Origin of the sequence: Amycolatopsis sp. NPDC051071, assembly GCF_040682875.1 — a bacterium.
GTDB lineage: Bacteria > Actinomycetota > Actinomycetes > Mycobacteriales > Pseudonocardiaceae > Amycolatopsis.
In genome coordinates this window covers 1-57,152 of sequence record NZ_JBFBBY010000008.1, presented here as the reverse complement: position 1 = coordinate 57,152, position 57,152 = coordinate 1, and the positions used below count along the sequence as shown (strand labels likewise).

Below are 57,152 nucleotides of genomic sequence, written 5' to 3'. Positions count from 1 at the left end.
GCCGTCCAGCGCGATTGGCCGGTCCCGCTGGAGATAGAGGAACACAGTCACGCGGGTATGGCGAACCGGTACGTCGCCGGCGCTTCGGGGCTGCCGTTCGCGGTGCTTCGCGGGTACACGGGCACCGACCTGCCCGCGCGGACCGACACGATAAAACCCATCACCTGCCCGTTCACCGGTGAACAGCTCGCCGCCGTCCCGGCGCTGAACCCGGACGTGACGATCGTGCATGCCCAGCGCGCAGACCGCGCGGGCAACGTCCAGATCTGGGGTATCACCGGCGTCCAGAAGGAGGCGGTGCTGGCGGCGAAACGGTCGCTGGTCACCGTCGAGGAGGTCGTGGACGAACTCGAGCCGCGGCCCGGCGCGATAGTGCTGCCGTCGTGGGCGGTCACCGCCGTCGCCGAGGTGCCCGGCGGCGCGAGCCCGTCCTACGCGGCCGGGTACTACGAACGGGACAACGACGCCTACCAGGCATGGGACGAGATCGGCCGGGACAGGGAGAGCTTCACCCGCTGGCTCGACGAGCTGACGGGAGTGAAGGCGTGACCGAGTACACCGCCGACGAGATGATGAGCGTCGCCGCCGCCCGTGCGCTCGGCGACGGGATGTCCTGTTTCGTGGGCATCGGACTGCCCAGTACGGCCGCGAACCTGGCCCGCCGCGGCCACGCGCCGAACCTGACGCTGATCTACGAATCCGGCTGTCTCGGCGCCAAACCGACCCGGTTGCCACTGTCCATCGGCGACGGCGAACTGGCCGACACCGCCGACGCCGTGGTCAGCGTCCCCGAGGTCTTCAACTACTGGCTTCAGCCCGGCCGGATCGACGTCGGATTCCTGGGCGCCGCCCAGCTGGACAAGTTCGGCAACATCAACACCACCGTCATCGGCCCGGACTACGCGAACCCGAAGGTCCGCCTGCCCGGCGCGGGCGGCGCGCCGGAGATCGCCGCGTCCTGCCGCGAGGTGTTCGTGGTGCTGCGGCAGAGCACCCGCGCGTTCGTCGAGAAGGTCGACTTCGTGACGTCCTTCGGCCATGGCACCGGCAAGGGCGACCGGGAGCGGCTCGGCCTCCCCGGCGCCGGGCCGACGCTGGTGGTCACCGACCTCGGCCTGCTGCGCCCCGACCCGGAGACCTCCGAGCTCACGCTCACCGAACTGCACCCCGGTATCGAGGTCGATCAGGTCGTCGCGGCTACCGGGTGGAAACTGAAGGTGGCGGGCGACCTGGGAACCACCCCGGCGCCGACCGAGGCAGAACTCCGCATCCTCCGAGACCTCAAAAGGGCGAGCGCATGACCGACGTCTTCCTGTTCGACGCCATCCGTACCCCGTTCGGCAAGTACGGCGGCGCCCTGTCCGGGGTCCGCCCGGACGACCTCGCCGCCACCGTGCTGCGGGCGCTGGCCGAGCGCACCGACCTCGACCCGGCCACCGTCGACGAGGTCGTGCTCGGGGACGCCAACGGCGCGGGTGAGGACAACCGCAACGTCGCGCGGATGGCCGCGCTGCTGGCGGGCTGGCCGACCACCGTTCCCGGCGCCACGGTGAACCGGCTGTGCGGTTCCGGTCTCGACGCCGTCATGCAGGCGAGCCGGTCGGTACAGGTCGGCGACGCGTCGCTCGTGGTGGCGGGCGGGGTCGAGTCGATGAGCCGTTCGCCGCTGGTCATGCAGAAGCCCGAGAAGGCCTTCCCGGCCGGCAACCAGACACTGCACTCCACCGCCCTCGGCTGGCGCATGGTCAACCCGAAGATGCCCGAGCAGTGGACGGTCTCCCTCGGCGAGTCCACCGAAATGCTCGCCGAGCGCTACGGCATCGGCCGGGACGAGCAGGACGCGTTCGCCGTCCGCAGTCACGTCAACGCCGCCCGCGCCTGGGACGAGGGGTTCTACGACGACCACGTCGTCCCGGTCGAGGGCGTGGACCTCGCGAGGGACGAGGGCATCCGGCCGGACTCCAGCCAGGAAAAGCTCGCGAAGCTCAAACCCGTCTTCCGTCCACAAGGGACGGTCACGGCGGCGAACGCGTCACCGCTGAACGACGGCGCGTCCGCGTTGCTCCTCGGTGACGAGGCCGCCGGGAAGCGGCTCGGCAAGGCGCCGCTGGCGCGGATCGCAGGCCGTGGTGCGGCAGGCGTCGATCCCGACGTCTTCGGCATCGGCCCGGTCCGCGCGGCCGAGATCGCCTTGGAGCGGGCCGGGATCGGCTGGGGCGACCTGGCGGCGGTGGAACTGAACGAGGCGTTCGCCGCGCAGTCGCTGGCCTGCCTGCGTGACTGGTCGAAGCTCGACCCGGAGGTCGTCAACGTCAACGGCGGCGCCATCGCGATCGGGCATCCGCTCGGCGCGTCCGGCGGCCGGATCCTCGGCACACTCGCCCACCACCTGCGCCGCAGCGGCGGCCGGTGGGGGCTGGCCACCATCTGTATCGGCGTCGGCCAAGGGCTGGCCGTCGTCCTCGAAGCCCACTGAGTTACTCGCGTGAACCACTGACTCGCGCCTGGAGGAGACAGTATGTCGGCACCCGCAGAACTGAGGCTCCCGCGCTACCGGCGCGATCCGGAGGGGACGCATCCGCCGCTCGATTACGCCGGTTACCGGTCGACGGCGCTGCGCCACCCCCAGGAGCCGCTGATCGTGCTTCCGCAGCTGCTGACCGAGGTCACCGGTCCGGCGCTGGGGCAGGGGCGGATCGGCGAGTTCGACAACGACCTCACGAAAGGGCACGCGGGCGAGCCGCAGGGACAGCGGATCATCGTCACCGGGCGGCTGCTCGACGGCGACGGGCGGCCGATCCGGGATTCGCTCGTCGAGATCTGGCAGGCGAACGCGGGCGGCCGGTACCAGCACACCGGGGACCGCTGGCCGTCGCCGCTCGACCCCAACTTCGACGGCGCGGGCCGGACACTGACCGACGGCGAAGGCCGCTACACCTTCACCACCATCAAGCCGGGCGCGTACCCGTGGAAGAACCACGACAACGCCTGGCGTCCGGCACACATCCACTTCTCGCTCTTCGGCAGCGCGTTCACCCAGCGCCTGGTGACCCAGATGTACTTCCCGGAAGACCCGTTGTTCTCCCAGGACCCGATCTTCAACTCCATCCCGGACGAGAAGGCGCGGCAGCGGATGATCGCGCGGTTCGACCTCGACCGCACCGAACCGGAGTGGGCGTTGGCCTTCCAGTTCGACATCGTCGTGCGCGGCCGCGAGGCTTCGGTCTTCGAAGACGAGGAGGACGAGCACTGATGCCGGAGACGACCCCTTCCCAGACCGTCGGACCGTACCTGTCCATCGGCCTGCCCTGGCCGGACGGGCCGGACGTCGTCCCGGCCGACGAACCGACGGCGATCCGTATCCACGGCCGCGTCCTCGACGGCGCGGGCGTGCCGGTCCCGGACGCGATGATCGAGACCTGGCAGGCCGACGCCGACGGCCGCTTCGACCATCCCGACGACCCGCGCGGAGCGGTCGCGAGCGGGTTCCGGGGCTTCGGGCGCTGCCCCACGGACCCGGGCGGGAACTACGAGATCCGGACGATCAAGCCCGGCGCGCTGCCCGGACCGGCGGGCACCACCCAAGCACCGCATATCGACGTCTCCGTGCTCGCACGCGGTCTCCTGCACCGCGTGGTCACACGGATCTACTTCGACGACAACGACAATTCCGGCGACCCGGTGCTCGCTTCGGTGCCGGAAGCCCGCCGGGACACGCTGATCGCGGTGAAGACCGGTGACGGCTACCGGTTCGACATCCGGTTGCAGGGGCAGGGAGAGACGGTCTTCTTCGATGTCTGATCCGGTGAAGGTGCACAGCATCGCGGAAGGGCCCGCGGACGGTCCGGTCGTGGTGCTCAGCGGATCGCTCGGCAGCGACCAGCGCATGTGGGAACGGCAGGTGAAACCCTTGGCGGACAAGGGTTTCCGGGTGATCCGGTACGACACGCGCGGACACGGCGCGTCGCCGGTGCCGCCCGGCCCGTATGCGCTGGATGACCTCGGTGGTGACCTGGTCGCCCTGCTCGACACGCACGGCGTCGAACGCGCCCACGTCGTGGGTCTTTCACTCGGCGGGATGACCGGGATGTGGCTCGGTATCCACGCCGCAGACCGGGTCGAGAGCCTGGTCCTGTGCTGCACGTCGGCGAAGCTCGGGCCACCGAAGATGTGGGCGGACCGGGCGAAAACGGTCCGCGAGAACGGAACCGGGTCGGTCGCCGAGGGCGGGGTTTCCCGCTGGGTGACCCTGGGCTACGCCGAAGCCCACCCGGACCAGGTCGCGTACCTGCGCGAGATGATCGCCGCAGTCCCGGCCGAGGGGTACGCGGCGTCCTGCGCGGTCATCGAACAGATGGATCTCGTCGACGATCTCCCGAAGATCGAGGCGCGGACCTTGGTCATCGCCGGGGCCGAAGACCCGGCCACCCCGGTCGTACACGCCGAGGTGATCGCGGGCGGCATCCCGGACGCCCGGCTCGCGGTCGTCGAAGGGGCCGCGCACCTGGGCAACTTCGAACAACCCGAGCGGTTCACTTCGCTGATCCTCGAGCATCTGGAGGCGGTTCGATGACCGATGACACCTACGAGACAGGCATGCGGGTGCGCCGCGAAGTCCTCGGGGACGCCCACGTCGATCGCGCGGTCGCCAAGACCACCGAGTTCAGCCGCCCGTTCCAGGACTACATCACCCGGGGGGCGTGGGGCTCGGTCTGGTCGCGTGACGGACTGGACCGCAAGACCCGCAGTTGCGTGACCCTGGCCGCGCTCACCGCGCTGCACGCCCACGACGAACTCGCCATGCACGTCCGGGCCGCGGTCCACAATGGACTTACCGCACAGGAGATCTCGGAGGTCCTGCTGCATACCGCGATCTACGCGGGCGCCCCGGCCGCCAACGCGGCGTTCGCCGTCGCCCAGCGGGTGCTGGCCGAACTCGGTGAGCCTGCCGCCCGGGAAGAGAGCGGCGGTTAGGGTTCTCGTATGGACGAAGGCGAGGTGACCGAGCGCGGAGCGCACCATGTCCAGTCGCTGGAACGCGGACTGGCGGTGATCAAGGCGTTCAACGCGGACGCGGCGGAACTCACGCTCAGCGACGTCGCCCGTGCCACCGGGCTGACCAGGGCGGCCGCCCGCCGGTTCCTGCTGACCCTCGTCGACCTGGGATATGTGCGCACGGACGGCAAGTACTTCTCGCTCACCGCACGGGTCCTCGAACTCGGCTACTCGTACCTCTCGAGCCTGTCGCTGTCCGAGGTCGCGCAACCGCATCTGGAACGGCTGTCCGCCGCGGTGCACGAGTCGAGTTCGGTGTCGGTCCTCGAAGGCCTGGACATCGTCTACGTCGCGCGTGTGGCCGTTTCGCGGATCATGGCCGTCACCATCAACGTCGGCACCCGGTTCCCGGCCCACGCGACGTCGATGGGCCACGTCCTGCTGGCCGGTCTGGAAGACCCTGACCTGCGTGGCTACCTTCACGCGGCCAAGCTGGAGAAACTGACCGCGCATACGCTGACCAGGCAGCAGGATCTGCTCGACGAGCTGCAGCGGGTCTACCGGCAGGGTTACGCGGTGGTCGATCAAGAACTGGAAGAGGGCCTTCGGTCGATTGCCGCCCCGATCAGGGACCGCCGGGGCCGGGTGGTGGCCGCGGTCAATTTGTCCACCCACGCCAGCCGCACGACGCCGGAGTCGGTCGAAAGCGAATTGCTGCCCTCGTTGCTCGCGGCCGCACGGGCCATCGAGACCGATCTGGCCTCGGCCCCGCCGAGCAGACAGAGCATGGGTCGGGCGGGACATGGATAGGGCAGGGCATGGCTGACGTCGCCGGACTGCTGCTCGCGGCCGGGGCGGGGCGCCGGTTCGGCGGCCCGAAAGCGCTGGCCGTGCTCGACGGAGAGCCGTTTGTCGTCCGCGCGCTGCGGGTGCTCGCCGACGCCGGTTGCGCCCCGGTCCGAGTGGTGCTGGGTGCCTCGGCCGCCGAAGTCCGCGTACTTCTGCCGGACTCCGACGCCGTTGTCGTGGCCGAAGACTGGGAATCCGGCATGGGCGCGTCGCTGCGCGCCGGACTGAACGCGCTGGAAACGACGAGTGCGGAAGTGGCCGTCGTCCACCTCGTCGACTTGCCCGGCGTCGGGCCCGAAGTGGTACGACGAGTCGCGGCCGGAGCCGACACGGGCACGGTGGCGCGGGCGGCCTACGACGGTGTCCCCGGACATCCCGTCGTGCTCGGCCGCCGTTGGTGGCCGGAGATCGCGTCGGGCGCGTCGGGCGACAAGGGCGCGCGGGACTGGCTCAAGGGCCGCCCGGACCTGCGGATCGTCGAATGCGGCGATCTCGGCACCGGGCGCGACGTGGACCGCCGCGAGGATCTTCCACACTGACTCCCCGGCTCCGCGAGGCTTACGATCGGGGCGTGACCGTCGAATCGCCGAAGAAACTGGCCGAAGCCCTCGAATCGGTCGGCTACCTCGCCGACGACGGCATCGCCACGGCCGGATTCCTCGCGCTCAAGCTCGGCCGCCCGCTGTTCTGCGAGGGCGAACCGGGCACCGGCAAGACCTCGCTCGCGCTGGGACTGGCCGAAGCGCTTGGCAGGCCGCTCATCCGGCTCCAGTGTCACGAGGGGATCGACGCGGCGCAGGCGCTGTACGAATGGGACTTCCCGCGCCAGCTGCTGCATCTGCGTGCGCTCGAAGCGGCGGGCGACGGCCATCTCGACGTCGAGACCGCCGAACAGTCCCTCTACACCGAACGCTTCCTCCTTTCCCGGCCGTTGCTGAAGGCGTTGCAGACCTCGCCGTGTGTCCTGCTGGTCGACGAGATCGACCGGGCCGACGACGAGTTCGAGGCGTTCCTGCTGCAACTGCTCGACGAGAACGCGGTGACCATCCCCGAGTTCGGTGAGGTGCGGGCCGAGCGTCCGCCGCTCGTGGTCCTCACCTCGAACCGGACCCGGGAGGTGCACGACGCGCTGAAGCGCCGCTGTCTCTATCACTGGCTCGAACATCCGGACCTCGGCCGGGAGATCGAGATCCTCCGCCGCAAGATCCCGAAGCTGGGTGAAGGGCTCGCGGCTCAGGTCGCGGCGGCGGTGCACCGGCTCCGGGCGATGGACCTGCTGAAGCCGCCGGGGGTGGCGGAATCCCTCGACTGGGCGCAGGCACTTCTCGCGCTGGAGATGTCCGAACTGGACGCCGTGGCCGCCGCGCGGACACTCGGCGCGGTGCTCAAGTACAGCGAAGACCTCGACCGGGTCCGCGCCAAGCTGGACGAACTGCTCGCCTGATCGGCCAACCGGGTTAGCATGACCAAGCGGAACCCTGATCCGGTAACCGCGAGCGGAGGAGTGGCGTGATGAGCGAAGAGGGCACCAAGGTCAAACGCGCGGACGCCCGCCGCAACGAGAAGACCCTGCTCGACGCGGCCTCCGCGGTCTTCGTGACGTCAGGGGTGGAGGCACCCGTCCGCGACATCGCGGCCGAGGCGGGCGTCGGCATGGGCACGATCTACCGGCACTTCCCGACCAGGGCGGACCTCATCATCGCCGTTTACCGCCACCAGGTCGACGCGTGTGCCGCCGCCGGGCCGGAGCTGCTGGCGTCCAGCGCGTCCCCGTACGAAGCACTGCGGCGCTGGATCGACCTCTTCGTCGATTTCCTGGTCACCAAACACGGCCTCGCCGCCGTTTTCCGGTCGGACAACGCCGGTTTCGAGCCGTTGCACGCCTACTTCCTCGACCGGCTTCTGCCGGTGTGCACGACGTTGCTGGACGCCGCGGCCGAAGCCGGCGAGATTCGTTCTGATCTGCGGGCGATCGAGGTCATGCGCGGCGTCGGGAACCTGTGCATCGGTGCCGGCGGCGACTCCCGGTACGACGCGCGCCGGATGGTCGGGGTCCTCGTCGCCGGGTTGCGCCTGCCCGCATAGACCACGCCTAGCCGTTCAGCATCTTCAGGAAGCCGTTCTCGTAGGTCACGGGATCCGCGTCGTAGCCGACGTTCTGCGGTGTTCCCTTCGGCGACACGTAGGTGCGGCCCGCCGCGGCGCCGTCCTGCCGGACGTCGACCTTCGCCGGACGCAGTTTCACCGGGCTCACCGTGTCGAACACCTCGGACGAGGCGAGGGTGTCCCACCAGAACGCCGTACCGTCCTGGATGTACGGCGTGAGATCCGGCTGGGTGACGATGGCGTGTACCAGTTTCGCCTCCGCCGTGCGGCCTTCCCGGCCCAGGCGCTCCACATAGGACGGTGTGATCGGGACGTCGTTCGTGGCGTCGAGTGGAACGATGTCGACGCGGCCGCGCGGGATCCTGGCGAAGACCTTGTCCGCCGACGCGGGGTCCAGCCACAGGTTGACCTCTTGGGTGCCGTCGAACTTCTCCGCGCCAGTGCCGAACAGGTTGCCGGGGACGTCGAAGGCGCCACCCATCACCGCGAGCCGGGAAATCCGCTGTGCCACACCGGGAACGTCCAAGGCCTTCGCGACATTGGACAGCGGCCCGGTCGCGATCACGACGACCGGTTTCGGCGATTTGAGCACCGTCGCGGCGAGAAGTGTCGACGCCCGGACCAGTGACGGACGGTTCGGCACCTTCGCGTCACCGAGTGCGCCGGTGAGGATGCTTTCGGTCCACGCGCGGCCGTCCGCGGGCATCGGGTTCACGCCGGTGTCGGAGCCGTCGGCGACCGGGATACCGGACAGACCGCAGTTCCCGAGCGCCGTCCGCACGTGGGTCAGCGCGCGACCGGGGATCCCGGCGCCGTTGTTGGTCACGGTGACCGCGCGCAACTCGATCTTCCGCTGTTTGTGTGCCTGGCACAGGTACGCGAGCGTCGCGATGTCCGCGAAATCGGAGTCGCCGTCGTACACGACCGGGACCGGTGACGGCTTCGGAGTGGCCGAGGCGGCCGGAGTCGCGGCCACGCCGAGGGCGCAGGAGAGCAGGACGGCGAGCACGGCACGGGACGGGAACATGGCGTCACCGTAGCGAGAAACGCGGATTTCCGGCAGGACCTAGGTCCTCTTCTCCCGGGAACGCGTGCGGTGGGCCGGGGAACGCGCTAAACCTCGAGTATGGAACGGACACAGTGTTGTGTGGTGGGGGGCGGTCCGGCGGGGATGGTGCTCGGGCTCCTGCTGGCGCGAGCCGGGGTCGAAGTCACGGTCCTGGAAAAGCACAAGGACTTCTTCCGTGACTTCCGCGGTGACACGGTGCATCCGCCGACGTTGATGTTGCTCGACGAACTCGGGCTCGGCGAGCGGTTCGCGGAACTGCCGTCGCGCCGCCTGGAGAAGATGCGGATGCTGATCGGTGACGCGACGATCGTCGCCGCCGATTTCAGCCGCGTTCCCGGGCCGCACAAGTACATCGCGATGGTCCCGCAATGGGACTTCCTGAATCTGCTCGCTGAAGCCGCGGCCGACGAGCCGACGTTCACCCTGCGGATGGGCACCGAAGTCACCGGGCTGCGTGCGGGTGGCGGGGTGCGTTACCGCGATTCCGACGGCGTCGAGCGGGAACTGGCCGCGCCGCTCGTGGTCGGCTGCGACGGCCGGGATTCCTTGATCCGCGCGGAAGCGGGGCTCGTACCGCAGGAGTACGACGTGCCGATGGACGTGTGGTGGGTCCGTGTGCCGAAACTCGAAGACACCGGCAAGGAAGCGCAGGTGTTCGGCCGGTTCGAGGGCGGGCTCGCGGGCATGACGATGGACCGCGGCGACTACTACCAGACGTCGTACCTGATCAGGAAGGGCGAAGACGAGTCGCAACGGGCCGAGGGCATCGAGAAGTTCCGGGAAAGGATCGGCGGCCTGTTCGGCTGGGGTGACGCCGAACTCGAAACGATCCGCGACTGGGACGACGTCAAACTGCTGAAGGTCCGGATGAGCAGGCTGCCGCACTGGTACTCCGGCCGGGTGCTCTGCATCGGCGACGCCGCGCACGCGATGTCACCGGCCGGCGGGATGGGCGTCAACATCGCCGTGCAGGACGCCGTCGCGGCCGCGCGGCTCCTTGCCGGGCCGCTGCTTCGCGGCACGCTGACCGCGCGGGACCTGGCCCGGGTGCAGCGACGCCGGACCGTGGCGGTCACTCTCGCCCAGAAGCAGCAACTGGCCGAGCACAAGATCTTGATCGAGCCCGCTCTCGACGGGACGCTGAACGAGCGGACCGTGCCGTTCGTGCTCCGGCTCTCGGACCGCTTTCCGCTGCTCACCGGCCTCGCCGCCTTCATGGGCGGCATGGGCCCCCTGCGTGAGAAGACCCCGGCCTTCGCCCGCCGCTGACTTTCGCGATTCGTCCTCTGGTTGCGGTACTTGCGCAGGCAACTACCGCAACCAGAGGACGAAACGCGCGCACAATGGAGGAGTGAGCGATCCACTGGCGGGTTTCGTCGGCTTCGCGGAGGCTTTGCGCGAAGCGGGCTTGTCGTGTGACGCGCACCGAGTCCAGGCGTATCTGGCGGCCGTCGGCGAGGTCGACCTGGCCGATCCCGAGCAGCTGTACTGGGCCGGACGCCTGACGCTGTGCTCCGATCCCGACGACCTCCCGCGTTACGACGCCGCGTTCGATGGCTGGTTCACCGCCGCCGAAGCCCGGCCACGACGGCGAAGCAGGCAAGCGGTCCCGAAGCGCGCCAGGATCGCCGCCCTCACACAGGTCCCGTCCGGCGAGGGTGAGACCGGAGCCGAGCCCGATCAGCTCCGTGTGGCGGCGAGCGACGACGAGGTCCTTCGGCATCGCGACCTCGCCGGGCTGAGCGCCGCCGAACGCGCTCACCTGCGGGAGCTGCTGGCGAAACTGCGCCCGGTCCTTCCGCTGAGGTCGTCTCCGCGCCGTCGCGCGGCCAAACGCGGCACGCTCGACCCGGCGCGCACACTGCGGGCGATGCTGGCGGGCGGCGGCGAGCCCGTGCGCCTGGCGTACCGGCGCCGGGGCGTCAAACCACGCCGTCTCGTGTTCCTGATCGACGTCTCGGGCTCGATGGGCCCGTACGCCGACGCACTCCTGCGGTTCGCGCACGTCGTCACGCGGACCGCACCCGGCCGGGTCGAAGTGTTCACCCTGGGTACCCGGCTCACCAGGGTTTCGCGTCAGCTGCGGCTGCGCGACCCCGAGTACGCGATGCTCGCCGCGGCCGCCGCGGTCCCCGATTTCGCGGGCGGGACCAGACTCGGCGAGACCTTGCGAGCCTTCCTCGATCGCTGGGGACAACGAGGCGTGGCCAGGCGATCCGTGGTCACCGTGTTCTCCGACGGCTGGGAACGGGGCGACCCGGGACTGCTCGCCGAGCAGCTTGCCAGGCTGCGACGGCTCGCACACGCCGTACTCTGGGTTAACCCGCACGCGGGGCGTGCGGGTTACGCTCCCGTGCAGTCCGGCATCGTGGCCGCGCTTCCGTACCTCGATCGGCTGCTCGCCGGGCACAGCTTGGCCACGTTGGAACGACTGCTGGTGGAGATCGCCGATGCGTGACGTACTGGATGAACTGCACCGCCGCTGGGCTGCCGGGGAGACGGTGGGGGTCGGCACCGTGGTGGCGACGTTCTCGTCGGCGCCGCGGAGCCCGGGTGCCGCGATGCTCGTCGCGCCGGACGGCACGGTGACCGGCAGCGTCTCCGGCGGCTGCGTCGAAGGCGCCGTCTACGAACTCGCGCAGCAGGTGGTGGCCGATCGCGCGCCCGTGCTGCAGCGCTATGGCGTCACCGACGACGACGCGTTCGCGGTGGGGCTGACCTGCGGCGGGATCATCGACATCTACGTCCAGCACGTCGACCGCGATTCGATGCCGGAACTCGGCGACGTCGTCGAATCGGTCCACGAGGGACAGCCGGTCGCGGTCGTGACCGTGGTCGAGCACGAACGGGAAGGGCTGGTCGGCGAGCATCTGATCGTCTGGCCGGACCGGGTCACCGGTTCACTCGGCTCGTCGCGGATGGACGACGCCGTCGCCGACGACGCGCGCGGCATGCTTGTGGGCGGCCGCAGCGGCACCCTGCGCTACGGGCCGGACGGGCAGCGCCGCGGCGAGGGGATGACGGTCTTCGTCAACTCCTTCGAACCACCCGCGCGCCTGCTGGTCTTCGGTGCCATCGACTTCGCCGCCGCGATGGCGAAAATGGGCACGTACCTCGGCTACCAGGTCACGGTCTGCGACGCGCGGCCCGTGTTCGCGACGAAGAGCCGGTTCCCCGACGCGCACGAGGTCGTCGTCGACTGGCCGCACCGCTACCTGAAGGCCGAGGCCGACGCGGGCCGGATCGATCCCCGCACGGCGATCGCCGTACTCACGCACGACCCGAAGTTCGACGTGCCACTGCTGGAGGTCGCGTTGCGGCTCGACGTCGGCTACGTCGGCGCGATGGGTTCCCGCAAGACCCATGACGACCGGTTCGCGCGGCTGCGCGAGGCCGGGGTCACCGAGGCGGAACTCGCACGGCTGTCCTCGCCGATCGGCCTCGATCTCGGCGCGCGGACACCGGAGGAGACCGCAGTGTCGATCGCCGCGGAGATCATCGCGCTGCGGTGGAGCGGGTCGGGTTCGCGGCTGGCCGCGCTCAGCGGCCGGATCCACGGCTGACGCCGGGTACCGGGACCGCCTGACTCGATTTGACCACGTCGAACGCGGGCAGCGTTTCGAAGCGTTTGACGTGCTCGGTGAACAGCGCGCGGGAAAGGGACCTGCTCGCTTTCAGGTCGTGAGTGAGCAGGACGACGACGTAGTCCCATTGCCCCACGATGCTGTAGCAGTGCTGCACCCGCGGTTCGGCCAGCATCCGCGCGCGGAACGCGTCGTGGTGCTCGACGTCGTCGTCCGTCAGCGCGATCAGGATGACCGACGTCATCCCGGCGCCCAGCGCCTCCGGATCGAGTACGGCGACCTCCGCGCGGATCACGCCCGCCGCGCGCAGCCGGGTCAGCCTTCGCTGGACCGCGCTCGGGGAAAGGCCGACGGCGTCGCCGAATTCGTGCAGCGGGCGGGCCGCGTCGACCTGGACGAGGTCGAGCAGCAGATGGTCGATCTCGTCGAGGGTCACGCAAGATTTTTGCACGCGGACGGGAAATTTTACAATCGTGATGCTCGCCCTCCCGCCTAGTTTGGGCTTCATGACCGACATCGACCTGCAGCTGGACCACGTCGCCGAAGCGGCGAAGGTGATCGACCCCGTTTTCCTGAATTCCCCGCAGTACAGCGACGAACAGCTGAACGACCGGCTCGGACGGCGCGTGCTGGTGAAGATCGAGACGCTGAACCCGTTGCGCAGCTTCAAAGGCCGCGGCGCGGAGTACTTCGCCGCCGGGCTGGAGCCGGGGACGACCGTGGTGTGCGGGACCTCCGGCAACTTCGGGCAGGCCGTCGCGTTCGCCGCTCGCAAGTACGGTTTGCGGGCCGAGTTGTTCGTCCCCGCCGGCGTCGCCCCGGTCAAACTGCGCCGGATGAAGGCCTTGGGCGCGAGGGTGCGCCGGGTCGAGGGCGAGGCGAAGGTCGCCGCGGCCGCCTTCGCCGCCGAGGCCCCGGATCGCGTCTTCGTGGTCGACGGCCGCGAACCCGCGATCTCCGAAGGCGCGGGCACGATCGGGATGGAACTGGCACGGGTGAAGGGGATCGACACGGTCGTACTCCCGGTGGGTGACGGCGCGCTGATCGCCGGGGTCGCGCTCTGGCTCAAGGCCCACTCGCCGGACGTCCGCGTGGTCGGCGTCGGCACCACGTCCGCGCCCGCCATGGAGAGGAGCTGGAAGGCGGGGAAGCCGATCACCGCGGACCGGGCGAACTGGTTCGCCGGTGGGATCTCGATCCGGACGCCGGAACCGGAATCCGTCCGGCGTCTGCGGTCGCTCATCGACGACTTCGTGCTGGTCGGCGACGACGATCTGCGGGCGGCCATGCGGCTGGGCGCGGAGACCCTCGGCGTCGTCCCGGAACCCGCGGGCGCCGCCGGCCTGGCCGCGCTGACCGTGCACGACATCCCAGGCGATTTCGCCGCCACCGTGGTGACGGGGGCGAACGCGGATCTCTCGGTGCTCGGCATGGCGGGTTGAACACCAAGAGAGCCGCCGCGCTTGCGGTGAAAACCCTGAGCTGACAACGCATCTGCGGACCCGGCCGGGAACCACCCCCTGGTGGGGGTTGTCCCGGCCGGGCAGAAGTAGCACGCTCGGCTGTGAGTCCGATCACGGTCGCCCGGGGTCGGTCCGTGACAACCCGAATGACCGGCCGCTCCCGAACGACCCCGGACCAGCGCGGGGTTTCGCTTTGCTTTTGGAGGCCTGATGCGCATCACCGTCACCGTCGACGGCACCAGCTACACAGACGAAGTCGAGCCCCGCACGCTGCTTGTGCACTATCTGCGCGAACAGGTCGGGAAAGTGGGTACTGTCGTCGGCTGCGACACCAGCAACTGCGGCGCGTGCACCGTCCATCTCGACGGCCACAGCGTGAAATCCTGTTCGGTACTCGCGGTACAGGCCGACGGCTGCGAGGTCGCCACGATCGAGGGACTCGCCCGTGACGGCCAGTTACATCCCGTGCAGAAGGCCTTCCACGAAAACCATGCCCTCCAATGCGGATTCTGCACGCCCGGGATGATCATGCAGTCGATAGACCTGCTGGCCGACAATCCCGACCCGGACGAAAAGGCCGTCCGAGAAGGACTCGAAGGCAACTTGTGCCGCTGCACGGGCTACCAGAACATCGTCCGCGCGGTACGCGACGCCGCCCATCAGATGCGGCCCGGCGCCGGGCCGGAAGCCGAAAGGCTCGCTTCGGACACCGCCTCCCGCGTTGGCGCGGGTGGTGAGTGATGACCTCCACGATCGAACCGGAGGTCGGCAAGGCCCGCCGCCGCAAGGAGGACGAACGCCTCATCGCCGGCCGTACGCGCTGGACCGACAACCTGACCCTGCCGGGCATGCTGCACCTCGCCGTGCTCCGCAGCCCGTTCGCACACGCCAAGATCGTCTCGATCGACACGTCCGAGGCGAAGTCCGCACCGGGTGTCATCGCGGTGTACACGGGGAAGGACCTCGACCCCGAAAGCGCCATCGGCATGCCGTGCGCGTGGCCGATCACGCCGGACATGAAAGCGCCGCGCAGGCCCATTCTCGCGTCGGACACGGTGAACTTCGCCGGCGAAGGTGTCGCGGTGGTCGTCGCACGTACATCGGCCGAAGCGCACGACGCGCTCGAAGGGATCGACGTCGATTACGACGAACTGCCGGTTGTCCTCGGGCTCGAGAACGCGCTCGCCGAGGGCGCGCCGCTGGTGCACGAAGAACTCGGCACCAATCAGAACGCCTTGTGGGTCTTCGATTCCGCGGCCGCGGGAACGGGATCCGACGTCGAGGACGCGATCGCGAATTCCGAGGTCGTGCTCAAACGCCGGTTCCGTCAGCAGCGCCTGGTGCCCGCGTTCATGGAACCACGCGCGTGTGTCGTCGACCCGACCGGCAACCAGCTGGTCATGTGGTCGGCCACCCAGGTCCCGCATATCCTCAAGACGATGACCGCGGCCACGCTCGGCATCCCCGAGCACAAGGTGCGGGTGATCGCGCCGGACGTCGGCGGTGGTTTCGGCGGCAAGATCGCCGTGCTGCCCGAGGAAATGATGTCGACGCTGATCGCACAGCGGCTCGGGAAACCGGTCAAGTGGACCGAGTCCCGTTCGGAGACGATGGTCGCCGCGCACCACGGCCGCGACCAGATCCAGGACATCACCGTCACCGCGAACCGCGACGGCACGGTGACCGGGCTCAAGGTCGAACTGCTCGCCGACATGGGTGCGTATCTCGGTCTCGTCGGGCCCGGCGTGCCGATCCTCGGCGCGTTCATGTTCAACGCCATCTACAAGTTCCCGGCGTACCATTTCGCCTGCACCAACGTGTTCACCAACACCACGCTCACCGACGCCTATCGCGGCGCCGGGCGGCCGGAGGCCACGTTCGGGATCGAGCGGATCATGGACGAGCTCGCCGTCGAGCTGGGCATGGACCCGATGGAGATCCGCGAGAAGAACTGGATCAAGCACGAGGAGTTCCCGTTCACCACGGTGGCCGGGCTGACCTACGACTCGGGCAACTACGAGGCCGCCACCGCCAAGGCCAAGGAACTTTTCGACTACGACGGCCTTCGCCGTGAGCAGCGGGAGCGTCGGGAAGCGGGTGACCCGGTCCAGCTCGGCATCGGGATCTCGACGTTCACCGAGATGTGCGGCCTGGCGCCGTCGCGGGTGCTCGGCTCACTCGACTACGCGGCGGGCGGCTGGGAGCACGCGGAGATCCGGGTGCTGCCCACCGGCAAGATCGAGGTGATCACCGGCGCCTCCGCGCACGGTCAGGGCCACGAGACGGCGTGGAGCCAGATCGTCGCCGACAAACTCGGTGTCCCGTTCGAGGACATCGAGGTCCTCCACGGCGACACCCAGTCCTCGCACAAGGGCATGGACACCTACGGCTCCCGGTCGCTGGTGGTCGGCGGGGTCGCGGTCGTCAGGGCGGCGGACAAGGTGCTCGCCAAGGCGAAGCCGATCGCCGCGCACATGATGGAATGCTCCGAGGACGACCTCGAATTCGACGCGGGCAAGTTCTCCGTCAAGGGCACGGATTCGTCGACGTCCCTCCAGGACATCGCGTGGGCCGTGTTCTCCGCGCACGATCTGCCGGACGGGATCGAACCCTCGCTGGATTCGGCGGACACGTTCGATCCGGAGAACTTCTCCTTCCCGCACGGCACGCATTTGTGCGCCGCCGAGGTCGACACGGAGACCGGACGGGTGAAGCTGCGTTCCTACGTCTGCGTCGACGACGTCGGTGTGGTGGTCAACCCGCTGATCGTCGAAGGCCAGGTGCACGGCGGGCTCGCGCAGGGAATCGCGCAGGCGTTGTTCGAGGAGGCCGTCCACGACGAGGGCGGCACGCTGACCACCGGGACGTTCGCCGACTATCTGCTCCCGTCGGCGGCCGACCTGCCCAGTTTCACCACCGACCGCACCGAGACACCGTCGACGACGAACCCGTTGGGCGCCAAGGGAGTCGGCGAGGCAGGCACGATCGCCTCGACGCCGGCGGTGGTCAACGCCGTTGTCGACGCCGTCCGGCAGTTCGGGGTGAACGACATCGAAATGCCGCTGACCCCGATGCGGGTCTGGCACGCCATCCAGCACCAGTCGGTCGCGGAGGGCGGTTTGGGTTCCGAAGCCGGCGGCGGTCTCGGTTCGGTCGACGCTTCCGGAGGTGCCCGGTGATCCCCGCCCCGTTCGAGTACATAGCTCCGTCCACAGTGGACGAAGCGGTGAGTGCCCTCGCCGAAGCGGGTGAGGACGCCAAGATACTGGCGGGCGGGCAGAGCCTGCTGCCGGTGCTGCGGATGCGGCTCGCCACGCCGGCCACGCTGATCGACCTCGGGAAGGTCGGCGAGCTGCGTGGTGTCCGCGAGGACGGCGACGCACTGGTCATCGGTTCGATGACCACGCACTACGACGTCCAGCGTGACGCGCTGATCGCCGAGCACGCCGCGTTGCTCAAGGCCGCCACCGACACGGTGGCCGATCCGCAGATCCGTCATCGCGGCACGTTCGGCGGCGCCATCGCGCACGCCGATCCCGCCGGTGACCTGCCGGCGCCGGTCCTCGCGCTCGGCTGCGAACTCGTCGTCGCCGGGCCGAACGGGCGGCGGACGGTCGCCGCGGCCGGCTTCTTCCAGGACATGTTCACCACGGCGCTCGCCGCGGACGAGATCCTGGTCGAGGTCCGCGTGCCGAAACACACCGGCTGGAGTGCCCACTACGAGAAGTTCAACCGGGTCGCGCAGGCGTGGTCGATGGTCGCGGTCGCGGCCTGCGTCCGCGTCGAGGCGGGCACCATCGAGGAGGCGCGGGTCGCGCTCACCAACATGGGCTCGACGCCGGTGCGGGCCGCCGGGGTCGAGGCGGCGCTGGTCGGTGTCCCGGCCACCGCCGAAGCGATCCGCGGCGCGGCGGAACGCGCTGCCGAAGGCACGAACCCGACGGCGGACGGCAACTCCGACGTCGAGTACCGCCGGCACCTCGCCAGGGTGCTGACCGGCCGGGCGGTCCTCGCCGCGGCAGGTTCTTAGAGCAGGAAAAGGAGGTCGGCCCGTGCGGCTTGACCACGCGTTCACCGTGCCGGCCCCGGTCGACGAGGTCTGGCAGGCCGTCGTCGACCCGGAACGGGTGGCGCCGTGCCTGCCCGGTGCCACCATCACCGGCGTCGAAGGCGACACCTTCAAAGGCACGGTGAAGGTCAAGCTCGGGCCGATCTCCTTGCTCTACAAGGGATCCGGCGAGTTCGTCGAGAAGGACGCGGACGCGAGGCGGGTGGTGATCAAGGCGTCCGGCAAGGATGCCCGCGGTGCGGGTACGGCGTCGGCGACGGTCACCCTCACCCTGACCGAGAAGGACGGCGTCACCCACGGCGCCGTCGCCACCGACCTGGCCGTCACCGGGAAGCCCGCGCAGTTCGGGCGAGGGCTGATCTCCGAGGTCGGCGGCAAGATCCTCGACGCGTTCGCGGACTGCCTGTCCGGCAAGCTCGCCGCCATGGCCGAGCCGGAACCGGCGAAACCCGAACCTCAAGAGCGTCCGCCGTTGAAAGCGGTGAAACCGGCGCCGCAAGGCGAAGCCATCGACCTGATGGAGTACGCGGGCGAGTCGGTGGTCAAACGGCTGGCACCGGTGCTCGTCGCGCTGGCCGGGCTGCTCGCACTCGTCGCGATCGTGCGGGCACTGAAACGCTGACTGTGACCTACAGCGCGCTGTGACAGAGAAGGAAATAGCCGGAGCGGCCCGCCGTTGAACCCGGTATGAAGGCGGATCACGAAGTCGACGTGGCGGTGATCGGGGCGGGCCAGGCCGGTCTGTCGGCGGCGTATCACTTGCGCCGCGCCGGCTTCGCGAACGACAGCGCAAAGGCGCACTCGGCGGGAACAAGTGCCTCGGGCGGTGGTTTCGTCGTGCTCGATCACGGCAAACGCCCGGGTGGCGCGTGGCAGTACCGCTGGCCGTCGCTGGTCGTGGAGAAGGTCCACGGCATCTACGACCTCCCCGGGATGAGCTTCGGTACCCCGGATCCGAAGCTGCCCGCGGCCGAGGTCGTCTCCGAGTACTTCGGCCGCTTCGAGCGCACCTACGACCTGCCGGTCCATCGCCCCGTCGACGTCCTGTCGGTGAGCGGCGAGGAAGACCGGCTGGTGGTCGCCAGCGCGACGGAGACGTGGGCGGCCCGCGCGGTGATCAGCGCGACCGGCACCTGGGACCGGCCGTTCTGGCCGTACTACCCTGGCCAGGAGACCTTCCGCGGCCGCCAGCTGCACACCGCCGATTACACCGGCGTCGGCGACTTCCGCGGGAAGCGTGTCCTCGTGGTCGGTGGGGGCTCCTCGGCCATCCAGCTGCTGCTGGAGGTCGCGCCCTTCGCCCGCTCGACGCGCTGGGTGACCCGCCGTCCGCCGGTCTGGCGCGACGAGCCGTTCAGCGAGGACTGGGGCCGCGAGGCCGTCGCCAGGGTCGAAAGGCGGGTCCGCGAGGGACTGCCGCCGGAGAGCGTCGTCAGCGTGACCGACCTGGCGGTGACGCCCGAGGTGCGGGCGGGAAGGGACGCGGGGATCCTCGACCGCCACCCGATGTTCGAGCGGATCACCCCGGACGGCGTCGAGTGGGCCGACGGCACCGCCGAACCCGTCGACGTCATCCTGTGGGCCACCGGCTTCCGTGCCGCCATCGACCACCTCGCGCCGCTGCGCCTGCGTGGTCCCGGCGGCGGGATCCGGATGGACGGCACCCGGGTCGTCGCCGAACCACGGCTGCACCTGGTCGGCTACGGCCCTTCGGCCAGCACCGTCGGCGCGAACCGGGCGGGCCGCGCGGCCGTCACCGAGCTCCGGCGCCTGCTCGGCCGCTGAGCTCGTCGAGGATGTCCACCAGCTCCGCGGGCTTCCGGAAGAAACCGGCGTGACTGCTCTTCACCTCCCGGACGTCGAACGGGTTGTCCGGCGTGAGCGCGTCGCCCTCGGCGATGTAGAGGTCCTGGACGGCGAGGGGCATGGAGCGATCCTCGGTCAGTTTGACGAAGGTGCGCGGGATCCTGCCCCACGAGTCCTTGCCGGCGCGGTGATCCCACTCGGGACCGGTCAGCCAGAACACCTCGTCCGGCTGGCTCGTGAGCATCACCGTGAGGAACTCGTCTTCGGTGAATTCGGCGGCGATGGCGTTCCGCAGCGCCTCCCGCTGTTCGCGATCGGCACCCCGCCAATTGACCCGCAGGAATCCTCGCACCGCCGGGTCGCCGACGAGCAGCGGCGCGGTGGCGGGGAACAACGCGGACGACGACCATTCGGGCAGTGCCGGGTATTCCCCGGGGGCGCGGTTCACCGGGCACTGCGCGGCGATGTAGACGAGGTGATCGATCAGTTCGGGGAGCGCGTTGGCGGCGGCGGTGATCGGGAGCCCGCCGAAACTGTGCGCGACCAGGACGACCGGGCCGTGGCGCCGCACCAGGTGGACGGTGTCGACGACGGCCGCGATGAAGTCGGCCGCGGTCAGCCCGCGCACCGCCGACGGTTCCGCCGCGAATGTTTCGAGGTCCTGTTCGTAATACGCGCGGGTGAATCCTGCGCCCCGGCCGGGAAGATCGATCGCGAGGGTCCGGTGCCCGCGTGCCGCCATCTCCCGCTGGGTGGCCGACCAGCCGTGCGCCGCGCTCCCGGAACCGTGTACGAAGACGAAAGTGGGAATCATGCTTTCGAGTGTGGCCGATTCCGGTGGCCGCCGGACGCCGTTGCCCGATGGGGCGGTGATCATCGCCGCAAAGGTCCGTCACCAGGGCGAATTCGAGACTTGACGGAGATTTAAGAAGGGAAGCCTTGTCGCGGTGGTGGCCGTCGGTCAGGGTGGTGAGGGGTTCTGACACACCAGGGGGAGTGGAAACAGATGACCATCGTCGATTCGCGCTCGGCCACCGGGCATACCGGCACCCGGCCGCGTGCCGGATGGCACGGCGAGCCGGGGAACTCCGGGGGGAGTAATCACGCCGAACGGGTCTTCCGGGTCCAGCAGGCGTTCGCCGAACTCGGCGGCGGGATCCGAGGGCTCGCGGAACTGACCAAGGCCGCCGGGGTCGACGATTCCGCCGTGCACCGCATCCTTCGCTCGGGGGTGGCCCACGGGACGTTCGTGCGCGTCGGCCGTGGCCGGTACCGGCTGGGTCCGGAGGCGGCGAAACTCGGTATCGAAGCACTCGAACAGGGCGTCGATCGCGCCTCGCTCGACCTCGTCCTGAACCGCCTGCGCGCCAGGACCGGCGGCGGGCTCGCGTTCCTCTACGGCCTGACCCGGCTGGGCGGCGTGCAGCGCCAATGCGTCGAAATGGCGGTCGGGGCCTCCGATCTGACCGAGATCGGGCTGTCCCCGCGGGAACTGCTGGCCTCCCACCAGTCCCTGCGCGTCGGCGCGTCGGGCCGGGCGATCCTGGCCTACCTGCCCGAATCGGTCCGGCAGCGCGTCGCGGACGAGCCGGTCCCGGACGGGATGGGGCCGGGGGCGTACCGCGATCGCGCGCGGCTGCTCGGTTCGCTCGCGGGAATCCGCGCGAAGGGGTACGCGATCGGGCTCGAAGAGTGCGCCCAGGGCTGGAATTCCTTCGCGGCCCCGGTGCTGTGGGGTGATGTCGTCGTCGGCGCCGTCACGGTGATGATCCCCGCGCCGCTTTCCGCGGCCAAGGGCACCCACGTCGACGCCGTACGCTCCGCGGCCGCCGCGGTGCAGCGGCTGATCCTCGACCACTGAGCCGACCACAGAAAGCCGACTCCTGAAAGCCGACCACTGAGCCGACTACTGAAAGCCGACTCCTGAAAGGCCCCGGTATCGCCTCGGCGACGTCGGGGCCTTTCGCATGCGAACCTATGGACCAGTTCGTGAAAGATTTTCGGATTAGCCTTTCTCGGTACGCGAGAAAGGAGACCCTTGTCATAATCCCCATTCTCTCGGCACTGGAGAAACCCCAGCTGAGAGCGTTTTTCGGCAGGTTGACCGCGGCGTGCCAGGGAATGTTTGATGAGGATGCCGCCGGGATTCGCGATCCGGATCGGGAATATCCCGGCGGATTTGCCTCGGCTGGTATCTCGCGATGTCCACGCCACTCCTTTGTTCGGGGGAGCAGGAGTAGCGCATCGACACCGTACCTTTCGCCAGGCGTGGTGCGCGAGACCACGAAATTCGCAATGGGGGACGACCTTGCCTAGGGAAAAGATCATGACGTCGACCGAGAACGTCGCACCGTTTCACCGTATCCGTTCCAGTACCTGCCTTCCGGATCTGCTCGGACACTGGTCGAGGACGCAGCCGGAAGCCCTCGCCGTCGTCGACGGCGACCGAGCACTGACCTATCGCCGTCTCGAAGACGCGAGTGTGGAACTCGCCGTCCACCTCGCCGGGCTGGGGATCGGCGCGGACGACCCCGTCGGCCTCTACGTCGAGCCGTCCGCCGACCTGATGATCGGCGCGTGGGGCATCCTCGCCGCCGGCGCCGCCTATCTGCCCTTGTCGCCGGAGTACCCGGAAGACCGGCTCCGGTACATGCTCGAAGACAGCCGCACCGGCGTCGTCGTCACGCAGCCGCATCTCGCCGGACGGCTCGCCGGGCTGGTGCCCGCCGGGACGCGGATCGTGTCGGTGGACGACGTCCGCGGCGCGGAGGGCCCGGTCCCGCGCGGTCCCCGGCCGGATTCGCTCGCGTACGTCATCTACACCTCAGGCAGCACCGGCAAGCCGAAGGGCGTGATGATCGAGCACCGCAGCGTCGTGTCCCAGATGCGCTGGCTGCAGGCGTGCGGTCACCTGGCCCCCGGGGTCACGGTGCTGCAGAAGACGCCGATGAGCTTCGACGCCGCGCAGTGGGAGATCCTGGCCCCCGCCGCGGGCGCCCGCGTGGTGATGAGCGCGCCGGGGAGTTTCCGTGATCCCGAAGCCCTGATCGACGCCGTGGTGAAGCACGACGTCACCACGTTGCAGTGCGTCCCGACGCTGCTGCAGGCACTGCTCGACACGGAACGCCTCGCGACCTGCACCTCGTTGCGGAAGCTGTTCTCCGGCGGCGAGGCGCTGACGCGTCAGCTGGCCAAGGAACTCGCCCGTGAGCTGCCGTCGGCGCGGCTGGTGAACCTCTACGGACCCACCGAATGCACGATCAACGCGACAGCCCACCTCGTCGACCCGGAAACGATCGACGAGAGCGCCGGGATGATCTCGATCGGCGTACCGGTCGACAACACCCAGTGCTTCGTACTCGACACCGACCTCGCGCCGGTCGACATCGGGGAGATCGGGGAGCTGTACATCGGCGGTGTCCAGCTGGCCCGCGGTTACCTGAACCGGCCGGAGCAGACCCGCGAGCGGTTCGTGCCGAACCCGTTCGTGCCGATCGAACGCCTGTACCGCACCGGGGATCTCGCCTACTGGAACCCCGACGGAACCATCCAGTTCGCCGGTCGCGCCGACAATCAGGTCAAGCTGCGGGGTTACCGCGTCGAGCTGGACGAGATCACCGTGGCGATCGAGGAGCACACGTGGGTGCGCCGGGCGGCGGCCGTGGTGACCGACGACATGCGGACCGGGTCGAAGACGCTCGTCGCCTGTGTCGAGCTGAACCCGCGGGAAGCCGCGTTGATGGACCAGGGCAACCACGGCGGGCACCACCAGTCCAAGGCCAGCAAACTGCAGGTCAAGGCGCAGTTGTCCCATCCGGGTGTGCGTGACACGGCGGGTCTTCCGGCGATCGTGTTGCGGGGCAAGGAGGAAACCGGCTATCAGCGGCGGGAAGTCTTCGCCCGCAAGACGTATCGCTACTACGAGGGCGGCACCGTCACCCGTGACGACCTCGCCGCGCTTCTGACACCGGGCCCGGTCAGCGGTCACTCCCGCGAACCCGGTGACCTCACGTTCGCCGAATTGGGCGAGCTGATGCGGTGGTTCGGCCGCTTCCAGAGCGAAGAGCGGTTGCTGCCGAAATACTCCTACGCGTCGCCGGGCGCGCTGTACGCGACGCAGTTGTACCTGGAAACCAGCGGTCTCGACGGCCTCGGCGCCGGGGTCTACTACTACCACCCTGTCGACCACACGCTGGTCCGGGTCGCCGGCAGCACGGGCGACGGGAACGCGGTGCACTTCATCGGCCGCACCGGCGCCATCGAACCGGTGTACAAGAACAACATCCGCGAGGTCCTCGAATTCGAGGCCGGGCATATGGCGGGCGTATTCGAGGAGATCCTGCCGGGGTACGGCCTCACGATCAGCCCGTCGGCGTTCGACCCGCTGGTGGCCGTCCGCGTGGGTGCAGCCGGGGACGATCACTATCTCGGCTCGTTCTCCTTGCGCAGCAACGACAACGAGCCGAGACGGGACGACATCGAACTGTTCGTCCAGGCCCATCCCGGCCGGGTCGACGGGCTGACGGCCGGCACCTACCGGTGGCGGAACGGGGACTTCGAGCGGCTCTCGGATCAGCTGATCCAGGCCAAGCACGTGATCGCGATCAACCAGCAGGTGTACGACCGCGCGGGCTTCGGGATCACCGCCGTCAGCCGGACGAACGAGGAATGGCTGGAGTACGTCGGCCTCGGCATGAAGCTGCATCACCTGCAGCGCAACGGATTGGCGCTGGGCTTCATGTCCTCGGGTTACAGTTCGAAGACCGGAAACCCGTTGCCCGCCGCTCGCCGGATCGACGACATCCTCGCCGGGCAGGGAATCGCGCCGGGGCCGTCGTACTTCTTCGTCGGCGGCAAGGTCAGCCCGGAGCAAATGCACAGCGAAGGCATGCTCGAAGACGCCGTCCACATGAAGGGCCCGGCCGAGATCATCCGGGACGAACTGGCCCAGACCCTGCCCGACTACATGATCCCGAACCGGGTGCTGGTCCTGGACGAACTTCCGTTGACCGCCAACGGAAAGGTCGACGCGCACGCGCTGGCCGACACCGACGCCGTCCGGTCGGCCAACGGGGACACGCCCTATGTCGCACCGTCGACGAATCACGAACGGTGGCTGGCCGAGGCGTGGGGCAAAGCGCTGAAGTACGACGACGTCTCGGTGGAGGACGACTTCTTCGCTTCCGGCGGCAACTCGCTGACCGCGGTCGCGCTGGTGAACCGGATCAACCGCGAGTTCGGAACCCGGTTGCCGCTGCAGGTCGTGTTCGAGAGCCCGAAGCTGACCGCACTGGCCGCCCGCATCGGCGAGGACTCCGGCACGCCGTCGTCGCGGCTGGTCCCGTTGGCCTCCGGCGAGGACAGCCCGGTGTTCTGCTGGCCAGGGCTCGGCGGGTACCCGATGAACCTGCGGCTGCTGGCCGGGGAAAGCGGCCTGGGGCGGTCGTTCTACGGCGTGCAGGCGCATGGCGTCAACGCGGGCGAGCGGCCGTATGCCACCGTCGAGGAGATGGCGAGGGCCGACGTCGCCGAGATCCGGCGCGTCCAGCCGGAAGGTCCGTACACGCTCTGGGGCTACTCGTTCGGTGCGCGGGTCGCCTTCGAAACGGCGTGGCAGCTCGAACAGCAGGGGCAGGAGGTCGAGAACCTGCTGCTGATCTGCCCCGGCAACCCGGAGGTCGCGGGTGGCGGTGAGCGGGTGGCGAGCTACACGAACCCGGCGTACCTGACGATCCTGTTGTCGGTCTTCATCGGGGCGATCTCCGGGCCGGAACCGCGCGCCTGCCGGGAATCGGTCCGCGACGAAGACGGCTTCGTGGCCTTCGTGGCGAACCTGCTGCCGTCACTGGACGAACAGCTGATCCGGCGGATCGTCCGGATCGTCGAGCAGACCTACGAATTCGACTACAGCTTCCGCGAATTGGCGAAGCGGCGGATCGCCGCGCCGGTGGCCCTCTTCAAGGCCGTCGGCGACGACTACTCGTTCGTCGAGAACAGCTCCGGGTACTCGGCGACGCCGCCGGAGGTGATCACGCTCGAAGGCGACCACTACAGCGTCCTCAAGGAAGCCGGGGTCGCCGGGCTGGTGTCCGCGATCCGTGCCCGGCTCGAACGCTGACCAGGGAGAAACCGTGCCACACGTCCACATCAGACACTTTGTCGTCAAGAAAACCGATTATGCGAAGGAGAACCCGAAGTGACGGACTCTCTCGGTCCCCGCCTCAAGGTAGGCGTCGTCGTGCCGTCGACCAACACCTCGGCTCAGCCGGAAGTGGACGCGATGCGCCCCGACGGCGTCACCAACCACACCGGCCGGATGATCATCAACGACGACTCCATGGTCGACGAGCCCGGTTTCGACCACGTCATGCACAGCATCCGGAAGTCGACCCACCCGGCGATCCGGGGTGTCGTCAGCTGCGACCCCGGCGTCGTGATCGTCGGTGTCTCACCGGAAAGCTACTGGGAAGGCGCGGAATCACACGAACGTGTCCTCGGCTCGATGCGCGAGGCCGCCGGTGGCCGTCCCGTGACGATGAGCCCGGACGCGATCAAGGCCGCGCTGTCGGCCTACGACGTCCGCCGGATCGCGGTCATCACGCCGTACCTGCCGGTCGGCGACGATTCGGTGAGCCGTTTCTTCAAAGACAGTGGCTACGATCTGCTGAGCATCCAGGGTCTTGGCATGCCGAGCCCCGCCAAGATCTCCCATGTCTCCGAGGTCGAACTCCGGGACGCGGTCAAGGAGATCGACAGCGCCGACGTCGAAGCGATCGTCCAGGTCGGCACCAACGTCGCCATGGCGCGTCTCGCCGCGGCCGCCGAGTTCTGGCTCGGCAAGCCGGTCATCTCGAACAACGCCGTCCTGTACTGGCACGCCTTGCGCCAGAACGGCGTCGCCGACCGCGTCCGCGGCTTCGGCTCCCTGCTGTCGGAACACTGAACACCCACCAGAGGAGAGATCCGTGAGTAGTACTGGCAACACCGAAACGGCCGTTCCCGGCCAAAGCCGGGAAGCCGTGTCCGACCGGCTGCCGGTGGGGAAGCTCCTGGCGTTCACCACCGCCGGCTTCCTCGCGATCATGACCGAGACCATGCCCGCCGGCCTGCTCCCGGCGATCGGCAACGGACTCTCGGTGTCCGAAGGCCTGGCAGGCCAGTTCGTCACCCTGTACGGCATCGGGTCGGCGGTGGCGGCCATCCCGGTGATCGCGGCGACCCGGCGGCTCAACCGGCGGGCGCTGCTGCTGTTCGCGGTGGCGGGCCTGCTGGTCTTCAACACGATCACCGCGTTGTCGGCCAGCTACTCCTTCACCCTGGGAGCCCGCTTCGTCGCCGGGATGGCGGCGGGCGTGATCTGGGGTGTGCTGGCCGGGTACGCGCGGCAGCTGGTCCCCGCGCACCTGCAGGGCCGCGCCCTCGCCGTCGTCGGGGTGGGGCAGCCGATCGCACTCGCGTTCGGTGTCCCGCTGGGCACCTGGCTGGGCTCGCTCTTCGACTGGCGGGGCGTCTTCTGGATCATGTCCGCGGTCGCGCTCGCGCTGATGGTGTGGATCCGCACCCTCGTCCCCGACCTGCCCGGCCAGGACGCCGGACAGCGCAAGCCGATCCGCGAGATCTTCACGACCCCTGGCGTGCGCCCGGTACTGCTGGTGATCTTCCTGTGGATCCTCGCGCACAACGTGCTCTACACCTACATCGCGCCGTTCGTCGCGGAAGCGGGCCTCGGCGGCCGCGTCGACGTCGTCCTGCTGGTGTTCGGCGCTTCCGCGATCGCCGGCATCTGGGGTACCGGGGTGCTGGTCGACCGGCGGCTGCGCGCGGTCACACTCGCGAGCCTCGCCGGGTTCGCGCTCGCGACACTGATCCTCGGCATCGGGCACGACTCGCCGGTGGCGATCTTCGCCGGTGTCATCGCCTGGGGTATCACCTTCGGCGGCGCCCCGACCCTGCTGCAGACCGCGATCGCGGACGCGGCCGGTGACGGCGCCGACGTCGCGCAGTCCATGCTCGTGACCATCTTCAACCTCGCCGTCGCCGGTGGTGGGCTGGTCGGCGGGCTGCTCCTGGAATCCGCGGGGGTCGGCGCGTTCCCGTGGGTGCTGCTCGTGATGGGCCTGCTGGCGCTGGTCACGGTCTGGTTCGCGCGGGCGCACGGGTTCAAACCAGGACACCGCGTTTCTTCGTGACCGGTATTTGACTGATCGTTACAGAACGTGCCATGCTGGTGTCATGCCCCGTCCGAAGGGATTCGATCCCACCGAGGTACTCGACGCCGCCGTGGACACGTTCTGGCGCAAGGGGTACGCGGCCACCTCGGCCCAGGACCTTGTCGACGGGACCGGGCTGGGCCGGGGGAGCCTGTACCACGCGTTCACGAGCAAGCAGCGCCTGTTCGAGGAGGCGTTGCGCCGCTACGAGGACACGTCCGCCACGCGGGTCGAGGAGATGCTGGCCGGGCCGGGCACGATCCGGGAGCGGATCCGGCGCGTGCTGATGGACGTGGTCGAGGACGAGACGGCGGAGGCATCCGAACATCGCGGATGCCTCGCCGTCAACGCCGCCCTCGAACTCGGCGGGATCGACGACGAGGTCACCGCCCGCGTCCGGCACAACTTCGAGCGCGTCGAGAACGCGCTGTACGTCGAGTTCACCGCCGCGCGGCAGGAGGGTGAGATCGGCGCCGCCCGGGACCCGAGGGCGCTGGCGCAGTTCACCCTCGCCGCGATGTACGGCCTGCGGGTACTGGGCAGGACGGCGGACCGGCAGGTGCTCACCCAGATCACCGAGACCACGATCCAGGCGCTGTGATGTTCCAGGTGTCGTGAAGTGACCCCCCGCGAACGCGGGTTTTCTCTCGCCGTCGTTCTTTAACGAACGTTCCAAAACCAAGGAGTCATCCGTGCCCATCGCGGTCTACGTACTCGGTCTCACCGTGTTCTGCGTCGGGACGACCGAGTTCATGATTTCCGGGCTGCTCCCGGACTTGGCGGGTGATCTCTCCGTGTCGATCCCGGCGGTGGGCTGGCTGATCTCCGGGTACGCCCTCGGCGTCGCGATCGGCGGGCCGGTGCTCACACTGGCCACCCTGCGGGTCAACCGCAAGAACGCGTTGCTCGGCCTGCTCGGGCTGTTCGTCGCCGGGCAGTTCGTCTGCGCGGTCGCGCCGGACTACAGCACGCTCATGGCCGGGCGGGTGGTGGCGGCGCTCGCGCAGGGCGCGTTCTTCGGGATCGGGTCGGTGGTCGCCGTCGACCTCGCCGGCCCCGCCCGCCGCGGCCGGGCGCTGGCGATCATGTTCGCCGGGCTGACCGTCGCCAACGTCGTCGGCGTCCCGGCAGGCACCTTCCTGAGCCAGCACGCGGGCTGGCGGGCGAGTTTCTGGGCGGTCGAGGTACTGGCCGTCCTCGCGTTGGCCGGTGTCGCCCTCCTGGTTCCCAAACGCCCCAACGGTCCCTACGCCGGGATCGGCGCCGAGTTCGCCGCCTTCCGCAACGGCCGGGTGTGGGTGGCGCTGAGCACGTCGATGCTGACCCAGGCCGCCGTCTTCTGTTGCTTCAGCTACCTTTCGCCGTTGCTGACCGAGATCACCGGCTTCCCCGCGGGAGCCGTCCCGTTGCTGCTCGTGCTCTTCGGCGCGGGCTGCCTGGCGGGCAGCTTCATCGGCGGCCGGTTCGCCGACCGGTTCCCGCTGCCGAACCTGTACGTCGGCATCACCGTCATGGGTGCCGTGCTGGGCTTGCTCGCGCTGACCGCGCAGAGCAAGGTGGTCACGGTCGGCGCGATCGCTTTGTTCGGGATCGCGGCCTTCTCCATCAACCCGGCGCTGCAGGCGCAAGTGATGCGTGAAGCCGGTGACGCGCCAACACTGGCGACCACGACGAACACGTCGGCGTTCAACGTCGGCAACACGATCGGCCCGTGGGTCGGTGGCAGCGCCATCGGCGCCGGGCTCGGCTTCACCGCACCCGCCTGGACGGCGGCGCTGCTGGCACTGGCCGGACTGGCCTCGGCGGTGCTGTCCGGGGTACTGCGGCGGCGCGCGGACGCCGCCGGGCATACGCGGCGCCCGGAACCGGCCGCCGTCTGAAATTCGTCGCTACCCGAGGAGTGAAGGCAAGTCATGACGGAATCCGTCGCGGTGCTCGGCACCGGAATCATCGGCGCCCCGGTGGCCCGCAACCTGAGCAAGGCCGGCTTCGCCGTCCGTGCCTGGAACCGCACCGCGGCCAAGGCCGAAGCACTGGCCGGGGACGGCGTCCAGGTCGCGGCGACCGCCGCTGAAGCTGCCGAGGGCGCGCCGGTCGTGGTCACCGTGCTGACCGACGGCCCCGCCGTACTCGAAGCGATCCGCGCGGCCGCCCCCGCCGCCGGCACGATCTGGGTGCAGCTCAGCACCGTCGGCGAGGCCGTCGACGAACTCGTCGCGTACGCCGACGAGCAAGGCCTCGTCTTCGTCGACGCCCCCGTGCAGGGCACCCGCCAGCCCGCCGAACAGGGCGCGCTGATCGTGATGGCGGCGGGCCCCGCTGAAGCACGCGAGACCGTCCAGCCACTGTTCGACGCGATCGGCAAGCGCACCCTGTGGGTGGGCGAAGACGGCCGCTCCGGCGCCGCGAGCAGGCTCAAGCTGGTGCTGAACACCTGGGTGATCGCGCTGACCCACGGCGTCGGCGAGGCACTGGCGCTGGCCGAAGGCCTCGGCGTCGACCCTCGGCACTTCGTCGACGTCGTCACCGGCGGACCGATGGACAACGGTTATTTCCAGGGCAAGTCCGCCGCCATCCTCAAGAACGACTACACCACCGCGTTCTCGGTCGACAACGCCGAGAAGGACGCCCGGCTGGTCCTCGAAGCCGCGGCCCGCGCGGGTGTCCGGATGGACGCCGTCGAAGCCGGACGGGCCCGCTTCGCCCGCGCGTCCGAAGCCGGGCACGGCGCCGAGGACATGGCAGCCGGCTACTTCGCGAGCTTCGACAAGTAAACGCGGTCGTGCGCGACCGCGTTTAGTCCTCTAAACGCGGTCAACCACTAAGCCTTCAGGTACCGCACCTGCCCCGGCTTCGCACCGTCGAAGTCTTCCCGGCCCGAAAGGTGCTCCGGAACGCCGACCTCCCACCAGGCACCGGCCTCGGTCCACGACGTCGGCTGAGTGCGCACCACGACCACCGCCGGTCGCTGCTCGGCCACCGCCGCTTCCCGCGCTTTCCCGTAGGCCGCACGCACTTCGTCCACAGTGGACGCAGTGAACGCCAAGCATCCCAGTGACTCCGCGTGCCGTGCGAAATCGACCCGCGGCGGCGAAGCGTGCGCTGTCCGGCAGTCGGTCAAGAAGTTGTTGAACGGCCGCCCTCCTTGGCCCTCCTGGAGCCGGGCGATGACCGCGTAGCCGTCGTTGTCGCAGACCACCGCCACGAACGGATGCCCGGCGAACGCGGCCGAGAACAGTTCCGAGTTCAGCATCAGATACGAGCCGTCCCCGAGCATCGTGGTGACCAGGCCGCCGGTATGCGCCATCGCCGCACCCCACGCACCCGCGAGTTCGTAGCCCATACAGGAGAACCCGTACTCGACGTCCATGCTGACCGAGCCCGAACCACGCCAGCCGCCGATCAGTTCGCCGGGCATCCCGCCGGACGCCGTCATCACGTAGTCCCGTGCCTCCGAGAGGTCGTTGACCGCGCCGACGACCTGGGCGTACGTCGGTACAGCGGCGGAGACGGCGCGCAGTGCGTCGATACGCGCGTCCCAGCGGCCGCGCTCGGCCGCCGCGCGTTCCGTCCACAAAGGATCGACACGCCAGCTTTCCAGCTGGGAAGCCAGCTCCGAGAGGCCCGCGTCGGCGTCGCCCACGACGGCGAGCGCGCCGTGCTTGACCGCGTCGAACCGGGCGGCGTTGAGGGTGACGAGCCGGACGTCGGGTGAGAAGACCGTCCACGACGCGGTGGTGAAGTCCTGCAACCGGGTCCCGACGGCCAGGACGACGTCGGCTTCGGCCGCCAGGACGTTCGCGGACGCCGAGCCCGTGACACCCAGCGGGCCCGCGTGCAGCGGATGCCCGTGCGGCACCAGCGTGCGCCCGGCCGTCGTTTCGGTGACCGGGATGCCGTGACGTTCGGCGAAAGCCAGCGCGCGCTCCCCGGCGCCGGAGTACCGGACGCCGCCGCCGAGTACCAGCAACGGTTTCCGGGCCGCCCGCACCGCGCCGGCCGCCTCGGTGAGGGCGCGCCGGTCGGGCCTGGAGCGCAGCAGGCGATGGGTCACCGGCTCGAACAGCGCGTCCGGGAAGTCGTAGGTCTCCACCTGGACGTCCTGCGGCAGCGCGAGCGTCACCGGGCCCGTGTCCGCCGGATCCGTCAGTACTCTCGCGACCTGCGGCAAGGTCGACAGCAACTGCTCGGGCCGGGTGATCCGGTCGAAGTACCGGCTCACCGCGCGGAAGGCGTCGTTGACCGTGGCCGTCGGGTCGCCGAAGTGCTCCACCTGCTGCAGCACCGGATCCGGCGCGCGGCTGGTGAAGGTGTCGCCGGGCAGCAGCAGCACCGGCAGCCGGTTGGCGTGCGCGACCCCGGCCGCGGTGACCATGTTCAGCGCACCCGGCCCGATCGACGACGTCACGACGCCGACCTGGCGGCGGTGCGTCGCCTTGGCGTAGCCGACCGCCGCCAGCGCCATACCCTGCTCGGTCTGCCCACGCCACAGGGGAAGTTCGGCGCGGTGCTCCTCCAGCGCGGTGCCGAGGCCGAGGACGTTGCCGTGCCCGAAGATCGCGAACACCCCGGGGAACAACGGGACTTCCCGGCCGTCCAGGGTCTCCGACCGCTGCGCGAGCAGCCAGCGCACCAGCGCCTGCGCCGTGGTCAGCTTCATGACACCCGTCCTTCGTGACTCGTGACCGGGCAGCGCGGGTCGGGTTCCAGGTCGTCCCAGGTGTCCCGGACCCAGCCGTGCGCGGGGTCGTCGCAGAAGGCCATCGACCGCTCGTCGGCGGGACCGGCCAGGACGTTCAGGTAGTACATCGGATACCCGGGTGCCGCCACACACGGTCCGTGATAGCCGCGTGGGATCAGGAAAACGTCACCGTCGCGGACCGCGACGTCCTCGTCCAGCTCACCGTCCGAAGTGTACGTCCGATGGAGACCGAAGCCCTCGCGTGACGGCGTGACACCATCGCGGCCGGCGACACGGAAGTAGTAGATCTCCTCGTTGACGACCTCGCAGCCGGAAGCCTCGTCGTGTTTGTGCGGTGGATAGGACGACCAGTTGCCGCCGGGGGTGATCAGCTCGCAAGCGTTCAGTTTGTCCGCGTGGTCCCACACCCCGGGAACGCCGAAGTTGGTGACCTGCCTCGTGGCCTGCCCCGCACCCCGCACCTCCACCGGCACGTTCTCGGCCGGTCCGTACCGCGGTTCGAGACGCCGGGTGCAGCGAGCCATCGGCATCGCCAGCTCGATACCGTCCACTGTCGACAATTCGACTTCGGCCTCGCGCGGCACATACGCGAAGTCCGTGACCCGCGTGAACACGGAGTCACGCCCGGCGAGTTCGAAGACCCGCCCGTCGACGCGGACCACACAGGCGCCCGCCAGCGGCAGGACGAACGCCTCGAACTCCCCGGTGCGCACGATCCTCGTCTCACCGGCGGCCAGTGAAAGCACCCGTAGCCCGCTGTAGGTCCAGCCCGCCGAGTCCGGGGTGAGCCGGACCGGGTCCCGCTCGTCCGAAAGGGTCCCGATCCGGCGGTGCAGCTCGCTCACAGCAACTCCTCGATCTCGTCGGCGGTGGGCATGGCGTCGGCGCAGGCCAGCCGGGACGCGACGAGCGCGCCCGCCGCGTTGGCGTAGGTGGCGACGCGCACCGGATCCCAGCCGGACAGCAGGCCGTGGATCAGCGCGCCGCCGAAACCGTCCCCGGCGCCGAGTCCGCAGACGACCTCGATCCGCTTCGGCGGCACGGTCCACCGGCCATAGGGGGTGGCCACCAGGACGCCGTCGGCGCCCTTCTTGATCACCGCGAGCCCGACGCCGCGCTCCAGCATGCGGGTGGCGGCTTCCTCGGGATCCGCGGTGCCGACGGCGACCTCGGCCTCCGCGCGGTTGCCCACGGCGACCGTGACGTGGTCGAGCATCCAGCCGATCTCTTCGCGCGCCGAGTCGGTGCCGGGCCAGAACATCGGCCGGAAGTCGAGGTCCAGCACGGTATGCGCGCGCCGTCCTCGCCGCTCCAGCATCTCGCGCTGGGTGCCGCGTGCCGGTTCGACCGACACCCCGGTCCCGGTGACCCACAGCAGTGGCACGGTTTCCACGACGTCCCAGGGCACGTCGGTTTCGGTAAGGGTCAGATCCGGCGCGACGGGGGACCGGTAGAACAGCAACGGCGGATCCGCGGGCGGGTTCAGCTCGCAGAACACCACCGGCGTCTGCAGCCCGGCCGACGTCCCGACGTGCTCGGGCGACACGCCGAATTCTCGCAGTGCCTGCCGCACGTAATCGCCGAAGCCGTCCGGGCCGACCTTCGTCAGCACCGACGTCGAGTGCCCGAGCCGCGCGGCGGCGACCGCGACGTTGGTCGCGGTCCCGCCGAGCGATTTGGCGAAGGTGCTGACCCCGGCCAGCGGCACGCCGCTCTGCTCGGGGTAGAGATCCACCCCGACCCGGCCGACGGTCAGTGCTTCGAGAGTGGTCATGAAGGGGACTCCACCTGTCGCAACTCGTGTTCGAGGGCTTCCAGTTCCGCACCGCCCGCCATCTGACGGGTCAGTTCGGACAGGTCGATCTCGGACTTCTCGTAGGTGCCGAGCGGCGCGCCGCGGTTGAGCAGCAGGAACCGGTCGGCGACCGGATACGCGTGATGCGGGTTGTGCGTGATCAGCACGACGCCGAGCCCGCGGTCACGGGCCTGCGCGACGTACTTGAGCACGACACCGGCCTGTTTGACCCCCAGCGCGGCGGTCGGCTCGTCGAGGATCAGCACCTTCGCGCCGAAATGCACCGCCCGCGCGATGGCGACGCATTGGCGCTCACCGCCGGACAGCGTGCCGACCGGCTGCTCGACGTCACGCAGGTCGATGCCCATGTCGGACAACGCCTTTTTGGTCGTCTCGCGGCCCTTCTTCCGGTCCAGCGCCTGGAACGGGCCGAAGCCGACCGTCGGCTCGGAGCCGAGGAAGAAGTTCCGCCACACACTCATCAGCGGGACGACGGCGAGGTCTTGGTACACCGTCGCGATGCCGCGATCCAGCGCCTCCCGTGGCGAGGCGAACTTGACCGGCCCGCCGTCGACCAGGAACTCGCCCCTGTCGTGCTGGTGCACCCCGGCCAGGATCTTGATCAACGTGGACTTCCCGGCGCCGTTGTCGCCGAGCACGCAGGTGACCTCGCCCGCGTTGACCACCGTGGACACCGCACGCAGCGCGATCACACTGCCGTAGGTCTTGCCGACGTCCTTGACCTCCAAGAGATGACTCATCGCCGGACCCTTTCCGCACGCCGCCGGAAGGCGTTGTTGACCAGGACCGCGGACAGCAGCATCACACCGAGGAACAGCATGAACCAGTCGCTGTCCCACCGGGCGAACACGATGCCCTGCCGCGCCATACCGAAGATCAGCGCGCCGATCGCGGCGCCGATCGCCGAACCGAAGCCGCCGGTGAGCAGGCAGCCGCCGATCACGGCCGCGATGATGTACTGGAACTCCAGCCCGATGCCCTGGTTCGCCTGCACACTCGCGAACCGCAGGATGTTGATCGAGCCGACCAGCCACGCGGCGAGCGCGGTGGTCATGAACAGGATGATCTTGGTGCGCACCACCGGGACGCCGACCGCGCGTGAACTGGGCGCGTTGCCGCCGACGGCGAAGATCCAGTTGCCGAACCGGGTCCGCACCAGCAGCCAGGCCGCCAGCACGGCGAAGCCGGTCCACCAAGCGATGGAGATCTGGAACGCCGTCCCGCCGAGGTCCACAGTGGACGCGAAGACGAAACCGGCGGACTCGTAGCCGTCCGTGGAGCGCATCCCGGAAACCTGCACGGTACCGGTGACCAGCCGGGTGACGCCGAGGTTCAACCCTTGCAGCGCCAGGAACGTGCCGAGGGTGACGATGAAACTGGGCAACCCGGTGCGCATCACCAGCCAGCCGTTGAAGGCGCCGACGGCCAGTGCGAAGACCAGCGACGCGAACAACGCGAGCCACACGTTCCAGCCCGCCTGCGTCGCCAGCGTCGCGGTGACGAGCGCGGTGGACGCCGTCATGACGCCTGCCGAGAGGTCGAACTCGCCGCCGATCATCAGCATCGCGACGGCGACCGCCATGATGCCGAGCGTCGAAGCGTCGTCGAGCCAGGTCGCCACGCCGCTGCCGCTGAAGAACTGGTCGGTGACGACGGTGAAGAATCCGAAGACGACGACCGCGCCGAGGAGCGCGCCGATCTCCGGCCGGACGACCAGCCTGTCGAGCAGCCTCGGTTTCGCGACCCGTTCGTCGAGAAAGGTGGTTGTCATCGCGTGCCCCTTCGCACGTACTGGCCGACCGTGTCCACAGTGGATTTGTCGACCAGGTCGGGTCCGGTGAGCACCGGCTTCCCGCCACCGACGACGTTCGCGTTGTCCCGGTAGAGCTTGAGGAATTGAACCGGGAGGTAGCCCTGCTCGTACTGCTGCTGGTCCACGGCGAAGACGACATCGCCGGACTTGATCGCGCCGACCACGTCGGTGTTGAGGTCGAACGTGCCGACTTGCGCCGGCGAGCCGACGGCCTTGATCGCGCTCACGGCCCGCGCGGCGACCTGCGAGTTCAGCGTCAGGACGGCGTCGAGCGAGGAGTCGGTCCGCACCGCGCCCCTGATCCGCGATTCGGCGTCGGTAGGGTTGCTGATGTCGACCTGCAGGGTCTGCACGTCGCCCGCGAAGCCGCTCTTGGCGCCGTCGCAGCGTTGCGCCTGCCCGACGTTGCCCGCTTCGTGGACCACGCAGAGCAGCTTCTTCTTGCCGAGTTCCTTGAACTTCTTCCCGGCTTCCTCACCGGCGATCGTCTCGTTCTGCCCGACGTGGGTGAGCGCGCCGTAACCCGCGCTCTTGTCCTCACCGGAGTTGATGGTGATGACCGGGATGCCCGCGCGGACCGCGTTCTCGATCGATGTCTTCAGCGCCTCCGGGTTCGCCATCGACACCACCAGCCCGCCGACCTGCTGGGCGACCGCGTTGTCGACCAGTTTCGCCTGGTTGCCGGGATCCCCGTCGGAGTTGTACTCGACTCCGACGCCGAGTTGCCTGCCCGCCTCCTCGGCGCCGTTCTTGACCACGTTCCAGAACGCGTCACCCGCGGTGCCGTGCGAGATGACCGCGACCCGCAGCGGCCCGCTCGGCCGCGTTGCCGCCGGATCCGCCGGACCGGTTGCCGCCGCGGGTTTCTCCTCGGCCTTCGGCCCGGTGCACGCGGACAGGAGCACCAGCCCCGCCGCGACCACCAAGATCTTCTTCAAGCGATGGGACATCGTCGTCTCTCCTCGCTTCTTCCGTTACCCGGCAGCCGGAAGCCGGCTGACGATTCCGCCGAGATGCGCCAGGCTCCTGGCCACATCCCGCTTCGGCAGCTCGGCGTCGTGCTCGCCCAGCGCGGTGTCCTGTTCGAGCACGTACCACCCGTCGTAGCCCGCCTCGTGGACGAACCTGACCATCGCTTCGATGTCCACGTCCCCGTCACCGAGCGGGACATACAGACCTTTGCCCACCGCCTCGGCGTAGGGAAGCTTTCCGGCGCGGACTTCGTCGGCGAGTTCGCCGCGAACGTCCTTGAGATGCAGGTGGCCGATCCGCTCCGGGTACCGTTTGGCGAGTGCGACCGGATCGGTGCCGCCGATCAGCAGATGCCCGGTGTCCAGGCATAACGGGAGAGCGGAATCGGCGAGAAAACGTTCGACCTCTTCTTCGGTTTCGACGTGTGTCCCGGCGTGGGGGTGCAGCACGGTGCGAAGTCCGTGTCGTGCGGCGATTTCCCTGATCTCGCTTGACGTTTCGATCAGCGTCGCCCATTCGGCGTCACTCAGTCCCGGCCGGTCGTCGTAGCCGTCCAGCCCGGTCGCGGCGGCCAGCACGAGCAGTTCGCCGCCGCACGCGGCGAACAACGCCGCGGCTTCCCCGGCTTCGGCCAGTGCGGCCTCCGGGTTTTGGTGCAGGACGACGGCGAGGAAGCCGCCGACCAGATCGAGGCGGTGGCCACTAAGCAGTTCACGCAGCACGGCCGGGTCACGCGGCAGGTAACCGGGAGGGCCCAGTTCGGTCGCGGTCATCCCCAGTTCCGCCATCTCGCCCAGTACGGTCCCCGCGTCGAGTACGCGGCCCCAGCCGGGGACTTCGCAGACACCCCAGGAGATCGGGGCGGCGGCGATTCGGATCCGGGATGTCATCGTCGACCTCCGTGGGCGATCGGGGTTGGAGCGCTCTATTGATTAGAGCGCTCTAATCTTGTAGCGTCCGTCACAGTAAAGTCAAGGGCAGGGGAAGGCTGGAAAATGGCGCGACCGACGATGGAGGACGTCGCCGCGAAAGCGGGGGTGTCCCGGGCGCTCGTGTCGCTGGTGATGCGCAACGCGCCCAATGTCTCCGACGAACGGCGGACCCGGGTGCTGTGCGCGGCGCACGACCTCGGCTACGAACCGCACGCGATGGCCAGGTCGCTGGCCAGCCGGACCTCGACGGTACTGGGTGTGATGGTTTCCGATCTCCGCAACGCGTTCTTCGCCGATGTCGTCGAGGGGCTCGACGCCGCGGCCGAAGCGGCGGGCTTCCACTTGATCCTCAACACCGGTGGCCGCAGTCCTTCGCGGGAACGTGCCGCGTTGAAGAACTTGTTGTCCTTCCGTCCCGCTGGAGTGATCCTGCTGTCGCCGGTGCTCCAGGCCCCGGCGATCGAGGACGCGGTCGCGCAATGCCCGGTCGTCCTCGTCTCGCGTACCTCGCGCGTGCGGGACGTGGACACGGTGAACGACGACGGTGAGGCCGGCTCCACCCTCGCCGTGGAGCATCTGGTCTCCTTGGGGCACCGGCGAATCGCCCATCTGGACGGTGGGGTCGCGGCAGGCGCGGCCGCCCGGCGCCGGGGCTACCAGCGGGCCATGCGTCGTCACCTGCTGCACCCGATCATCGTGCACAGCGAACATACCGACACGGCGGGCGAGAAGGCCGTGCACGAACTGCTCGGCGACCACCCCCGCGGGGGTCTGCCAACAGCTTTGGTGGCGGGCAACGACTTCAATGCCGTCGGCGCGATCTCCGCACTGGAAGAAGCGGGCTTGCGAGTGCCGGAAGACGTTTCGGTGGTCGGCTACGACAACACGTCACTCGCCGCGCTCCGCCATATCTCACTGACCACTGTGGACCAGCCGCGGACGGAAATGGGCAGGCTGGCCGTCGAAGCACTGATCGAACGGGTCCGGGGTGAACGCACCGAACCGGTCCGGCATCTGCTGCACCCGTCGCTGGTGGTCCGTTCGACCACCGCCACGCTCGGAGAAAGGGTGAGAGAATGAGGTTGGGACTGGCAGGCACCGGCCGGATCGGCACTTCGCACGCCGAAACGTTGAAGAGCTTCGACGAGGTTTCGTCCGTGGTCGTCGCCGACGTCGACGCCGCACGTGCCCAGGTGGCCGCGGCCAAACTCGGTGTCGAGGCGGCAGCGGACCTTCCCGCGCTCTTCGCGTCCTCTTTGGACGGACTCGTGATCGCGGCGGCGACGGACGCGCATCCGGAGCTGATCCTCCGGGCCGTCGACGCGGGGATCCCGGTGTTCTGCGAGAAGCCGGTCGCCGCCGACATCCCTGGCACGCTCGCGGTGATCGACAAGATCGCCGGTGCGGACGTGCCGGTGCAGATCGGTTTCCAGCGCCGGTTCGACGCGGGTTACGCGGCCGCTCAAGCAGCGGTGGCCTCGGGTGAACTCGGCTGGCTGCACACCCTGCGCGCGACCACACTGGATCCGGTGCCGCCTCCCGCGGAGTACGTCGCGCATTCCGGCGGCCTGTTCCGCGACTGCGGGGTGCACGACTTCGACGTCGTCCGGTTCGTCAGCGGCCGGGAAGTCGTCGAGGTCTACGCCGTCGGGGCGAACAAGGGTGAGCGGTTCTTCGCCGACGCCGGTGACGTCGACACCGCGGCCGCCACACTGACGCTGGACGACGGCACGCTGGCCGTGGTCTCACTGAGCCGCTACAACGGCGCGGGCTACGACGTCCGGCTGGAGGTACTCGGTTCGGCCGGGAACGCGGTGGTGGGCCTGGACGACCGCACGCCGCTGACGTCGGTGGAGCCCGGCGTCCAGCCGCTGCCCGGACCCGCGTACCCCGGTTTCATGGAACGGTTCCGGCCTGCCTACGTCGGCGAGCTGAAGGCGTTCCTGGAGGTCGCGGCCGGTCGGGCGCCGAGCCCGTGTGGTGCGGCCGACGCGCTGGAAGCGTTCTACATCGCCGAGGCGTGCGAGGTCTCCCGTCGCGAACGCCGTCCTGTGCGGATCGAGGATGTGCGCGTCTAGGGCGTGTCTGGCAGATCTGTTCGATGGGGTTCGTGATCCAGGTGGTTCCTGGTGGTGTGGGCCCTTCGGCCTCGTACTGGACGTACTCGGTCGAAGGGCCCACGCCGCCAGGGGCCGCCTGGGCGCGAAGACCACGAACGAGATTTGCCAGACACGCCCTAGGGCGTGTCTAAAGAAGCGTGTCGAGGATCAGCTTCGCGCGTTCTTCGACAAGCCGGTAGCCGGAGCGGGTGGCGAGTTCGAGGGCGAGTTCGCCGTGTGTCCGGGCTTCGCCGAGTTTTCCCAGTTCCAGCAGGGTTTCCGCGAGCCCGGTCCGCGCGGCGGCCTCACACCAGAAGAAACTGGTCGTACGGGCGATCGACAACGCGTGCCGCTGGTGTTCCGCGGCTTCTTCCGGCAGGCCGAGCCGCAGGCAGACCTCCCCGAGCCCGACGAGTGTCCAGGCCTCGGTACCGCGGTCGCCGATCTTGCGGGTGAGTTCGACGGCGGCGAGCGCGTCCGCGCGGTTCTGTTCACTCGGGTCGCGTTTGCTTTCGAGCACGGCCCTGCCGGACAAAGCCGTGGCCTCGCCATAGGTGTAGCCGAGTTCGCGGTTGGCGGCCAGCGCGCTGGTGTAGAAGTCGTAGGCCTCGTCGAGTTGTCCGAGGTCGCGGTGCACGTTGCCGAGGTCGACCAGCAGCACCGCGACGCTGAACCGGGCGCCGTCCCGTTCGGAGACCGCGAGCGCACGGGTGAAATGGGTGAGTGCCTCGTCGAGCTGGCCGGTCTGCCAGTAGGGGAAACCGAGGTTCGCCAGCGCCATCGACACACCGGGCAGGTTAAGTTCTTCGCACAGCCGCAAGGATTCGACGCCGCAGCGGATGGCTTCCTGCGGGTCGCCGAGTCGCTGGTGCACCGCGCTCAGATTGTTGAGCACCGCGGCCCGGCCCGCCGGCCAGCCTTCGAGCAGGTCCCCGGCCAAAGCGCTGGTGAGGTGCTCGCGTGCCTCGTCGTACCGGCCGCTGTTGACGCAGGCGAGCGCGATGCTCAGGTGCATCGCCGCTTGTGCTTGTCCCGCGCCGCTTCGGCGGGCGGCCTTGAGCGCCGTCGACGCGGTGTCGATCCATTCGGCGTGATGGCCGCGCTGGTGGAAGAAGGCGCGGAGCGCGTCGGCGAGGTGCCAGGAGTACTCGGGCGGGCCGTGTTCGGCGCTGTGCTCGACGGCGGCGGCGAGGTTCGGCCACTCGGCGTCCAGCCAGGCCAGCGCCTCGTCGGTGTCGGCGAAGGGTTTGTCTTCCGGCTCTTCACGTGGCAACCGCAGGAAATGGGGGATGAGCACGCGGCCCGCGGCGTCGGCGGTGGTCAGGTAGCTGTCGAAGAGCCGTCGCTCCGCGGTGTCCCGTTCGGACTTCGTGTCCTCGCACAGCGTGCGGCCCGCCGCGAAACTGCGGAGGAGGTCGTGGAAGCGGTAGCGGCCCGGGGTGTAGCGCTCGACGAGGTGCGCAGCCGCGAGGGCTTTGAGCTGCTGGCTCGCCCGGGTCGCGCCGGTCAGCGCCTGGGCGGCGGACGCGGTGAACGTCTGACCCGGGACCAGCGCGAGCCTGCGGAACAGCAGCCGGTGCTCCTCCGGCAATGCCCGGTAGGAGACGCCGAACGCGGTGGTCACGGCGCTTTCCTCGGCGCCGTCGACGGTCAGTTCGGCGAGTGGGTCGCTCCCGGCCAGCTCACGGGCGAGTTCGGCGATCTCGGGTTCGCCGCTCGCGCCCAGATTCGCCGCCGCGATACGCAAGGCGAGCGGAAGATGCCCGCACAGCCTGGCCAATTCGGCGGCCGCGACCGCCTCGGCGGCCACCGTCTCGCTGCCGAGCACGGCTTCGAGCAGATGCCGCGCGTCTTCGGCGGGCAACACGGGCAGCGGGAGCGCGCGGGCGCCGGTGCGGGCGATGAGGTCACCGAGCCGCTGGCGGCTGGTGACCAGGACGGTGCCCGACGGCGGCAGCAACGGCGTCACCTGGCCGGTGTCGCGCACGTTGTCCAGTACCAGGAGGACCCGCTTGTCGGCGAGCAGGGACCGGAGCAACGCGGCTCGCGTGTCGACGTCCGGTGGGATGGCCTTCGGCGCGGTGCCGAGCGCCTGCAGGAGCTGGGTGAGCGCGACCGCCGGCGTGAGTGGCTCGTGGTCGGGATCGAATCCACGCAGGTCGAGGTAGAGCTGGCCGTCGGGGAAGGCGTCGCGCACGCGATGCGCCCACCGTACGGCGAGCGCGGTTTTGCCGACGCCTGCTGTACCGCTGATCACCCAGATGTCCGTGCCGTCGCTCGAAGTCCGGGTCGCCTCGTCGAGCCGCTCCAGCTCGGTCGCGCGTCCGGCGAACCCGCGTACGTCGTGGGGAAGCTGCGCGGGTTTGGTGGCCTGCCCGGTTTCGGCCGCGGGTTCCAGTGCGGGGTCCGCGGCGAGGATGGCGGCTTCGAGTTTGCGCAGCTCCGGCGAGGGATCGAGGCCGAGTTCGGTGGCGAGCCTGCCCCTGAGCGAGCGGAACGCTTCGAGAGCGTCGTCGGTGCGGCCTTCACGGTGCAGTGCGAGCATCAGCTGGCCGACGAACCGCTGCCGCAACGGATGCGCGGCGACCAATTCGGTCAGCTCCGCGAGAACCTGACGTCCCCGGCCGAGCCGCAACCGGGCCTCGGCGCGATCTTCGAGCGCCGTCCAGCGGGCCTCGTTCATCCCGCCGCGCAACCGCTGCGCGACCTCACCGCTCACGACGTCGGACAATGCCTCGCCTCGCCACAACCCGAGCGCCTCGTCCAGGAGTTCCACGGCACGTTCGTCGGCTGCTCCGCGGGCCTGGGCGGTCAGCTCGGTGAAGCGGTGCAGGTCCACTTGGGAGGGGGTGACCTTGAGCAGGTAGCGGGTCCCCTCGGAGACGATCTCCGGGCCGCCCGCGGCGCGGAACACGGCCCGCAGCCGGGACACCAGCGCTTGAACGGTGTTCCGGGCGCTCGCCGGGGGTTCTTCGGGCCACAGCAGGTCGATGATCCGGTCGCGGGGCACCGGCCGCCCCGCCTCCAGCAGCAGAACCGCCAGCACGAGCCGCTGTTTGGGCGAACCGAGATCGACCGGGCCGCCATCGGCCCACGCCTCGACGGCGCCGAGGACGCGGAACTCCACCCGGCCACCTCCGCCCACCGTCGTCGAAGGCTGCAAGCGTAGTGCAAGCGCCCTGCATCCGGGCTCCGTGATCCTTATGAGGTGTCCACCGAGGACCCGTCGCCGGAACCGTGCCCAACCAACAGACGGGCAGGACCCCCCATTCGGTTCCGGTACGACGGTGGACACCTTTAACTTGCACAGGCGCCGCCCGTGACGGGCGGTGGGGTTGGGGGTAGCGCCAGCTCGACGTCTTCCCTCGCGTCGTCGAACTGGCGCTCTTCTTGACTGGGGCTGGGGTTTTTCCGGCAGCGATGACGCTGCCTGAACGAAGGGGACTTTCTCCGCACCTGATGCGGGAAGGTCCCCTTCGTCGTGTCTTGGGGCAGCGGTCGACACCCGCTGCCGCCCGTCTCCCCACCACTCGCTTGACAACCACGTCTCCCATCCTTCACCCTTTCACTAGTTCATTAGTGAAAGGGTGTTGCCAGTGGTCACCTTCCATCTGGACAAGGGGTCGGGCGTCGCCACTTACGTCCAGCTCGTCCAGCAGGTCAAACACGCCCTCCGGCTCGGGTTGCTGGAGCCGGGTGACCGGCTGCCGACGGCGAAGGAAGTGGTCGCCGAGCTGGCGATCAACCCCAACACCGTCCTCAAGGCGTACCGCGAACTGGAGCGCGAAGGGCTCGTCGAGGGGAAGCCGGGCCTCGGCACCTTCGTGAAGAAGACGCTGGGAGGCGCTTCGTTCGCGGAGCACACGAGGTTGCGGAAGAGCCTGGGCGGCTGGGTCCGCGACGCGCGGGAGTCGGGGCTGGATCAGGAAGACGTCGAAGCGTTGTTCACCTCAGTGGTGGTCGACGGCTTTCGAGGGGAGCGAACGGCGTGACTGACAAACCCATCATCGAGGCGACCGGCCTCGGCAAGCGCTACCGCCGCAAATGGGCACTGCGCGACTGTTCCCTCGCCGTCCCGAAAGGACGCGTCGTCGCGCTGGTCGGACCCAACGGCGCCGGCAAGACGACCTTCCTGCATCTGGCCGTCGGGTTGCTCGACGCGACCCTCGGCGAGGTCTCGATCCAAGGAACCGCCGCGTTCCTGGCACAGGACAAGCCGCTGTACCCCGGTTTCAGTATCGCCGAGATGCTCAAGTTCGGCAGACGCCTCAACCCCGGCTGGGACGACGAGTACGCACTCAAACGCATCGATTCGCTGCGGCTTCCCTTGAAGCACAAGGTGGGCAAGCTTTCCGGCGGACAGCGCGCACAGGTCGCGCTCACTCTCGCGCTGGCGAAGCGCCCGGACCTCCTCGTGCTCGACGAGCCGCTCGCCAACCTCGATCCGCTGGCCCGGCACGAGGTCATGCGCGGATTGATGGAGGCGGTCGCGGAAACCGGCATGACCGTCCTGCTCTCCTCGCACGTCGTGTCGGATCTGGAGAACACCTGCGACTGGCTGATCGTCCTCAACGGCGGCCGCGTGCAGGTCAGTGGCGACATCGACGAACTCGTCGCCGGGCACCGGATCCTGTCCGGACCCGTGGAGGAGGCCGACGCGCTGGCCAACCGCGTCGCCGTCGTGGAGGACAGCCGGGCGGGCAGGCAGGCGACCGTCTTCGCCCGCACCGCGCCGATCCCGCTGGGTCCACAGTGGACAGATCGACCGGCGAACCTGGAGGACCTGGTCCTCGCCTATCTCCGGCGGCCCGAGTCCGCGAGTCTGCCGCGTCCGACACTGGCTTCGGCGTAAGGGGGAACGATGTTCTGGCTCACCTACCGTCAGCACCGGGCGCAGCTGCTGATCACCGCGGGCGCCCTCGTCCTGATCGGGATCCTGTTGCTGGTCAACGGGACCGCCGCCGCGGGCAGCCCGGATCCGGCCAACCTCTTCGAGGATCTGTACGCCTATCTGTCCTGGCTGCAGGTGGCTCCGGTGGCTATCGGGATCTTCTGGGGCGCCCCGCTGGTCGCGGCGGAATACGAACGCGGCACGACGAAACTCGCCTGGACCCAGTCGATCTCGCGGTTCCGGTGGCTCGGCGTGAAACTGGGGTTCCTCGCCGTCCTCGCCACACTGGGTGGCCTCGCGTTCGGCACGATGACGCAGCGCTGGCTGGAGGTCTTCCCCGCCGATCGCGGTGACACCTCGTTCATCAGCCGCTTCGACAACCCGGTCCTGTTCGCGATGACCGGCGTCGCACCCGGCGCGTGGTGGCTGTTCGGATTCGTGCTCGGCACCGCCGCGGGCGCGCTCATCCGCAAAACCCTCCCGGCCATCGCCGTCACCATCGTGGTGGCCGTGGGGCTCATGATCGGCCTGTCCAACGTCCGTGACCTCTACGCCGAACCGAAACTCATCGCCTTGAACTTCGGCCGTGACGGCCCGGGCGGCCGGGTCGTCGAAACGATCACCGACGCCACCGGTGAGGTCACCGCTCTCAAGGTCCTGACCCCGGACTTCTACTGGCGCTTCCAATGGACCGAAGCCGCGATCCTGGGCGGCGCCGCACTCCTGCTCGCGGTCGCCGCGACCTTCGCCATCCGGCGACGCTCCTAGAAAGGACCGTTCTTGCTCTGGCTCACCTGGCGGCAGCACCGTACCCAGCTGCTCGTCACCCTGGGGTTCCTGGCCGCGGTCGGCGGCATCCTGCTCTTCTCCGGGCAGGTCGCCCTCGATTCCGCGAACGGGAAGGTCTCCTCGTACTGCTACGGGGGCGGTGTGCCCTGCCGTGAGTACGACGCGGGTCTGGAGGATCTCTACCAGAAGATCTACCCGCTGATCGTGATGCTGCCGTTCGTTCCCTTGCTGGCGGGCATCTTCTGGGGCGCGCCGCTGCTCGCCAGGGAGTACGAGCGCAACAGCTACCAGCTCGTGTGGACGCAGTCGGTGAGCCGCGGCCGCTGGCTGGGTGTCAAGTTCGCCGTCCTCGCCTCGGCCGCGGCGCTGGCCGGGCTCGCTTCGGGACAGATGCTCGGCAAGTGGTTGGAGATCTTCCCAGGCAAGGCCGAGACGCTGGCCGAGACCTCGTACTTCGGCGCCGTCGGCATCGCACCGGTGGCGTGGTGGCTGTTCGCCTTCACCCTCGGTACCGCGGCCGGGGTGCTGGTGCGCAAGACCTTGCCCGCCATCGCGATCACCGTCGGGGTGTTCGTCGCGGCCTCGATCGCCTTGCTGCTCCTGCGGCCGCACTACGCGGAGCCCGTGCGCACGATCGGCCTCGACGTGTCCACAAAGGACGCCGATATCGTACGGCTGGGCTTGCTCGCTCCGGACGGCCGCGAACTGGGGTTGCTGGACGACGTCCCCGGTTGCCCACGGGAGCGGGAAAAGACGAAATGCGCGGAAGCGGTGGGCTATCGGTCCTTCACCGTCTATCAACCCGCCGAACGGTTCTGGCGGTTCCAGTGGACCGAGGCGGGCATCCTGCTCGCCGCGACCGCGGTGCTCGGGGGTGTCGCGGTAGGGGGAACGGTCCGCCGCCGTCGCTGAGACAGCAGTGACGGTGGCGGACCGCCCGGCTCAGTCGAGCCGCAACTCGGGACGGTAGATGTCGAACCAGTGGTAGAGGTCCAGCATGCGGTCGATCCCGCTGCGCTGGGCCGAGGACATCGTGACCGGGTCCACTTCGGACACTCGGTGCACCCAGTCGCGGTCCACCAGCGTGAACACCGGGTTGTCCCGTTCGGTCAGCGCTTCCTTGGCCTGCTGCTGCAACGCCGCCGCGTAGCCGGGGTCCTGTGTGGACGGATACGGGCTCTTGACCCGGTCACGCACCGACGCGGGCAGCACATGTTCGGTCGCGTGCCTCAGCAGGCTCTTTTCCCTGCTGTCGAACGTCTTCAGCGACCACGGCGTGTTGTAAACGTACTCGACGAGCCGGTGGTCGCAGAACGGCACCCGTACTTCGAGTCCGACGGCCATCGACGCGCGGTCCTTGCGGTCCAGCAGCATCCGCACGAACCGGGTGAGGTGGAGGTTGCAGACCGTCCGCATCTTGGCGTCCTGCTCGCTCTCGCCGTCGAGGTGCTCGACCTGGGCGACGGCGGTGCTGTACTGGTCGGCGATGTAGCCGGGCAGGTCCAGGTTCCGCCGGACCTCCTCGCGCAGCAGCGTGGTCCGCTCACTGGTCAGTCCCATGCGGAACGCGAGCCAGGGGAACGTCCCCGAGTTCACCGCTTCCTCGTCGTGGAACCAGCGGTAGCCGCCGAACACCTCGTCGGCCGATTCGCCGGACAGCGCGACCGTCGACTCCGCACGAATCGCCTTGAACAGCAGGTAAAGCGAGGTGTCCATATCGCCGAGCCCGGCCGGGATGTCCCGTGCGGTCAGCACCGCACGGCGCACCGCCGGGTCGCTCAGCTCGGCCGGGTTGAGCATGACGTCCTGGTGTGCGGAGCCGACAAGTTCCGCGACATCGCGGATATACGGCGAGTCCGGCGTGTCCCTGATCTCGTCCGGCTTGAAGTTGTCTTCCTGGCCGAGGAAATCGACCGAGAACGTCCGAAGCTGTTCACCCTGTTCGGCCAGCCGTGCCGCCGCGAGGCCGGTGACGGCGCTCGAATCGAGCCCGCCGGACAGCAGGACGCACCGGGGTACGTCGGCGACCAGTTGCCGGTGCACGATGTCGGTCATCAGCTCGCGGACCTTGGCGACCGTGGTCTCCTGGTCGTCCGCATGCGGCTTCGCGTCGAGCTTCCAGTACGTCCGCGTGCGGATCCCGGACCGGTCCACGGTGACGATCGTGCCCGGCCCGACCTCGTGCATGCCCTTCCACAGCGACCAGCCGGGGGTTTTGGTCATGGACATCAGCTCGCGCAGGCCGTCGCTGTCGACCACCTTGCGTGCCAACGGGTTCGCGAGGATCGCCTTCGGCTCGGAACCGAAGAGCACGCCGTCCGGGGTCGGGTAGTAGTAGAACGGCTTGATGCCCATGCGGTCGCGGATCATCACGAGCTTCTCGTCGCGCTCGTCCCAGATCGCGAAGGCGTACATCCCGTTGAGGTGGTCGACGACCTCGTCACCCCACTCCAGGTAGCCGTGGAGTACGACCTCTGTGTCGCTGTCGGTCTCGAATTTGTGGCCCCGCTTGGAAAGTTCCTCACGCAGTTCAGTGAAGTTGTACGCCTCACCGCTGTAGACCATGGCCGCCAGACCGGCCTCGGCCATCGGCTGCCTGCCGCCCGGCAAATCGATGATCGCGAGACGGCGGTGACCCAGTGCCACCTGGGGCCGGATCCAGGTTCCCGCGTCGTCAGGCCCGCGGCACGCCATGGTCTCGGTCATCGCGTCGATGACCTCGCGGCGTTGCGTCAAGTCCGTGTCGTAGGAGACCCACCCTGCGATTCCGCACATCGCTACCTCCTGTTGCTTAGTACATACAACTATTGGTAACACCGGTGTAACACGCTTTGATCAGCTTGTCTGCCCGAATTGCACGCTCCGTCCTCGGTGAGTCACTGCCTGTGGGACAAGTCACCGAGCGTCAAGAACGCGTAAACGCACCCGATCGGGGCATCAAGAGGTCGTCAGGCCGAGGTCGTGGGCGGCTCCGCACGGCGCACTGTGGCGGAGTCCTGGTCACCGATGGGGTGACCTGTCCTGAGAGGTGCCTAGTGGCCGACTTGCTCTACGCCGTGCTCCTGATCGGCGTATTCGTGGTTCTCGCCCTGACCTTGCGTGGTCTGGAGAAGCTGTGACGGGCACGGGAACTCCTGCCAATGTCGTCGGCGGACTGCTGGCGCTGGGGCTGATCGTCTATTTGTTCATCGCACTGGTCAGGCCGGAGAAATTTTGATGCGTCCCGACGTACTTGTTCCCGCGGAGGGACTGGAATGACAGACACCACGGCCGGCCTCCTGCAGGCCGGTCTCTTACTCGTCGCGCTCGCCGTGGTCTACCGGCCACTCGGCGACTACATGGCGCGCGTCTTCTCCACCGAGAAGCACACCAAGGCCGAACGTGGCCTGTACCGCCTGTTCCGGGTGAACCCCGGATCGGAGCAGCACTGGAAGACCTACGCGTCCGCCGTGATCGGCTTCTCGTTCGTCTCCGTCGTTTTCCTGTACTTGCTTCAGCGGCTCCAGTCGGTCCTGCCGTGGAGCCTCGGCAAGGAACCGGTCTCGCCGGCGGTCGCCTTCAACACTGCCGTCAGCTTCGTGACGAACACGAACTGGCAGTCCTACAGCCCCGAAGCGACCATGGGCCACTTCGTCCAGATGGCTGGGCTGACCGTGCAGAACTTCCTGTCCGCGGCCGTGGGTCTTTCGGTCGCCATCGCGGTGGTCCGCGGGTTCGTCCGCGCGAAGACCGACCGGCTCGGCAACTTCTGGGTGGACCTGACCCGCGGCACGATCCGGATCCTGCTGCCGATGGCGTTCGTGGCCGCGATCGCGCTGATCGCGCTCGGCGTCGTCCAGAGCCTCAAGAGTGGTGTCGACGTCCTCAACCCGGACGGCGGCACCAGCAAGATCGCGCTCGCGCCCGCCGCGAGCCAGGAGGCGATCAAGGAACTCGGCACCAACGGCGGTGGCATCTTCAACGCCAACTCCGCGCACCCGTTCGAGAACCCCAACGCCTGGACGAACCTGATCGAGATCTTCCTGATCCTGGTCATCCCGGTCTCGCTGACCCGGACGTTCGGCAAACTCGTCGGCAACACCCGGCAGGGTTACGTCCTGCTCTCGGTGATGGCCGCGCTCTCCACCGTCATGCTGACGGTGACCTGGCTGTCCGAAGCCCACGCGAGCGGGCCGGCGTCGCTGGCCGCCGGGGCGAATCTGGAGGGCAAGGAGCAGCGGTTCGGCATCGGACTGAGCGCGTTGTTCGCCAACGCCACCACCGGCACGTCGACCGGCGCGGTCAACAGCATGCACGACAGCTACAGCGGGCTCGGCGGCGGCGGAGCCCTGCTCAACATGCTGCTGGGCGAGATCTCGCCGGGTGGGGTGGGCACCGGTCTCTACGGCATCCTGGTGATGGCCGTGATCGCGATGTTCCTCGCCGGGCTGATGGTCGGCCGGACGCCGGAATACCTCGGCAAGAAGCTCGGCAAACGCGAGGTCACCTGCGCGGCCGTCGCCATGCTCGCGATGCCGACCGTGGTGCTGCTCGGCTCCGGTATCGCGCTGATGCGGTCCGACACCCCGGCCGCCATGACCAACTCGGGCGCGCACGGGCTTTCCGAAGTCCTCTACGCCTACGCGTCGGCGGGCAACAACAACGGCAGCGCGTTCGGCGGGCTGACCGCGACGAACGACTGGTTCCAGTCATCGTTGTCAGTGGCCATGCTGCTCGGCCGGTTCATCCCGATCATCGCCGTGCTGTGCCTCGCCGGATCCCTTGCCTCCCAACGGAAGGTCCCGGAGACCGCGGGCACGCTCCCCACCACCGGACCGCTTTTCGGCACGATGCTCGCGGGCACGATCGTGCTCGTCGCGGCCCTCACCTTCATCCCGGCGCTCGCGCTCGGGCCCATCGCAGAGGCACTCGCATGACCATGACTCAGGAACGCACGCCGGAGGAGATCTCCCAGCACCATGTCGAAAACACCGGCCGGGTCGGCGCGGGGATCTTCAGCCCGCGCCAGCTGCTGACCTCCCTTCCGGACGCGCTGCGCAAGCTGAACCCCCAGCACCAGCTGGCCAATCCGGTCATGTTCGTGGTGTGGCTCGGTTCGGCGCTGACGACAGTCTTCGCCGTCACCGACCCGAGTGTGTTCACCATCCTCATCGCGATTTGGCTGTGGTTCACCGTCCTGTTCGCGAACCTCGCCGAGGCCGTCGCCGAAGGCCGGGGCAAGGCACAGGCGGAAACCCTGCGCCGCAGCAAGAAGGAGACCATCGCGCGCCGCCTCACCGAGGACGGCGACGAGGAGAACGTGCCGGGTGCCGATCTGCGCGTCGGCGATCTCGTGGTCGTCGAGGCCGGGCAGATCATCCCTGGCGACGGCGACGTCGTCGAGGGCATCGCGACCGTCGACGAATCGGCCATCACCGGTGAATCGGCCCCGGTCATCCGCGAATCCGGCGGCGACCGGTGCGCGGTCACCGGCGGCACCACGGTGCTCTCGGACCGGATCGTCGTGAAGATCACCACCAAACCCGGCGAGTCCTTTGTGGACCGGATGATCGCCTTGGTGGAGGGCGCTTCCCGGCAGAAGACGCCGAACGAGATCGCGCTGACGATCCTGCTCTCGACGCTGACGATCATCTTCCTGCTCGCCGTCGTGGCGCTGCAGCCGATGGCCGGGTACTCCGGCAGCCAGCAGTCCGTGATCGTGCTGACCGCGTTGCTGGTCTGCCTGATCCCGACCACGATCGGCGCGCTGCTGTCCGCGATCGGTATCGCGGGGATGGACCGGCTGGTGCAGCGCAACGTCCTGGCGACGAGCGGCCGCGCGGTGGAAGCCGCCGGCGACGTCTCGACGCTGCTGCTGGACAAGACCGGCACGATCACCTTCGGCAACCGCAAGGCCACCGAGCTGATCCCGGTCGGCGGGTCCACCACGGCGGACATCGCCAAGGCGGCCCGGCTGTCCAGCCTCGCCGACGGCACGCCGGAAGGCCGCAGCATCGTCGAACTCGTCGCCCGCGAACACGGGCTCGCCGAGACGGCGTCGGACGACGAAAAGCTCGCGGATTTCGTCGAGTTCACCGCGCAGACGCGGATGAGCGGTATCGACGTCGGCGAGCGCCAGGTGCGCAAGGGTGCCACCGCCGCCGTGCGCGAGTGGGTCCGCGACCGCGGCGGTGACATGCCGGACGAGACCGAACGCGTCGTCGACGAGATCAGCCAGCAGGGCGGGACGCCGCTGGTCGTCGCCGAATACGACGGCGCGAAAGCGTTCGTGCGTGGCGTGATCCGGCTGTCCGACGTGGTCAAACCCGGGATGAAGGAGCGGTTCGTCCAGCTCCGCGCGATGGGCATCAAGACCATCATGATCACCGGGGACAACCCGCTGACGGCCAAGGCCATCGCGCGGGACGCCGGTGTCGACGACTACCTCGCCGAGGCCAAACCCGAAGACAAGATGGCGCTGATCAAGAAGGAGCAGGAAGGCGGGCGGCTGGTCGCGATGACCGGCGACGGCACCAACGACGCTCCCGCGCTGGCGCAGTCCGACGTCGGCGTCGCGATGAACACCGGGACCTCCGCCGCCAAGGAGGCGGGGAACATGGTGGACCTCGACTCCGACCCGACGAAGCTGATCGAGATCGTGGAGATCGGCAAGCAGCTGCTGATCACCCGCGGCGCGCTGACCACCTTCAGCGTCGCCAACGACCTCGCGAAGTACTTCGCCATCCTGCCCGCGATGTTCACCGGCATCTTCGCCCAGCTCGGCGCGCTCAACATCATGCAGCTGGCCACGCCGAAGTCGGCGATCCTGTCGGCGGTCATCTTCAACGCGCTGATCATCGCCGGGCTGATCCCGCTCGCCCTGCGCGGCGTCCGGTACAAGCCATCCTCGGCTTCGGCGCTGCTGCGCCGGAACCTGCTGATCTACGGCCTCGGCGGCATCGTCAGCCCGTTCCTCGGGATCTGGCTGATCGACCTCGTGGTCCGTCTCATTCCTGGAATCGGGTGACCCTGATGAAACCGTTGTTCAAACAAACCCTCGCCGGGCTGCGGGTCCTCCTCGTGATGACCGTGCTTCTCGGCGTCGTCTACCCGCTCGGCGTCTGGGCCGTGGCGCGGATCCCCGGCCTGGAAGGCAACGCCGAAGGCTCGATCGTCACCCAGGACGGGCTGGCCGTCGGCTCGTCGCTGATCGGCGTCGACCCGGTCGCGGCAGACCCGGCGAAGGACCCTTGGTTCCACAACCGCCCGTCCGCGGGTTCGAAGGACGCGCTCGGCCCCGGCGACCCGTCGTCGTCCGGCGCCTCGAACAAGGGCCCGTACAACGAGGATCTGGTCGCGGCCATCGGCGAGCGCAGGAAACTGATCGCCGCCCGCGAAGGCGTCCAGGAGTCACAGGTGCCCGCGGACGCGGTGACGGCGTCGGGATCGGGGATGGATCCGGCGATCAGCGTCGCCTACGCCGGCCTGCAGGTCACGCGAGTGGCGAGGAACACCGGCCTCTCCGAGGAGAAGGTTCGCCAGCTCGTGGCGGAGAACACGAGCGGCGCCGGGATCGGTGTGCCGGGCGTCAATGTGCTGAAGGTCAACTTGGCCGTGCGCGACGCGGCCGGAGGAGCACACTGACAGACGTGGACGAGAACACGACCAAGCCGCGCCGGGGTGAGCTGAGGATCTACCTCGGCGCGGCCCCCGGCGTCGGCAAGACCTTCGCGATGCTCGGCGAGGCGCGCCGCCGCCTCGACCGGGGCACCGACGTGGTCGTCGGCCTGGTCGAGACGCACGGCCGCAAGAAGACCGCGGAGCTCGTCGAGGGCCTGGAGACCGTGCCGCGCCGCCGGTCCGAGCATCGCGATCGCGAGTTCGAGGAGATGGACCTCGACGCGTTGCTCGCCCGCGCGCCCGAGGTCGCCGTGGTCGACGAACTCGCGCACACCAACGTGCCGGGCTCACGCAACGAGAAGCGCTGGCAGGACATCGACGAACTGCTCGCCGCCGGGATCGACGTCCTCTCCACGGTCAACGTGCAGCATCTGCAGAGCCTCAACGACGTCGTCGAGCGCATCACCGGCGTCACCCAGCAGGAGACGGTGCCCGACGAGGTCGTGCGGCGGGCCGAGCAGCTGGAACTGGTCGACATCACGCCAGAGGCACTGCGGCGGCGACTGGCGCACGGCAACGTCTACCCGGCCGAGCGCATCGACGCGGCGCTGGGCAACTACTTCCGGCCCGGCAATCTCACCGCGTTGCGGGAGCTCGCGCTGCTGTGGGTCGCCGACCAGGTCGACGTCGCACTCCAGCGGTATCGCGCCGAGCAGAAGATCACCGACACGTGGGAAGCACGCGAACGGGTGGTCGTGTCCATCACCGGCGGACCGGAGAGCGAGACGCTGATCCGCCGCGCGAGCCGGATCGCGAACCGCGCGGGTGCCGAACTGCAGGTGCTGCATATCCTGCGTGGTGACGGGCTGGCCGGGATGGGCCCGACGGCGGTCGGCAAGTACCGGAAGCTGACCGAAGAGGTCGGCGCGACCTTCCACACCGTGGTCGGCGACGACGTCCCGATGGCACTGCTCGACTTCGCGCGCGGCGTGAACGCGACCCAGCTGGTCGTGGGCACCTCGCGGCGGTCGCGGGTGGCGCGGCTGTTCGACGAGGGCATCGGCGCGGCCGTGGTCCAGCGGTCCGGCGCGATCGACGTCCACATGGTCACGCACGACGAAGCGGGCGGGCGGCTGCGTGCCCGCTTCGGCCGGAGCCCGTTGACGCCCTCGCGGCGGCTGGCGGGCTGGGCGCTCTCGCTGGTGCTGCCGTCGCTGGCGACACTGGTCGGCGTCCTGCTACGGAATCACTTGGACTTCTCCACCGACGTTGTCGACTACGTGCTCGCGACAGTGCTCGTCGCGCTCGTGGGCGGGCTCGGGCCCGCGTTGCTCGCGGCGGTGCTCTCGGCCGGGTTGCTGAACTTCTTCTTCACCCCGCCGCTGTACACCTTGACCGTCCACGAACCGCGCAACGTGATCACCCTGGTCGCGATGGTGCTGGTGGCGATCCTCGTCGCGGTCGTCGTCGACACGGCCGCCCGCCGCGCCACCCAGGCCGCGCGGGCGCGGACCGAGGCGGCACTGCTCGCCTCCTACGCGCGGACCGTGCTCACGCAGACGAACCCGATCGAACGGCTGTTGGAGAAGGTGCGCGAGAACTTCGGGATGACTTCGGTGACCCTGCTGGAAAAGCGGGACGGGAAGTGGAAGCGCGTGGCGAACGCGGGCTCGGATCCCTGCGCCGATCCTGACCAGGCCGACGCCGACATCGCGGTCACCGCCGACGTCCATCTGACGCTGCGCGGCCGGGCGCTGCCCGCGTCCGACCGGCGGGTGCTGGAAGCCGTCGCCGGGCAGGCGTTGCTCGCCTTGCGGCAGCAACGGACGGCGAAGGCGGCCGTCCGTGCCGAGCGCAAAGCCGAGGCGACCGAGCTGCGCACGGCCCTGTTGTCGGCGGTGGGGCACGATCTCCGCACGCCGCTCACCTCGATCAAGGCGTCCATCGGAAGCCTGCGCGCGACCGACATCTCACTGTCCGAAGAGGACACCGAAGAGCTGCTGGAGGCGATCGAGGAATCGGCCGACCGGCTCGCCGGGCTGATCGACAACCTGCTCGACTCGTCCCGGCTGGCGACCGGCGCCGTCCGCCCGCATCTGCGTCCGGTCGGCTACGACGAGGTCGTCGCGCATGCGTTGTCCAATGTGGACAACTCGGCTTCCGTCGTGGTCGCGATCGACGCCCGGCTGCCGTCGGTCTGCGCCGATCCCGGCCTGCTGGAACGGGTCGTCGCGAACGTCGTCGACAACGCGCTGCGGCACGGGGTGTCCGGCGAGCCGGTCTCGGCCCGCGCCAGCACCCATTCGGAACATGTCGAACTACGCATCATCGACCACGGGCGCGGGCTCAAGAAAGGCACCGCGGATTCGGCCTTCGCGCCGTTCCAGCGGCTGGGCGGGGACCGGGACAGCGTGCCGGGGGTCGGACTGGGACTGTCGGTCGCCAAGGGGTTCACCGAGGCGATGGGTGGGCGGATCCGGGCGGAAGACACCCCCGGCGGCGGACTCACCGTCGTCATCTCCCTGCCGGCCTATGCCGGTCAGGATCCGGAAAAGAACCTCCTCGCTTTCGACGACGAGGGCAGCGAAACCGAAGAGGAGGAGCGAGTGCGATGAGCGTCGAAACCGCGTTGGCGACCGTGCTGGTCGTCGACGACGAACCGCAGATCGTGCGAGCCCTGCGGATCAACCTGTCCGCCCGCGGCTACAAGGTGATCACCGCGCACGACGGGACGGCCGCGCTGAAGGCCGTCGCCGAGACCAAACCCGACGTCGTGGTGCTCGACCTCGGCCTGCCCGACCTCGACGGCACCGAGGTGATCGCCGGACTGCGTGGCTGGACGACGGTGCCCATCATCGTGCTGTCCGCACGCGGCGACTCGGCCGACAAGGTGCAGGCCCTCGACGCCGGTGCCGACGACTACGTCACCAAACCCTTCGGCATGGACGAACTCCTGGCGCGACTCCGCGCGGCGGTGCGGCGTTCGGCGGCGACCAGTGTGGATGGTGTGGACGCGGTGGTGGACACCGGATCGTTCTGCGTCGACCTCGCGGCCAAGAAAGTGCGCCGCGACGGCAAGGAGGTACACCTCACCAAGACCGAATGGGGTGTGCTGGAACTCCTGGTGCGCAACCGGGGACGGCTGGTGGCGCAGAAACAACTGCTGCACGAGGTTTGGGGCCCGACCTACGAGACCGAGTCGCACTACCTGCGGGTGTATCTGGCGCAACTGCGGCGGAAACTGGAACCGGAACCCTCGCGGCCGCGGCATCTGCTGACGGAACCGGGTATGGGCTACCGCTTCGAAATGTGAGCGGTGGACCGGGTCGTCTCGGTCCGGAAGTGTCATGAGGGGTCCCCATAGGACGAAATTTGTCCTATGGGGACC

Annotated in this window: 51 protein-coding genes (1 of these 51 running past the window's edge); 39 read left to right on the top strand and 12 right to left on the bottom strand. The window is 69.0% G+C overall.

Annotated features, from left to right (window positions below; translation table 11 throughout):
- From AB0M65_RS04580 to AB0M65_RS04530, 11 genes are all read left to right on the top strand, one after another.
- Positions 1-549: the 3' portion of a CoA transferase subunit A gene (locus tag AB0M65_RS04580; RefSeq protein ID WP_364021327.1), read on the top strand. The gene continues 261 nt to the left of window position 1, outside the view; the window shows 549 of its 810 coding nt (coding positions 262-810); its start codon lies beyond the left edge, outside the window; the stop codon is at positions 547-549.
- Positions 546-1,301: a CoA-transferase subunit beta gene (locus tag AB0M65_RS04575; RefSeq protein ID WP_364021324.1), complete on the top strand. Its 756-nt coding sequence runs from the start codon at positions 546-548 to the stop codon at positions 1,299-1,301. The genes AB0M65_RS04580 and AB0M65_RS04575 overlap by 4 nt, the downstream gene beginning before the upstream one ends.
- Complete coding sequence (locus AB0M65_RS04570) at positions 1,298-2,476, top strand: thiolase family protein (protein WP_364021321.1); 1,179 nt, start codon at positions 1,298-1,300, stop codon at positions 2,474-2,476. The genes AB0M65_RS04575 and AB0M65_RS04570 overlap by 4 nt, the downstream gene beginning before the upstream one ends.
- A 42-nt stretch (positions 2,477-2,518) precedes the next feature.
- Complete coding sequence (gene pcaH / locus AB0M65_RS04565) at positions 2,519-3,253, top strand: protocatechuate 3,4-dioxygenase subunit beta (RefSeq protein WP_364021318.1); 735 nt, start codon at positions 2,519-2,521, stop codon at positions 3,251-3,253.
- Positions 3,253-3,801: a protocatechuate 3,4-dioxygenase subunit alpha gene (gene pcaG, locus AB0M65_RS04560; protein ID WP_364021315.1), complete on the top strand. Its 549-nt coding sequence runs from the start codon at positions 3,253-3,255 to the stop codon at positions 3,799-3,801. The genes pcaH and pcaG overlap by 1 nt, the downstream gene beginning before the upstream one ends.
- A complete protein-coding gene (pcaD, locus tag AB0M65_RS04555) occupies positions 3,794-4,573 on the top strand; it encodes a 3-oxoadipate enol-lactonase (protein WP_364021312.1) in 780 nt (259 codons plus the stop codon). Before pcaG ends, pcaD begins: the two co-directional genes overlap by 8 nt.
- Positions 4,570-4,974 (top strand): 4-carboxymuconolactone decarboxylase, encoded by a 405-nt coding sequence (pcaC, locus tag AB0M65_RS04550; protein WP_364021310.1) that lies wholly within the window; start codon positions 4,570-4,572, stop codon positions 4,972-4,974. Before pcaD ends, pcaC begins: the two co-directional genes overlap by 4 nt.
- A gap of 9 nt (positions 4,975-4,983) precedes the next feature.
- On the top strand, positions 4,984-5,805 hold the full coding sequence (locus tag AB0M65_RS04545; RefSeq protein ID WP_364021307.1) for an IclR family transcriptional regulator C-terminal domain-containing protein: 822 nt from the start codon (positions 4,984-4,986) through the stop codon (positions 5,803-5,805).
- An 8-nt stretch (positions 5,806-5,813) separates the two neighbouring features.
- Positions 5,814-6,383 carry a nucleotidyltransferase family protein gene (locus AB0M65_RS04540; RefSeq protein WP_364021304.1) on the top strand — a complete coding sequence of 190 codons (570 nt, stop codon included), beginning with the start codon at positions 5,814-5,816 and terminating at the stop codon, positions 6,381-6,383.
- 32 nt (positions 6,384-6,415) lie between these two features.
- Positions 6,416-7,288 carry a MoxR family ATPase gene (locus AB0M65_RS04535; RefSeq protein ID WP_364021301.1) on the top strand — a complete coding sequence of 291 codons (873 nt, stop codon included), beginning with the start codon at positions 6,416-6,418 and terminating at the stop codon, positions 7,286-7,288.
- Between the two features lie 68 nt (positions 7,289-7,356).
- Positions 7,357-7,929, top strand: a complete 573-nt coding sequence (locus AB0M65_RS04530; RefSeq protein ID WP_364021299.1) for a helix-turn-helix domain-containing protein — start codon at positions 7,357-7,359, stop codon at positions 7,927-7,929.
- A 7-nt stretch (positions 7,930-7,936) separates the two neighbouring features.
- On the opposite strand, the gene AB0M65_RS04525 is transcribed toward AB0M65_RS04530, so the two are convergent.
- Positions 7,937-8,977, bottom strand: a complete 1,041-nt coding sequence (locus AB0M65_RS04525; protein WP_364021296.1) for a nucleoside hydrolase — start codon at positions 8,975-8,977, stop codon at positions 7,937-7,939.
- 99 nt (positions 8,978-9,076) lie between these two features.
- On the opposite strand from AB0M65_RS04525, the gene AB0M65_RS04520 reads away from it, so the two are divergent.
- The 3 genes from AB0M65_RS04520 (at position 9,077) to AB0M65_RS04510 (ending at position 12,582) form a co-directional block, all read left to right on the top strand.
- The gene (locus AB0M65_RS04520) at positions 9,077-10,288 is read left to right on the top strand and encodes an FAD-dependent oxidoreductase (protein WP_364021293.1); all 1,212 of its coding nucleotides are present in this window, start codon (positions 9,077-9,079) and stop codon (positions 10,286-10,288) included.
- A gap of 82 nt (positions 10,289-10,370) precedes the next feature.
- On the top strand, positions 10,371-11,477 hold the full coding sequence (locus AB0M65_RS04515; RefSeq protein ID WP_364021290.1) for a VWA domain-containing protein: 1,107 nt from the start codon (positions 10,371-10,373) through the stop codon (positions 11,475-11,477).
- A complete protein-coding gene (locus tag AB0M65_RS04510; protein ID WP_364021287.1) occupies positions 11,470-12,582 on the top strand; it encodes an XdhC/CoxI family protein in 1,113 nt (370 codons plus the stop codon). Before AB0M65_RS04515 ends, AB0M65_RS04510 begins: the two co-directional genes overlap by 8 nt.
- Here AB0M65_RS04510 and AB0M65_RS04505 read toward each other — a convergent pair.
- Positions 12,560-13,039: an Lrp/AsnC family transcriptional regulator gene (locus AB0M65_RS04505; protein WP_364021284.1), complete on the bottom strand. Its 480-nt coding sequence runs from the start codon at positions 13,037-13,039 to the stop codon at positions 12,560-12,562. The two genes, AB0M65_RS04510 and AB0M65_RS04505, sit on opposite strands and share 23 nt — an antisense overlap.
- Before the next feature lie 70 nt (positions 13,040-13,109).
- Between AB0M65_RS04505 and AB0M65_RS04500 the strand changes: the two genes are divergently transcribed.
- The 6 genes from AB0M65_RS04500 to AB0M65_RS04475 all read left to right on the top strand — a co-directional run bounded on the left by AB0M65_RS04500 (position 13,110) and on the right by AB0M65_RS04475 (position 19,920).
- Positions 13,110-14,045, top strand: a complete 936-nt coding sequence (locus AB0M65_RS04500) for a pyridoxal-phosphate dependent enzyme (RefSeq protein WP_364021281.1) — start codon at positions 13,110-13,112, stop codon at positions 14,043-14,045.
- 231 nt (positions 14,046-14,276) lie between these two features.
- On the top strand, positions 14,277-14,807 hold the full coding sequence (locus tag AB0M65_RS04495; RefSeq protein ID WP_364021278.1) for a (2Fe-2S)-binding protein: 531 nt from the start codon (positions 14,277-14,279) through the stop codon (positions 14,805-14,807).
- Positions 14,807-17,245, top strand: a complete 2,439-nt coding sequence (locus AB0M65_RS04490; RefSeq protein WP_364021274.1) for a molybdopterin cofactor-binding domain-containing protein — start codon at positions 14,807-14,809, stop codon at positions 17,243-17,245. Before AB0M65_RS04495 ends, AB0M65_RS04490 begins: the two co-directional genes overlap by 1 nt.
- A complete protein-coding gene (locus AB0M65_RS04485) occupies positions 17,242-18,096 on the top strand; it encodes a xanthine dehydrogenase family protein subunit M (RefSeq protein WP_364021271.1) in 855 nt (284 codons plus the stop codon). Before AB0M65_RS04490 ends, AB0M65_RS04485 begins: the two co-directional genes overlap by 4 nt.
- A 22-nt stretch (positions 18,097-18,118) precedes the next feature.
- On the top strand, positions 18,119-18,757 hold the full coding sequence (locus AB0M65_RS04480; protein WP_364021268.1) for an SRPBCC family protein: 639 nt from the start codon (positions 18,119-18,121) through the stop codon (positions 18,755-18,757).
- Positions 18,758-18,822: 65 nt separating this feature from the next.
- Entirely contained in the window at positions 18,823-19,920 is a 1,098-nt protein-coding gene (locus AB0M65_RS04475; protein WP_364021265.1) for an NAD(P)-binding domain-containing protein, read from the top strand.
- Here the strand turns inward: AB0M65_RS04475 and AB0M65_RS04470 are convergent.
- Positions 19,889-20,755, bottom strand: coding sequence for an alpha/beta fold hydrolase (locus tag AB0M65_RS04470; protein ID WP_364021262.1), 867 nt, complete (start codon positions 20,753-20,755; stop codon positions 19,889-19,891). The genes AB0M65_RS04475 and AB0M65_RS04470 overlap by 32 nt on opposite strands.
- A 192-nt stretch (positions 20,756-20,947) precedes the next feature.
- On the opposite strand from AB0M65_RS04470, the gene AB0M65_RS04465 reads away from it, so the two are divergent.
- From AB0M65_RS04465 to AB0M65_RS04435, 7 genes are all read left to right on the top strand, one after another.
- Positions 20,948-21,802, top strand: coding sequence for an IclR family transcriptional regulator C-terminal domain-containing protein (locus AB0M65_RS04465; protein ID WP_364021260.1), 855 nt, complete (start codon positions 20,948-20,950; stop codon positions 21,800-21,802).
- 465 nt (positions 21,803-22,267) lie between these two features.
- Positions 22,268-26,059, top strand: a complete 3,792-nt coding sequence (locus AB0M65_RS04460; protein ID WP_364021258.1) for an amino acid adenylation domain-containing protein — start codon at positions 22,268-22,270, stop codon at positions 26,057-26,059.
- A gap of 78 nt (positions 26,060-26,137) precedes the next feature.
- Complete coding sequence (locus tag AB0M65_RS04455; RefSeq protein WP_364021255.1) at positions 26,138-26,884, top strand: arylmalonate decarboxylase; 747 nt, start codon at positions 26,138-26,140, stop codon at positions 26,882-26,884.
- 22 nt (positions 26,885-26,906) lie between these two features.
- Positions 26,907-28,130, top strand: a complete 1,224-nt coding sequence (locus tag AB0M65_RS04450; protein WP_364021252.1) for an MFS transporter — start codon at positions 26,907-26,909, stop codon at positions 28,128-28,130.
- A 43-nt stretch (positions 28,131-28,173) separates the two neighbouring features.
- On the top strand, positions 28,174-28,752 hold the full coding sequence (locus AB0M65_RS04445; RefSeq protein WP_364021249.1) for a TetR family transcriptional regulator: 579 nt from the start codon (positions 28,174-28,176) through the stop codon (positions 28,750-28,752).
- 91 nt (positions 28,753-28,843) lie between these two features.
- Positions 28,844-30,031, top strand: coding sequence for a Cmx/CmrA family chloramphenicol efflux MFS transporter (locus AB0M65_RS04440; RefSeq protein ID WP_364021246.1), 1,188 nt, complete (start codon positions 28,844-28,846; stop codon positions 30,029-30,031).
- A gap of 33 nt (positions 30,032-30,064) precedes the next feature.
- Entirely contained in the window at positions 30,065-30,925 is an 861-nt protein-coding gene (locus AB0M65_RS04435) for an NAD(P)-dependent oxidoreductase (RefSeq protein WP_364021243.1), read from the top strand.
- A 47-nt stretch (positions 30,926-30,972) separates the two neighbouring features.
- Here AB0M65_RS04435 and iolD read toward each other — a convergent pair whose 3' ends face one another.
- From iolD to AB0M65_RS04400, 7 genes are read right to left on the bottom strand one after another with little or no spacing between them, the layout of a single operon-like run.
- Positions 30,973-32,811, bottom strand: coding sequence for a 3D-(3,5/4)-trihydroxycyclohexane-1,2-dione acylhydrolase (decyclizing) (gene iolD, locus AB0M65_RS04430; RefSeq protein ID WP_364021240.1), 1,839 nt, complete (start codon positions 32,809-32,811; stop codon positions 30,973-30,975).
- Complete coding sequence (gene iolB, locus AB0M65_RS04425) at positions 32,808-33,698, bottom strand: 5-deoxy-glucuronate isomerase (protein ID WP_364021237.1); 891 nt, start codon at positions 33,696-33,698, stop codon at positions 32,808-32,810. Before iolB ends, iolD begins: the two co-directional genes overlap by 4 nt.
- Entirely contained in the window at positions 33,695-34,627 is a 933-nt protein-coding gene (gene iolC / locus AB0M65_RS04420; protein WP_364021234.1) for a 5-dehydro-2-deoxygluconokinase, read from the bottom strand. The genes iolB and iolC overlap by 4 nt, the downstream gene beginning before the upstream one ends.
- On the bottom strand, positions 34,624-35,409 hold the full coding sequence (locus AB0M65_RS04415; RefSeq protein ID WP_364021231.1) for an ATP-binding cassette domain-containing protein: 786 nt from the start codon (positions 35,407-35,409) through the stop codon (positions 34,624-34,626). The genes iolC and AB0M65_RS04415 overlap by 4 nt, the downstream gene beginning before the upstream one ends.
- A complete protein-coding gene (locus tag AB0M65_RS04410; protein WP_364021228.1) occupies positions 35,406-36,440 on the bottom strand; it encodes an ABC transporter permease in 1,035 nt (344 codons plus the stop codon). The genes AB0M65_RS04415 and AB0M65_RS04410 overlap by 4 nt, the downstream gene beginning before the upstream one ends.
- A complete protein-coding gene (locus tag AB0M65_RS04405; protein WP_364021226.1) occupies positions 36,437-37,432 on the bottom strand; it encodes a substrate-binding domain-containing protein in 996 nt (331 codons plus the stop codon). Before AB0M65_RS04405 ends, AB0M65_RS04410 begins: the two co-directional genes overlap by 4 nt.
- 24 nt (positions 37,433-37,456) lie before the next feature.
- The gene (locus AB0M65_RS04400; protein ID WP_364021224.1) at positions 37,457-38,344 is read right to left on the bottom strand and encodes a sugar phosphate isomerase/epimerase; all 888 of its coding nucleotides are present in this window, start codon (positions 38,342-38,344) and stop codon (positions 37,457-37,459) included.
- 105 nt (positions 38,345-38,449) lie between these two features.
- Between AB0M65_RS04400 and AB0M65_RS04395 the strand changes: the two genes are divergently transcribed.
- Together AB0M65_RS04395 and AB0M65_RS04390 are read left to right on the top strand one after the other, a co-directional pair.
- Complete coding sequence (locus tag AB0M65_RS04395) at positions 38,450-39,466, top strand: LacI family DNA-binding transcriptional regulator (protein ID WP_364021222.1); 1,017 nt, start codon at positions 38,450-38,452, stop codon at positions 39,464-39,466.
- On the top strand, positions 39,463-40,464 hold the full coding sequence (locus tag AB0M65_RS04390) for a Gfo/Idh/MocA family oxidoreductase (RefSeq protein WP_364021220.1): 1,002 nt from the start codon (positions 39,463-39,465) through the stop codon (positions 40,462-40,464). Before AB0M65_RS04395 ends, AB0M65_RS04390 begins: the two co-directional genes overlap by 4 nt.
- A 169-nt stretch (positions 40,465-40,633) precedes the next feature.
- On the opposite strand, the gene AB0M65_RS04385 is transcribed toward AB0M65_RS04390, so the two are convergent.
- Positions 40,634-43,612: a BTAD domain-containing putative transcriptional regulator gene (locus tag AB0M65_RS04385; RefSeq protein WP_364021218.1), complete on the bottom strand. Its 2,979-nt coding sequence runs from the start codon at positions 43,610-43,612 to the stop codon at positions 40,634-40,636.
- A gap of 469 nt (positions 43,613-44,081) precedes the next feature.
- Between AB0M65_RS04385 and AB0M65_RS04380 the strand changes: the two genes are divergently transcribed.
- The 4 genes from AB0M65_RS04380 to AB0M65_RS04365 are packed head-to-tail and all read left to right on the top strand — an operon-like array spanning position 44,082 to position 47,077.
- A complete protein-coding gene (locus AB0M65_RS04380; RefSeq protein WP_364021216.1) occupies positions 44,082-44,477 on the top strand; it encodes a GntR family transcriptional regulator in 396 nt (131 codons plus the stop codon).
- Positions 44,474-45,337, top strand: coding sequence for an ABC transporter ATP-binding protein (locus tag AB0M65_RS04375; protein ID WP_364021213.1), 864 nt, complete (start codon positions 44,474-44,476; stop codon positions 45,335-45,337). The genes AB0M65_RS04380 and AB0M65_RS04375 overlap by 4 nt, the downstream gene beginning before the upstream one ends.
- 9 nt (positions 45,338-45,346) lie before the next feature.
- Positions 45,347-46,144 carry an ABC transporter permease gene (locus AB0M65_RS04370; protein WP_364021210.1) on the top strand — a complete coding sequence of 266 codons (798 nt, stop codon included), beginning with the start codon at positions 45,347-45,349 and terminating at the stop codon, positions 46,142-46,144.
- 12 nt (positions 46,145-46,156) lie between these two features.
- Positions 46,157-47,077 (top strand): ABC transporter permease, encoded by a 921-nt coding sequence (locus AB0M65_RS04365; protein ID WP_364021207.1) that lies wholly within the window; start codon positions 46,157-46,159, stop codon positions 47,075-47,077.
- A gap of 30 nt (positions 47,078-47,107) precedes the next feature.
- Here AB0M65_RS04365 and asnB read toward each other — a convergent pair whose 3' ends face one another.
- Positions 47,108-48,940: an asparagine synthase (glutamine-hydrolyzing) gene (gene asnB, locus AB0M65_RS04360; protein WP_364021204.1), complete on the bottom strand. Its 1,833-nt coding sequence runs from the start codon at positions 48,938-48,940 to the stop codon at positions 47,108-47,110.
- A 340-nt stretch (positions 48,941-49,280) separates the two neighbouring features.
- Here asnB and kdpF point away from each other — a divergent pair, with 340 nt between their 5' ends.
- From kdpF to AB0M65_RS04330, 6 genes are read left to right on the top strand one after another with little or no spacing between them, the layout of a single operon-like run.
- The gene (kdpF, locus tag AB0M65_RS04355) at positions 49,281-49,382 is read left to right on the top strand and encodes a K(+)-transporting ATPase subunit F (RefSeq protein ID WP_240594287.1); all 102 of its coding nucleotides are present in this window, start codon (positions 49,281-49,283) and stop codon (positions 49,380-49,382) included.
- A 37-nt stretch (positions 49,383-49,419) separates the two neighbouring features.
- A complete protein-coding gene (gene kdpA, locus AB0M65_RS04350; RefSeq protein WP_364021201.1) occupies positions 49,420-51,081 on the top strand; it encodes a potassium-transporting ATPase subunit KdpA in 1,662 nt (553 codons plus the stop codon).
- A complete protein-coding gene (gene kdpB / locus AB0M65_RS04345) occupies positions 51,078-53,171 on the top strand; it encodes a potassium-transporting ATPase subunit KdpB (RefSeq protein WP_364021198.1) in 2,094 nt (697 codons plus the stop codon). The genes kdpA and kdpB overlap by 4 nt, the downstream gene beginning before the upstream one ends.
- Positions 53,172-53,176: 5 nt before the next feature.
- Entirely contained in the window at positions 53,177-53,788 is a 612-nt protein-coding gene (locus AB0M65_RS04340; protein ID WP_364021195.1) for a potassium-transporting ATPase subunit C, read from the top strand.
- 5 nt (positions 53,789-53,793) lie between these two features.
- Positions 53,794-56,379, top strand: coding sequence for a sensor histidine kinase KdpD (locus AB0M65_RS04335; protein WP_364021192.1), 2,586 nt, complete (start codon positions 53,794-53,796; stop codon positions 56,377-56,379).
- Positions 56,376-57,077 carry a response regulator gene (locus tag AB0M65_RS04330; RefSeq protein ID WP_364021189.1) on the top strand — a complete coding sequence of 234 codons (702 nt, stop codon included), beginning with the start codon at positions 56,376-56,378 and terminating at the stop codon, positions 57,075-57,077. The genes AB0M65_RS04335 and AB0M65_RS04330 overlap by 4 nt, the downstream gene beginning before the upstream one ends.
- Positions 57,078-57,152: the final 75 nt, after the last annotated feature.

Bases quoted from the DNA above. Each gene is read 5' to 3' on its own strand.
- AB0M65_RS04475 (WP_364021265.1), top strand. From the start codon at position 18,823: ATGAAGGCGGATCACGAAGTCGACGTGGCGGTGATCGGGGCGGGCCAG.
- AB0M65_RS04370 (WP_364021210.1), top strand. From the start codon at position 45,347: ATGTTCTGGCTCACCTACCGTCAGCACCGGGCGCAGCTGCTGATCACC.
- iolC (WP_364021234.1), bottom strand. From the start codon at position 34,627: ATGACCACTCTCGAAGCACTGACCGTCGGCCGGGTCGGGGTGGATCTC.
- AB0M65_RS04495 (WP_364021278.1), top strand. From the start codon at position 14,277: ATGCGCATCACCGTCACCGTCGACGGCACCAGCTACACAGACGAAGTC.
- AB0M65_RS04530 (WP_364021299.1), top strand. From the start codon at position 7,357: ATGAGCGAAGAGGGCACCAAGGTCAAACGCGCGGACGCCCGCCGCAAC.
- AB0M65_RS04570 (WP_364021321.1), top strand. From the start codon at position 1,298: ATGACCGACGTCTTCCTGTTCGACGCCATCCGTACCCCGTTCGGCAAG.
- AB0M65_RS04500 (WP_364021281.1), top strand. From the start codon at position 13,110: ATGACCGACATCGACCTGCAGCTGGACCACGTCGCCGAAGCGGCGAAG.
- AB0M65_RS04390 (WP_364021220.1), top strand. From the start codon at position 39,463: ATGAGGTTGGGACTGGCAGGCACCGGCCGGATCGGCACTTCGCACGCC.
- kdpA (WP_364021201.1), top strand. From the start codon at position 49,420: ATGACAGACACCACGGCCGGCCTCCTGCAGGCCGGTCTCTTACTCGTC.
- AB0M65_RS04510 (WP_364021287.1), top strand. From the start codon at position 11,470: ATGCGTGACGTACTGGATGAACTGCACCGCCGCTGGGCTGCCGGGGAG.
- asnB (WP_364021204.1), bottom strand. From the start codon at position 48,940: ATGTGCGGAATCGCAGGGTGGGTCTCCTACGACACGGACTTGACGCAA.
- AB0M65_RS04525 (WP_364021296.1), bottom strand. From the start codon at position 8,977: ATGTTCCCGTCCCGTGCCGTGCTCGCCGTCCTGCTCTCCTGCGCCCTC.
- AB0M65_RS04405 (WP_364021226.1), bottom strand. From the start codon at position 37,432: ATGTCCCATCGCTTGAAGAAGATCTTGGTGGTCGCGGCGGGGCTGGTG.
- pcaH (WP_364021318.1), top strand. From the start codon at position 2,519: ATGTCGGCACCCGCAGAACTGAGGCTCCCGCGCTACCGGCGCGATCCG.
- AB0M65_RS04470 (WP_364021262.1), bottom strand. From the start codon at position 20,755: ATGATTCCCACTTTCGTCTTCGTACACGGTTCCGGGAGCGCGGCGCAC.
- AB0M65_RS04520 (WP_364021293.1), top strand. From the start codon at position 9,077: ATGGAACGGACACAGTGTTGTGTGGTGGGGGGCGGTCCGGCGGGGATG.
- AB0M65_RS04330 (WP_364021189.1), top strand. From the start codon at position 56,376: ATGAGCGTCGAAACCGCGTTGGCGACCGTGCTGGTCGTCGACGACGAA.
- AB0M65_RS04465 (WP_364021260.1), top strand. From the start codon at position 20,948: ATGACCATCGTCGATTCGCGCTCGGCCACCGGGCATACCGGCACCCGG.
- AB0M65_RS04410 (WP_364021228.1), bottom strand. From the start codon at position 36,440: ATGACAACCACCTTTCTCGACGAACGGGTCGCGAAACCGAGGCTGCTC.
- AB0M65_RS04540 (WP_364021304.1), top strand. From the start codon at position 5,814: ATGGCTGACGTCGCCGGACTGCTGCTCGCGGCCGGGGCGGGGCGCCGG.
- AB0M65_RS04340 (WP_364021195.1), top strand. From the start codon at position 53,177: ATGAAACCGTTGTTCAAACAAACCCTCGCCGGGCTGCGGGTCCTCCTC.
- AB0M65_RS04435 (WP_364021243.1), top strand. From the start codon at position 30,065: ATGACGGAATCCGTCGCGGTGCTCGGCACCGGAATCATCGGCGCCCCG.
- AB0M65_RS04490 (WP_364021274.1), top strand. From the start codon at position 14,807: ATGACCTCCACGATCGAACCGGAGGTCGGCAAGGCCCGCCGCCGCAAG.
- kdpB (WP_364021198.1), top strand. From the start codon at position 51,078: ATGACCATGACTCAGGAACGCACGCCGGAGGAGATCTCCCAGCACCAT.
- AB0M65_RS04395 (WP_364021222.1), top strand. From the start codon at position 38,450: ATGGCGCGACCGACGATGGAGGACGTCGCCGCGAAAGCGGGGGTGTCC.
- pcaD (WP_364021312.1), top strand. From the start codon at position 3,794: ATGTCTGATCCGGTGAAGGTGCACAGCATCGCGGAAGGGCCCGCGGAC.
- AB0M65_RS04545 (WP_364021307.1), top strand. From the start codon at position 4,984: ATGGACGAAGGCGAGGTGACCGAGCGCGGAGCGCACCATGTCCAGTCG.
- pcaC (WP_364021310.1), top strand. From the start codon at position 4,570: ATGACCGATGACACCTACGAGACAGGCATGCGGGTGCGCCGCGAAGTC.
- AB0M65_RS04415 (WP_364021231.1), bottom strand. From the start codon at position 35,409: ATGAGTCATCTCTTGGAGGTCAAGGACGTCGGCAAGACCTACGGCAGT.
- pcaG (WP_364021315.1), top strand. From the start codon at position 3,253: ATGCCGGAGACGACCCCTTCCCAGACCGTCGGACCGTACCTGTCCATC.
- iolD (WP_364021240.1), bottom strand. From the start codon at position 32,811: ATGAAGCTGACCACGGCGCAGGCGCTGGTGCGCTGGCTGCTCGCGCAG.
- AB0M65_RS04460 (WP_364021258.1), top strand. From the start codon at position 22,268: ATGACGTCGACCGAGAACGTCGCACCGTTTCACCGTATCCGTTCCAGT.
- AB0M65_RS04400 (WP_364021224.1), bottom strand. From the start codon at position 38,344: ATGACATCCCGGATCCGAATCGCCGCCGCCCCGATCTCCTGGGGTGTC.
- AB0M65_RS04445 (WP_364021249.1), top strand. From the start codon at position 28,174: ATGCCCCGTCCGAAGGGATTCGATCCCACCGAGGTACTCGACGCCGCC.